The 41,548-nt window shown below is 42.1% G+C and carries 35 protein-coding genes (1 of these 35 only partly in view); 3 read left to right on the top strand and 32 right to left on the bottom strand.

The genetic code is table 11. From position 1 onward, the window contains the following. Positions 1 to 309 precede the first annotated feature (309 nt). Entirely contained in the window at positions 310 to 816 is a 507-nt protein-coding gene (locus DL92_RS0106715) for a hypothetical protein (protein ID WP_026656919.1), read from the top strand. Between the two features lie 38 nt (positions 817 to 854). Next, complete coding sequence (locus tag DL92_RS0106710) at positions 855 to 1,577, top strand: hypothetical protein (RefSeq protein WP_155833794.1); 723 nt, start codon at positions 855 to 857, stop codon at positions 1,575 to 1,577. A 106-nt stretch (positions 1,578 to 1,683) separates the two neighbouring features. Here the strand turns inward: DL92_RS0106710 and DL92_RS20995 are convergent, their stop codons facing one another. Continuing rightward, on the bottom strand, positions 1,684 to 1,824 hold the full coding sequence (locus tag DL92_RS20995) for a hypothetical protein (protein ID WP_155841058.1): 141 nt from the start codon (positions 1,822 to 1,824) through the stop codon (positions 1,684 to 1,686). Between the two features lie 14 nt (positions 1,825 to 1,838). Next, positions 1,839 to 3,149, bottom strand: a complete 1,311-nt coding sequence (locus DL92_RS20150) for a sensor histidine kinase (RefSeq protein WP_051199130.1) — start codon at positions 3,147 to 3,149, stop codon at positions 1,839 to 1,841. A 156-nt stretch (positions 3,150 to 3,305) separates the two neighbouring features. Here DL92_RS20150 and DL92_RS0106695 point away from each other — a divergent pair, with 156 nt between their 5' ends. Continuing rightward, positions 3,306 to 3,827, top strand: a complete 522-nt coding sequence (locus DL92_RS0106695) for a peptidylprolyl isomerase (RefSeq protein WP_026656916.1) — start codon at positions 3,306 to 3,308, stop codon at positions 3,825 to 3,827. Between the two features lie 94 nt (positions 3,828 to 3,921). Here the strand turns inward: DL92_RS0106695 and DL92_RS0106690 are convergent, their stop codons facing one another. The 30 genes from DL92_RS0106690 to DL92_RS20140 all read right to left on the bottom strand — a co-directional run. Continuing rightward, positions 3,922 to 4,956 carry a hypothetical protein gene (locus DL92_RS0106690; RefSeq protein ID WP_026656915.1) on the bottom strand — a complete coding sequence of 345 codons (1,035 nt, stop codon included), beginning with the start codon at positions 4,954 to 4,956 and terminating at the stop codon, positions 3,922 to 3,924. A gap of 204 nt (positions 4,957 to 5,160) precedes the next feature. Then, entirely contained in the window at positions 5,161 to 5,943 is a 783-nt protein-coding gene (locus tag DL92_RS0106685; protein ID WP_026667257.1) for a tetratricopeptide repeat protein, read from the bottom strand. Between the two features lie 2 nt (positions 5,944 to 5,945). Next, positions 5,946 to 6,902 carry a vWA domain-containing protein gene (locus tag DL92_RS0106680; protein WP_196803771.1) on the bottom strand — a complete coding sequence of 319 codons (957 nt, stop codon included), beginning with the start codon at positions 6,900 to 6,902 and terminating at the stop codon, positions 5,946 to 5,948. Next, the gene (locus DL92_RS0106675; RefSeq protein ID WP_026667256.1) at positions 6,899 to 8,008 is read right to left on the bottom strand and encodes a vWA domain-containing protein; all 1,110 of its coding nucleotides are present in this window, start codon (positions 8,006 to 8,008) and stop codon (positions 6,899 to 6,901) included. Before DL92_RS0106675 ends, DL92_RS0106680 begins: the two co-directional genes overlap by 4 nt. Continuing rightward, on the bottom strand, positions 7,999 to 8,499 hold the full coding sequence (locus DL92_RS0106670; RefSeq protein ID WP_026667255.1) for a hypothetical protein: 501 nt from the start codon (positions 8,497 to 8,499) through the stop codon (positions 7,999 to 8,001). Before DL92_RS0106670 ends, DL92_RS0106675 begins: the two co-directional genes overlap by 10 nt. Beyond that, a complete protein-coding gene (locus tag DL92_RS0106665; protein ID WP_026667254.1) occupies positions 8,465 to 9,364 on the bottom strand; it encodes a DUF58 domain-containing protein in 900 nt (299 codons plus the stop codon). The genes DL92_RS0106670 and DL92_RS0106665 overlap by 35 nt, the downstream gene beginning before the upstream one ends. 12 nt (positions 9,365 to 9,376) lie before the next feature. Next, positions 9,377 to 10,420: an AAA family ATPase gene (locus DL92_RS0106660; RefSeq protein ID WP_081811951.1), complete on the bottom strand. Its 1,044-nt coding sequence runs from the start codon at positions 10,418 to 10,420 to the stop codon at positions 9,377 to 9,379. Between the two features lie 18 nt (positions 10,421 to 10,438). Beyond that, positions 10,439 to 11,302: a methylenetetrahydrofolate reductase [NAD(P)H] gene (gene metF / locus DL92_RS0106655; RefSeq protein WP_026667253.1), complete on the bottom strand. Its 864-nt coding sequence runs from the start codon at positions 11,300 to 11,302 to the stop codon at positions 10,439 to 10,441. A 17-nt stretch (positions 11,303 to 11,319) separates the two neighbouring features. Beyond that, positions 11,320 to 12,753 carry an adenylosuccinate lyase gene (gene purB, locus DL92_RS0106650; RefSeq protein WP_026656905.1) on the bottom strand — a complete coding sequence of 478 codons (1,434 nt, stop codon included), beginning with the start codon at positions 12,751 to 12,753 and terminating at the stop codon, positions 11,320 to 11,322. A gap of 55 nt (positions 12,754 to 12,808) precedes the next feature. After that, positions 12,809 to 14,254, bottom strand: a complete 1,446-nt coding sequence (gene purF / locus DL92_RS0106645; protein ID WP_026656904.1) for an amidophosphoribosyltransferase — start codon at positions 14,252 to 14,254, stop codon at positions 12,809 to 12,811. A 579-nt stretch (positions 14,255 to 14,833) separates the two neighbouring features. Continuing rightward, positions 14,834 to 17,194 (bottom strand): DUF2339 domain-containing protein, encoded by a 2,361-nt coding sequence (locus DL92_RS18480; RefSeq protein WP_034468590.1) that lies wholly within the window; start codon positions 17,192 to 17,194, stop codon positions 14,834 to 14,836. Positions 17,195 to 17,484: 290 nt separating this feature from the next. Beyond that, complete coding sequence (locus DL92_RS0106635; RefSeq protein ID WP_026667252.1) at positions 17,485 to 18,138, bottom strand: ABC-2 transporter permease; 654 nt, start codon at positions 18,136 to 18,138, stop codon at positions 17,485 to 17,487. A gap of 2 nt (positions 18,139 to 18,140) precedes the next feature. Further along, complete coding sequence (locus DL92_RS0106630) at positions 18,141 to 18,974, bottom strand: ABC transporter ATP-binding protein (RefSeq protein WP_026667251.1); 834 nt, start codon at positions 18,972 to 18,974, stop codon at positions 18,141 to 18,143. A gap of 12 nt (positions 18,975 to 18,986) precedes the next feature. After that, positions 18,987 to 19,358, bottom strand: a complete 372-nt coding sequence (locus DL92_RS0106625) for a GntR family transcriptional regulator (RefSeq protein WP_026667250.1) — start codon at positions 19,356 to 19,358, stop codon at positions 18,987 to 18,989. A 538-nt stretch (positions 19,359 to 19,896) separates the two neighbouring features. Continuing rightward, the gene (locus DL92_RS20145; RefSeq protein ID WP_051625246.1) at positions 19,897 to 20,460 is read right to left on the bottom strand and encodes a SprT-like domain-containing protein; all 564 of its coding nucleotides are present in this window, start codon (positions 20,458 to 20,460) and stop codon (positions 19,897 to 19,899) included. 476 nt (positions 20,461 to 20,936) lie between these two features. Further along, entirely contained in the window at positions 20,937 to 22,124 is a 1,188-nt protein-coding gene (locus DL92_RS0106610) for a hypothetical protein (RefSeq protein WP_026656902.1), read from the bottom strand. A 3-nt stretch (positions 22,125 to 22,127) separates the two neighbouring features. Further along, positions 22,128 to 22,982 carry a hypothetical protein gene (locus tag DL92_RS0106605; protein WP_026667249.1) on the bottom strand — a complete coding sequence of 285 codons (855 nt, stop codon included), beginning with the start codon at positions 22,980 to 22,982 and terminating at the stop codon, positions 22,128 to 22,130. 18 nt (positions 22,983 to 23,000) lie between these two features. Next, a complete protein-coding gene (locus DL92_RS0106600; protein WP_026656899.1) occupies positions 23,001 to 24,299 on the bottom strand; it encodes a DUF5716 family protein in 1,299 nt (432 codons plus the stop codon). 14 nt (positions 24,300 to 24,313) lie between these two features. Further along, positions 24,314 to 27,940, bottom strand: coding sequence for a DUF5717 family protein (locus DL92_RS0106595; protein WP_155841056.1), 3,627 nt, complete (start codon positions 27,938 to 27,940; stop codon positions 24,314 to 24,316). 80 nt (positions 27,941 to 28,020) lie between these two features. Further along, positions 28,021 to 29,238 carry an ABC transporter permease gene (locus tag DL92_RS0106590; RefSeq protein ID WP_026656896.1) on the bottom strand — a complete coding sequence of 406 codons (1,218 nt, stop codon included), beginning with the start codon at positions 29,236 to 29,238 and terminating at the stop codon, positions 28,021 to 28,023. A gap of 4 nt (positions 29,239 to 29,242) precedes the next feature. Next, positions 29,243 to 30,451 (bottom strand): ABC transporter permease, encoded by a 1,209-nt coding sequence (locus DL92_RS0106585; RefSeq protein WP_026667247.1) that lies wholly within the window; start codon positions 30,449 to 30,451, stop codon positions 29,243 to 29,245. Beyond that, the gene (locus DL92_RS0106580) at positions 30,444 to 32,015 is read right to left on the bottom strand and encodes an efflux RND transporter periplasmic adaptor subunit (protein ID WP_026667246.1); all 1,572 of its coding nucleotides are present in this window, start codon (positions 32,013 to 32,015) and stop codon (positions 30,444 to 30,446) included. Before DL92_RS0106580 ends, DL92_RS0106585 begins: the two co-directional genes overlap by 8 nt. A 12-nt stretch (positions 32,016 to 32,027) precedes the next feature. Next, positions 32,028 to 32,729 (bottom strand): ABC transporter ATP-binding protein, encoded by a 702-nt coding sequence (locus DL92_RS0106575; RefSeq protein ID WP_026656892.1) that lies wholly within the window; start codon positions 32,727 to 32,729, stop codon positions 32,028 to 32,030. 225 nt (positions 32,730 to 32,954) lie between these two features. Further along, positions 32,955 to 33,803, bottom strand: a complete 849-nt coding sequence (locus tag DL92_RS0106570) for a carbohydrate ABC transporter permease (protein ID WP_026667245.1) — start codon at positions 33,801 to 33,803, stop codon at positions 32,955 to 32,957. A gap of 20 nt (positions 33,804 to 33,823) precedes the next feature. Then, a complete protein-coding gene (locus tag DL92_RS0106565; protein ID WP_026667244.1) occupies positions 33,824 to 34,747 on the bottom strand; it encodes a carbohydrate ABC transporter permease in 924 nt (307 codons plus the stop codon). A 3-nt stretch (positions 34,748 to 34,750) separates the two neighbouring features. Continuing rightward, complete coding sequence (locus DL92_RS0106560) at positions 34,751 to 36,157, bottom strand: ABC transporter substrate-binding protein (RefSeq protein WP_026667243.1); 1,407 nt, start codon at positions 36,155 to 36,157, stop codon at positions 34,751 to 34,753. 191 nt (positions 36,158 to 36,348) lie between these two features. Further along, positions 36,349 to 37,530 (bottom strand): esterase/lipase family protein, encoded by a 1,182-nt coding sequence (locus DL92_RS0106555; protein WP_026667242.1) that lies wholly within the window; start codon positions 37,528 to 37,530, stop codon positions 36,349 to 36,351. Positions 37,531 to 37,608: 78 nt separating this feature from the next. Next, positions 37,609 to 39,738: a molecular chaperone HtpG gene (htpG, locus tag DL92_RS0106550; RefSeq protein WP_026667241.1), complete on the bottom strand. Its 2,130-nt coding sequence runs from the start codon at positions 39,736 to 39,738 to the stop codon at positions 37,609 to 37,611. A 550-nt stretch (positions 39,739 to 40,288) separates the two neighbouring features. After that, positions 40,289 to 41,050, bottom strand: coding sequence for a response regulator (locus DL92_RS0106545; protein WP_026667240.1), 762 nt, complete (start codon positions 41,048 to 41,050; stop codon positions 40,289 to 40,291). Continuing rightward, positions 41,034 to 41,548: the 3' portion of a cache domain-containing sensor histidine kinase gene (locus tag DL92_RS20140; protein ID WP_185750484.1), read on the bottom strand. 1,267 nt of this gene lie beyond the right edge of the window; only the last 515 of its 1,782 coding nucleotides appear in the window; its start codon lies off the right edge, out of view — the gene reads right to left on this strand; it ends in the stop codon at positions 41,034 to 41,036. The genes DL92_RS0106545 and DL92_RS20140 overlap by 17 nt, the downstream gene beginning before the upstream one ends.

The following is a 41,548-nucleotide window of genomic DNA, read 5'->3' as shown; positions in this document are numbered from 1 at the left end:
TGATAATGCAATCGTGTTTGTCTTTAGCGACATCAATTCCTACATAAATCATATAGGACCTCCCGAAAAATAGTATTGATACTGTTTTTGATCCACAGGGCTCCTTGCAATCGTAACCTACTTCTTGATAAACCGTCATGCGGTAACTAACTGATTAACAAATAAACAAAGAGACTGTGGTTGGAGCCTTCCAAAAACCGTCTATGCGGTAGGAGAATGAAACCAATCCACAGTATCTTAAATAGCATAGTCGAACCTATAGAAAAGGTAAAGAAAGACTATGACAATACTAATAGTAGGAGAAAGAATATGAAAAGATTTCATACAATCATGGCTGCATCTATTATGGCAGCTTCAATTATGGCATGCGGACAGGAGGCTGAACAGCCGGAGCAGCCTGAGACAGAAACGGTAGAGGAAGTGGAAAGTGCCGAAAATACCGATCCGGTAGATGATACGGATACAGCTGCCGATACGGCGGAAGAGTCAACAAAGGATGAGGCAAAAGATTCAGCTCTTGCCGCACCCACAGTAAAAGATGGTGTAAAGAAGCAGGGACCTGAAGGACAGGATGTATACTTTGAGTGGAATTCCGTTGACGGAGCCGATGGATATGAAATCTCTGTAAAGTCAAAGTACTGTGAAGAACAGGAATATACTGAGGATGCTTCAACCTATGAGACCACAGATAACTTCTATACTGTGGGAGCACAGGATGATTTCGATTTCCTTATTAAGGTAAGAGCTTATAAGGGCGAAGGAGCAAACAGAACTTTCAGTGAGTGGAGCAACGAAGCTAAAGGCGCTACTTACTGATAAAAAACGGATTGCAAATAAATCTTTGAATAGTTAAAATGGCAATAAAGCAGTTATCAATGATGATAGCTGCTTTTCTTATTGAAAATCTGAAACGGATAAAAATTTTACAGAAAGAAGGGATTATTACGAAGAAGTACATCAAATGGTTTGGCTTAAGTTTATTAGTTTTCTTGGTAAGTATTTTCCTGCATGAATGCGGTCATGGAATTGCTAACAGTATAGCAGGAATACCTTGTAGTACAGGTTTCAATAAGGTGGGCGATATATACAAATATCCGTCGGATAGTGATTTCAGAGCATACTATTCCACTACACAGGCAGTCTTGTTAGATTTCGGTGTTCCGTGTACGTTGCTTTTATGTGTTCTTGGTACATTGCTTTTTAAAAAGAATAAGAACAAGCTCATTCAATACATAGGAGCAGCACTTGCGACAGTAAACAGCCTATTACGATTTGTCCCTTGCACATGTGTATTACTCACACCTGTCTTTACAGGCAAAACTCATGTAGAAGATGAATATGAAACAGGACAGTTTCTTTGCCAAATGACCGGTAATAACTTTTTATTATATATTCCGGCGTTGGTATCTGAGGCAATCACACTACTCTGCATGATCGTCATACTTAGGGATGCGAAGAAAAAGAATGTCCAGCATGTTGCATTATACACATTTGTTTCATTCTCGGTTTTTTGCATTGGAATGGTAATAGCATTTATCATGGATGAACATTTTAGAATCAACTGGAACGCTATGTAAGTATATATATTGACTTAATCAATATGCTATTATAAGATGTTATTGCGGAAACGCATTAAAAAGCAATTATATATTCAACGGCAAAAAATCCGATTAACTCATTGAGTTAATCGGTTTTTTTTCTAACTTCAGAAATTGCTTCACTAATATCGCTTTCCGTCATTCCGACTTTTTCAGCCCATTCCTGAGTTTTCTCCATAAGATTATTATATTCATCCATATCTGGTTTATTTATAGTTTTAAACAATATACTTCCTCCTTTCACACCGGAATAATAATTTCCACCGTAGTTCCTCTTCCCGGATACGACTTAACATGCATCTCTGCGTTTTCCATTATGCGAAGCCGTTCTTCCACATTCTTTAAGCCATGCATTTCTGCTTCATAATCGGGATTATCTGTGATCTCATCTGTATCAAAACCTATTCCGTTGTCTTTTACCTCAATCTTGATATATCCGTTTCCGCGATGAGTGCTTATCTTTATGATGCCCTTGGTTCCCGGCGCAAGTTTTCTTATGCCGTGCCTTACTGCATTTTCAACGACAGGCTGCAGGGTAAGTGCAGGAAGCTCAAAGTCTTTTTCCCGTATGTCATACTCTACTTCAAAAGCATCCTCAAGCACAACCTTTTCAATCTCAAGAAAAGTCATTGTATGATCGAGCTCGTCCGAAAACAAGATCATCTCATCTTTTTCAGAAAAACCCTTATTACCTTTAATATATTCAGACAGCCATGAGACAAGATCTTTTGCCCTCTTGGGATCACGTTCGCACAGCTCCTTTGTATAATCAAGCGTTGTATAAATAAACTGCGGCCTGATCTGAGACAGCGCTATCTTATTTCTCAAATTGGACAGTTCGCTTTCTTTTGTACTTATCATCACCCGCTGATTCAATAAATTCTTGGAATTATCTTCTATTGCCTGAGCAAGCATAAGTAGCGCGCTCATAAGGCAGGCGAGATTATAAAGAGAATAGCCGTAAACAAACACCTGCAGCCCCGCCGCAAGAATCGGAACAAAGATAAAGCAGAACACCGCAATAAACCTGCGTTTTGTCACTTTCTTGCGCATATACGTAAGATACAAGATGCAGATTATGGCTTCAGACATATTGACCAGAGTCCACAAAGGAAATCCGGGACCTCTCTCATATAGATTCGTATCGGGATTAATTCTATAGATATATCCGCTCCCCTGCGAAAACATAAGCATAATCTCAGCACATATCGCGATAGCGGCTACTGCGTAGAAAATCGTGAAATCACTTTTTTCTTCATAAACAGAAAAGATCACATAGATTGAAACAAAAACAGGGATCACGGGATTTATCAAGAACGTCACAAAATTAGATGCAGTGACCATTCCATACGCAAATTCCCCCGGAACGCCTCTGTAGCACCAGGCCAGACCGTCAAACACCAGAACCAGTCCTACAGTCAGTTCCAGTATTGCAAGCGCCCTATACTCTTTCTTTATGATCGTGCGGCCCAAAAACAAATATACAGATGCCAGTATACAGAACAATGCGCCCCACAATTCCGCATCGGTGATCAAATATTTAAGTTCCACTCACTCATCTCCTTTTGACGGATTATAATATAATTATAGACATAAATTCACTAAATTTCATCTGCATTCTCTATGTATTTTCACTTTGCTTTTCTTTATGTTATACTTGCAGAAGTGTTTGATTCTAACACAATAACATTTATCAGGAGGAAAAAAATGGCACAGAATCCTATTGTTACAATCACAATGGAAAACGGTGATGTCATAAAGGCTGAACTCTATCCGGAGATTGCCCCCAACACAGTAAATAACTTTATTTCACTTATCAAAAAGAATTTCTACGACGGACTTATTTTCCACCGCGTAATAAAAGGCTTCATGCTTCAGGGCGGAGACCCGGAAGGAAGTGGAATGGGCGGCCCCGGATACGGAATCAAGGGTGAGTTTTCATCAAACGGATTTAAAAATGACTTAAAGCATACAGAGGGTGTTTTATCAATGGCAAGATCTATGATGCCCAACTCAGCAGGCTCACAGTTCTTTATCATGCACAAGACATCTCCTCACCTTGACGGAGACTACGCTGCATTCGGTAAGGTTACGGAAGGCCTCGAGGTTGTAAACAAGATTGCCGAGACTGAGACAGACTGGAACGACCGTCCCACAACACCTCAGGTTATGAAGACAGTTACAGTAGAGACTTTCGGAGTAGATTATCCCGAACCAGAAAAAGCATGACATCTTAAATGAAAAAGCCTTGACTATGTGAAGAATCTTCCATAATCAAGGCTTTTATTATTCCATTTTTTTAAATATCTGTATTTCTGATATCTTACCACTCAGGTGATATGGACACCGCGTGGTTATATCCGTCAGAACCGGTTGCAAGGGTAACAACTATTCTCTTATCTTCCATAAGGAACAGACAGTTGTTATATACCGTGTTTGCGTCAAGTCTTATCTCCATTGTTCCGTCTTTTGTCTGAAGGAAAAGAGTGCTCTCATTGGTCTTACTCTTGATCTTACCGTTTACGGTAGCTTTTGATCTTTCATCAACAGAAACTGTAGGTGATGACGTATCGCTCTCATTTACAATCTTTGAAGCATGGTTCCAGGAATCATTACCTCTGTAGAAATATACCGTATACTTCTGTCCGGGGAAAACAACTCTTCCTTCCGAAGCATCTGTATTACTGTCGATCACAAACTCCATCCTGCCTTCGGAAGTCTTGAGTACAAGCTTACTTGAAGTAGTCTGCCCCGATATTGTTCCTCTGACTCCTGTTCCATACTTTTCAACATTTGCAGTGGATAAAGCGCTTGTCTGCTTATCTTTTACAGACAAAGCATGCATATATGCATCAGATCCTCTTGCGCAGTTTACCTCGATTTCTCTACCGACCAAAATGCACTTAACTCCGCTTAAATCGGTTTCGTTATCAAGCTTGATCTCCATTGTTCCGTCACCGGTCTTAAGTAATATCTTCTCTCTTGTTGTTCCCTTTGCTATCTTACCCTTTACAGTAGTGGACTTGGCAGAATCTACTTCAGCTTTTCCGGGCTTTACCTCGCTTTTGATTGAAGTTGCGTGCCAGTACCCGTCGCTTCCCGTAGAACAAGTAACCGTAACCTTTGTTCCGGGGAAGAAAAACTTTGCCTCACTGTTATCTGTCGAATCATCGATCTTAATCTCTACTGTTCCGCCGGAGGTAGAAAGATACATCTTCTCAGCCGTCGTTCTGTCGTCAATCTTACCTGTAAAAGTCATCTCAGATGCCTTTGAATCCACAGGAAAAACAAGCGCTCCGGCCACTATGACAACAATCGTCAACGCAACACCCAAGATAGCCGATATGCTTTTTTTCATATTTTCTTATCCCCTTTCGCAATACTTTTTCACACAAAATATACCAAATTACAGATACATTATACATCATCTTGTACACATATGTGTGTTTCTTTTATTAAAAAAAGTGTTTTTCAACTAAAATATGCAAGATTTTCTAATTAATTAAACTAAGGAAACGCTTTAATCCGCGTTTCCCTACAAAAAGTCCATATAAAATCAGAATCACCACTGTTTTACGGGCTGCGGTGCTCCTTCTCCGCCCTGACCGCCTGTTGCACCTTCCTGTCCTTCTTTCTCTTGAGCTTTCTTCTCACCGTCGGCGCTTTGCTGGGCTTCCTGTCGCTCTTTCATAGCACCTTCTTTACTCTTTTGGAGCTCATCCTGCTGCCGCTTCTCTTTTGAACTGCTCTTGTTATCGTCGTTTGAAGAATCTTCATTTTCCTGTTCGGAAGACTCTTCGTTATCCTGCTGATCGTCGTCTGAATTTTCAGGATCCTTGAGCTTCTCAAGCATTTTATCAATGTCCTCTTTGAGTTGCTGGGCATCGGCATCCCTAAAGTTATCGCCTTCTTCAACCGCCCATCCGTTCTCAAGAAGAACATCCCTTGCCTTATAAAGAACGTAAATAGCCGTATCAATCTTATCCTGGCTTGAAAGGTCCGAAAAATCTATCGTATAGCAAAGCGAAAGAGCAAGATTTATCCTTATAGAACACTCTTTTTCCTCGGGAGGATACATTTTGAGCGCTTCAGTAAAGTAGCTTGCAGCCTCCGAGTAGCATTCCTGCTTGTAATACGCATCTCCGAGATTGTAGAAAGGAGTGTAACTCTCAGGGAAGTTCAGAAGCAAAAGTTTTTCCTCAAGCTTAGTATCATAGTTCCCTGCGTTAAATCTTTTTACAAAAACCTTGTTAACCAAAACCCTTGTAACTATCGAAGCACCTGCGATGCAGATAATAAGTGAAAATACCAACAAAAAGATATATCTAAGAGGTGTTTTTTTCATACTCATAACCTCCCTTTTATGCTAAATATGCACAGTTCCGCAATAAGTGCCAAAACGAGCGGTATGGCAAACCAGAAGTAAAGATCGACATACTTCTCCATTCCGTCCTCTTTCTCGGTTATGGTCTTTGAGGTCTCTTTTATCACATTTATCGTATTGTTGAGCCCTTTGCTTCCGCTGTTCATATTGTGATATTCAACCCCGAGATTGCCCGCAATGCTCTTAAGATTTTCCTCGTTGAGGTAAGATACGGCTTCTTTCCCCTCGGCATCGTCGTAGATGTACGTATTGTCAATCTTCATCTTTCCACCGTTTACAGAGCCGTATCCGAGAACCGCACCAGAATCCACATATTGCTTCAAAGCCTCATAAGACGTAAGCTCATTGCCGTTTGTGATCTCACCGTCGCTCATGAACAGAACTATGCTTTTCCTGTTTTCCTTTCTTGAAGAAGAAAGAAGCAGAGACTCAAGATCCTTGTAGGGTAAAGACATATCGCTTCCGCCCGCGTATTCATATCCGGGAGGCGCAAGCGTATCCAAAAGAGTCTTGACATGCTCCATATCCTGTGTGCACGGTGAAATAACGTGAGACTGATCGTCAAACGTCACAAGTGCAAAGTTACTACCCGCAAGTTCATCTATGATCTGCTTTGCATCCTTCTTTACACCGTCTATCCTGTTGCCGGCGTAATAATCTTCCGCCCACATACTTATCGTTGTATCCACAACAAAGATAACATCGAGATTCCTTGTGGAAAACTCGTATTCCTCATCCGCAGTCATGGGTCTCAACCCGATAATAAGCACCAGGATGTATATAATTCCGAGCCTAAGCACGGTAAATATTTTGTCTTTTCTTTCGACACTCGTTCTGACAACTCCCCAGACCGTAATTGCGATCAATACCGCAAAGATTATGAGGAGGAACGCTATCGGTAAAATAGGTCTTATAATCATTTTTGCAACACCCATCCTGCTCCGCAGAACACGACAATTCCCAAAAGAAGCATTATAAACGCAGCTTCCGGTATATCAACATTTTCTCTTGATGAAACGACTTTTACCATCATCGCTTCCTGCTTCTGGATATCCTGAACAATCTCTGAAACAGGATGCTCGTCCGTTCTTACATAAAACTTTCCGCCGGTATTCTCAACGGCGCTCTGAAATTCCGAAGAGCATGTCCTGTAGCTGTATTCCTCAGGCAGATAGAACTTATCCTCCGAAGGGAAAATTCCAAATACTGTAGTCTTATTATTCTTACACGCCTCTGATGCGTCCTTAAGATTCATTATCTCAGGATAGTACGAATTAAGCTCGTTATCTGTACACATGATGATAACGCGGGTTCTGTCCGATTCTCCTAAATAAGGAAAAGAATAAAGTGCAGAGCCAAGTCCTTCTCCTATGAGCGACGATCCCTTTGTGTCTGAGCGGTACAAAGTTCCCGCCTCGTAATAAGAAAGCTTCTCATCCAGCTCATAGAACCTCTCTTTTTCCTCTTCTGTCATATCCGTAAGATACTGGTACTTGTTGTAAAAATTGTCGTACATATCCTTCTGAAGCTTGAAATACTCATCAAGCTCATCGAGCTTTTGCACAACATAATCATAATCATCCGTAAGAGGAACATATGTAACAGATGAAGTATTAAAAATGCTCACTCCTATCCTGTCGCCTTCAAGTCCCTTTACCACGCCTTTTATATATTCTGTAATCTCTGAGTTGAGGTCATAGAGCGAATATGATACGTCAAGGCAGATTATGATATCTCTTTTCTTCACACCGTTGACAACTTCTTTTGACTTAAACGGTCTTGAAATAAGAATAAAAGACGAAAGCAAACATATTATAAGTCCCGCTATCAGAACTGTCCTGATTATGCGGTACTGTTTAAACAACTCAATATATAACTCGCTGGATCTGATTCTCTGGGTATTGGCGGCTCGTAGCCCACCGTTAAATTCATTCGTTATCTTCTTGCTGTATTTATAAAGCCAAAAACATATTCCGGCGATTACCAAGACTCCCAAAACGATGACCCATTTATGCATTATGTCCATGTTCTGATCACTCCCATTGCCGTTTCACAGGATTCCGAAAGTTCCTTGGATATCGGTCTTCCGTCCTCCGCAAATTCCGGAACGTAATATTCTTCCATAAGCTTATCCAAATGCTTGATACCAAGTTTTTTTACATCACGGATAGTCGCCGTTTCAACATTGATTCCCGTAACATCGTGTATAAACCCTCTGATCAAAAGACTGAGCCTCTGAAATCCTTCTCTCTGGCTCACCTTGCCGTTTTTGTAATCATTCTTAAGCATCTGGATCTGCGCGATATACTTTTGTTTCATTATGTACTGATAACCGCTACTGATGCTGAAACGATTTTCTTTTTTAGCAGAAGGATCGCTCTGGTTTCTCTCTATTCCAAGTATTCTTAAAAGCACCCAAACAAACACAAAAAGAAAGGCCGCAAAAATAACGATTCCGACCAGCAAAACCCAAATACTATATTCAAATGGTGGTCTTAATGTAACCGTAGTTTCCATGTCTGTGCCTTTCAAATAAAACTATTGTCTTATCGATTATCTCATCCGAACCCGAAAGCGAGATAACCGATGTTCTGCTCTGCTTACTGCTGCTTGCTATGCTGTTTGCCGCAGCCTCCCTGTACTCAAGCTCCTGCTTTCTGAGTTTTTCATTATGAGAAAGAAACCATTTCTCATAGTGCCCAAGTTCATTGTCAAACACGTTATCCCCTGTCAGCATGGCGTCTTCAATGCACATAGCCATAAGGTCGTTGTTGCAGGCAACCGCCTTGAGCGTACTCTCACTGACTGATGTGAGCCCCTCAATATCGGTAATAAGAATAACGATCATCCTCTTGTGTACGCAGTTAAGGACGTTTTTTATGCACTGTTCAAAAGAAATATCGCTGTCCTTATCAATATACTTCTCATACTCGTAAATGAGTCTCTCGATATGCTCGGTTCCCGCCTTGAACATACTGATCTCCGACGTATCTCCTTTTGGAAATGCCACCGAAAAATCAGCTCCGTTCTTATCTGTAAGATATGCGACCGTTCCGAAAGTAAGAAGCGCAACTTCTTTCTTGGACTCACCTCGCGGAGTATCGCCCGTCATTTTCTTGCCGCAGTCGCACACAAACATTACATTGTGCCTTCTGTCGGTCATATACCTTCTTACCAGCGTCTTTCCCATTCTTGAGGAAGACTTCCAGTCGATATCGTGAACCTCATCGCCGAGTGCATACTCTTTAAGATCTTCAAACTCCATACTTCTTCCCTTATGAATGGAGTGAAAATCACCGTCCAGAATATTTGAAGTTTTTTTGTTTGTATAAAGAGCTACCGCTCTCCTTATCTTAGATAAGTATTCGTAATCAATATTCATAGCCGCACTCTATCACGGAGTCTTAACAGAATTTACGATTCCGTCAATTACCGTCTCAACAGAAATATTGTCTGCAACAGCCGAATAGTTAAGACCGATCCTGTGTCTTAATACCTGATGTCTTACTACCTTTACATCCTCAGGTGTTACGTAAGTTCTTCCCATCATAAGAGCCGCAGCCTTAGCCATCTTAAGGAACGCAATAGATGCACGCGGGCTTACACCGATTCTCACGTATTTGCCAAGTTCAAATCCGGGTATCTGGTTTGCTCTTCTGCTGGCAACAACAATACTTGAAATGTACCACTTCACTGCTTCGTCAACATATACCTGATCAGCAATGTCCTGAACTTTATTTATATCCTGAATTGTAAGTACCGGATCTGTTTTCTCCGATATTACTCCGGATTCTATTCTCTTCAAAATCTCTACTTCCTCAGCGGCTGTAGGATATGTAATAACCTCTTTTATCAAAAATCTGTCCGTCTGCGCCTCAGAAAGAGGATATGTTCCCTCCTGCTCAATAGGGTTCTGAGTTGCAATGACAATAAAAATGTCCTCCGGCATGTTGTAAGTCTTTCCGCCGATAGTAACATGTTTCTCCTGCATGGCTTCGAGCATTGCAGACTGAGTCTTTGCACTTGAACGGTTGACCTCATCAAGGAGGACAAAATTGGCAAATACAGGTCCAAGCATAGTCTCGAACTTGCAAGTTGCCTGATTATAGATTTGTGTTCCGATGATATCTGCCGGAAGAAGATCTGGAGTACACTGAATTCTCGCAAACTTTCCGTCTACGGCATCAGAAATAGCCTTAGCCGCAGTAGTCTTCGCAAGACCGGGAACGGACTCTATAAGAATATGTCCGTCCGCCAGAATAGATGCGATAAGAGAAAATTTAAGCTGTTTCTGTCCGACTACTTTCTCATCAAAGTAATCGGACATTTTTCTGATAACTTCCTGTGAATAAGCAAAGTCAATTTCATTTATATTATTCTTTGAAGGAGTCTTTCTTGAAAGCTCCTCAGTAGTGTTGTTATGTACATTTTCGTCCATCACTATACTCCCCTTTTATTATTTTATGATTGTCGCAAGATTACGCATTATACCTGCCGCAATATCAGGCTTGTTCATTGAATAAACATGTATGTGGCTAACCCCGTTAGAAATGAGATCTATTATCTGATCGCAAGCATAGATTATACCTGCCTCTTTCATCTTCTCAGGGTCATCAGCGAACCTATCAACCATTATCTTCATCTTCTGCGGAATGGTTGAACCTGAAAGAGCTACACTTCTTGCCACCTGTCTTGCATTGGTTATCGGCATGATGCCCGGAAGAACCGGAACTTCAATGCCTTTTTCCCTGATCCTGTAAAGGAACTGGTACAACGTAGAGTTGTCAAAAAACATCTGGGTTGTAAGGAAATCACATCCCGCATCCACTTTTTCTTTCAGATGGATGATATCCTCAGATTGTCTTGCACACTCTACATGTCCTTCGGGATAGCACGCTCCGCCGATACATATATTTTCATCAAGCGACTTAATATCACTTATAAGCTGTGTCGCATGATCGTAATCATAGCAAACTCGTCCTTCTTTCGGAATGTCCCCCCTAAGTGCCATGATATTCTCGATTCCTTTTTCCTTGTAAACGGAAATCATGGCCTTAACATCCTCTTTTGTAGACGATACACATGTAAGATGTGACAGCACGGTAACTCCGTACTTGTCCTGAAGATCGGCCGAAATATTGGCCGTATTCTTACTTGTTCCGCCGCCTGCTCCGTAAGTAACGCTCATAAAGTCAGGCTTAAGTGCAGCAATCTCTGCCGAAGCCTTCTCGACATCAGCGTACTTATCATCTGTCTTTGGCGGAAAAACTTCAAAAGACAAAGTCACATCTTTACTGTTTAATATGTCTTTTATTTTCATATTGTCTCCGATCGGTATCAAACATTGATCTCAGCTGTAAGTCCGAGGTCTTCCTTGTTTGCTTCCAATATAGGTTTAACAACTTCAGCAAGGAACTTATCTACCTGATGCGCACTGCATCCAACGTACTTTGTAGGATCCATTGATGCTTTGAGTTCCTCGATTGTAAGAGGGAATGCGGGATCTTCAGCAATAAGTTCAAGAAGATTATTGTCTTTTCCCTCAACCTTGACAGTCTTACCTGCTTCCATAGAGAGCTCACGGATCTTCTCATGAAGTTCCTGTCTGTCTCCGCCTGCCTTAACAGCATCCATCATGATGTTCTCTGTAGCCATGAAAGGAAGCTCAGACATAAGGCGCTTCTCAATAACCTTAGGGTAAACAACAAGACCGTCAACTACATTTATACATAAATCAAGTATACCATCTGTTGCAAGGAATCCCTCAGGAATTGAAATTCTTTTATTTGCAGAATCGTCGAGAGTTCTCTCAAACCACTGTGAAACCTCAGTGATAGCGGGATTGAGAGTATCGATGATCACGTACCTTGCAAGTGAGCAGATTCTTTCGCTTCTCATAGGATTTCTCTTGTATGCCATTGCAGATGAACCGATCTGGCTCTTCTCAAAAGGCTCTTCAACTTCCTTAAGGTGCTGAAGAAGTCTGATATCCTGTGCCATCTTTGTTGCAGAAGAAGCGATTCCTGCAAGTACGTTAAGTACCTTCATGTCAATCTTACGGCTGTATGTCTGACCTGAAACTGCCATGCAGCCCTTGAATCCAAGCTTTTCTGCAAGCATGGGATCAAGCTTATCAACCTTTGAAAGGTCTCCGTCAAAGAGTTCAAGGAAAGAAGCCTGTGTTCCTGTTGTTCCCTTTGAACCTAAAAGTTTCATATTATCAAGAACATAATCGAGGTCCTCAAGATCGATCGTGAAATCCTGAAGCCAGAGTGTTGCTCTTTTTCCTACTGTTGTAGGCTGTGCAGGCTGGAAATGAGTAAAGCCGAGTGTAGGCTGTGCCTTATATTCCTCCGCAAACTTTGATAGCTCTGCGATAACGTTAACGAGCTTCTTTCTTACAAGCTTAAGTCCCTCAGTCATTACGATGATATCTGTGTTATCACCAACGTAGCAGCTTGTTGCGCCAAGGTGGATAATTCCCTTAGCCTTGGGGCACTGCTGGCCGTATGCGTAAACATGGCTCATTACATCGTGACGAACTTCTTTTTCTCTTGCCTTTGCAACATCATAGTTTATGTCATCCTTGTGAGCCTTAAGCTCATCGATCTGCTCCTGAGTGATGTTAAGTCCAAGGTCTTTCTCAATCTCAGCAAGAGCGATCCAAAGCTTTCTCCATGTCTTGAACTTCATATCCTGTGAAAAGATATATTGCATTTCTTTACTTGCATAACGCTCCGATAAGGGGCTTGTATAACGATCTGTACTCATTTCATTCCTCCTGAAACTATATCTGTATTACTGACACTATAATATGTCGAGTTTTTTACTTTTCAAATTCTCCTCTGATATCCTCAGTAGGTGGTGTAACGGGATAATTACCTGTAAAGCATCCCTTACAGATGCCGAGGTTTCCGCCAACCATCTCTTCAAGTCTCTCTATTCCGAGATAAGCGAGTGAATCGGCACCGATTATCTTACAGATATCGTCGACATTTCTATTATAAGCTATAAGCTGATCTCTTGCAGGAACATCGGTTCCAAAATAGCATGGCCACAGGAACGGAGGTGAACTTACTCTCATATGAACTTCTTTTGCACCCGCATCGCGAAGCATTCTTACAATTCGGTCTGAGGTTGTTCCTCTTACGATCGAGTCGTCGATCATAATGATTCTTTTGCCCTCAACCGCGCTTCCAAGTGCATTTAACTTAACCTGAACGCTTGATTCTCTGTTCTTTTGCTTGGGCTTAATGAATGTTCTTCCTATATAAGAGTTTTTTACAAAAGCCTGACCATATGGTATTCCCGACTGCATGGCATATCCAAGTGCCGCAACATTTCCGGACTCGGGAACGCCTACTACAAGATCCGCATCTATGGGTGAATCCATAGCAAGGAATCTTCCCGCAGCTATTCTGGCATCATATACGCTGATGTTGTCGATAGTACTGTCAGGACGTGCAAAATAAATATATTCAAAAATACATCTCGCATGTTTTTCCTTAGGGATACACATGCTCTTGTCGGACTGAATTCCAAACTCGGGAGAAATCGTAACTATCTCACCGGGCTCTACATCACGGATAAATGTCGCACCTACCGTATCAAGCGCACATGTCTCGGAAGCAAGGATATAACAGTTCTCTCTTCTTCCTATAACAAGTGGCTTAAATCCGTAAGGATCTCTTGCTCCGATAAGTTTTCTGGGTGACATAATAACAAGGCTGTATGCTCCCTTTATCTTGAGCATAGCCTTTCCGACTGCCTCTTCTACAGACTTTGTCGCAAGTCTCTCTCTGGCAATATGATATGCAATTACTTCCGAATCGATTGTTGTCTGAAAAATCGCACCTGTGTATTCGAGCTCATGACGAAGCTCCGGTGCATTGACAAGGTTACCGTTATGTGCAAGTGCCAAGGTGCCTTTTACGTAGTTTAGAACAAGCGGCTGCGCATTCTCACGTGTGCTGCTGCCTGCTGTTGAGTATCTGACATGACCTACTCCGATGTCTCCCTTTAAAGTGTCCAATATCTCCGGGGTAAAAGCTTCATTTACAAGTCCCATATCCTTATGGCTTGTCACTTTTCCCTTCGGTCCGTTCGTGTCGCTAACGGCAATACCGCAGCTTTCCTGTCCTCTGTGCTGAAGTGAAACGAGTCCGTAGTAGATAGATCCGGCTACATCACCACCGTCAAAATCATACATACCAAAAACTCCGCATTCTTCACCAAGACGCTTGTAATTCTCAGTCCTACCTTCGTAATTCATTTGTTCTCCTTGTTTTTAAAGAAAAAAATAACCTCAAACACCGAACATTTTAACATTATATCAAGCCCGATTCAATCAGAACTTATTGGCTGTATATTGGTGCGATAGCAACAGAAGAATATTGGCTGGTTATCGGCTCGATGGCAACAGAAGAATATTGGCTGGTTATCGGCTCGATGGCATCAGGGAATATTTGCTAAATTTGTGCTATGATTTGTGTCTTCAACATCGTGGCGATATACAAATATATATCGGATTACTTCCTCAATCTCTGCACAGTGCGTAAATTGTAAAATGCACCGTACATTTCACTCGCTTCTCATCTGTACGGTGCCTAAATTGAAATACGCACCGTACACTTCACTCGCTTCTCATCTGTACGGTGCCTAAATTGAAATACGCACCGTACACTTTACTCGCTTCTCATCTGTACGGTGCCTAAATTGAAATACGCACCGTACACTTTACTCGCTTCTCATCTGTACGGTGCACTATAATACTCGGCCTCCTTGCCAACGTTTTTCCCCATATTCACATGACTTTTTTCAGATTTCCCACTAAAAAGTCATCTTCACTTTACTACTGGCCTTGCTTTTCGAAATGGTTGTAGAGTGCGCTGATTGCAAAGCACAGTATTCCACTGATGAGGAAACTTATTGCACGTCCTATAGTGTTTTCGTAAGTAATATCAATCATGATAAACTTAACAACGCATATCATAGACAGAACAAGCCCATATATTCGGAGTTCTTTTGCCCCAAAAATCTTGTTGAATCCAATAAATATGCACAGTATCGCAAAGGCCAGAGTTGCAACGCTGATGATATAACCTGCCGCATCATAGGTGATAAGCGAAACTATGAGGATGATGCCAAATTTAATTCCGGCGTACAGTTTTTCAGCACTTTTTCCTGCGAAATGCCTGCGAACGTTGACACAGGCAAGCGCTGTAGTAAAGGCAATATTTATTCCCTGCAAAGCGGCTCCTTCGACCATGTAGATATTGTAAAGTCCCAAAAGTAATCCCGCTGCATTTACACCATCAAGAACCATCAATGCCGTAATATTACTTACGCCCTTATCGTCTCTGTCAAACTTAAGCATCCGCATGAGCATGTTGAAGATTCCCACGGGGATAACCGCACACATAATCCTGAAACCGTCATTACCAAAAGCAGATTTATCTGCAACAGTCCAAAATAAAAGCGCAATACATGCCTGAACATAGAAATACCAAATAAACTTATATTCAAACGACTTTTTGACGACAAAGCCTTCCATTACCAAAACTATGATCGCATATACAAGTTCCACAGCGCAGAATATGATGCTCCACTCGCCAAAATTCTCAAGTAAGGTCATCAGCGCCGCCAATATGATCGCCTGATTTCTAAAAAGAGCATACTCCTTCTTCACACCGTAAACAGCAAGCGGGAGAAGTGCGACAAAAAGAGCTCCGCTGTCAAAAAACTCCTGATATAAAATATATGTACCGATCTCCGCGATTGCAAACCAGGCAGTTATCCAAAAGCTCTTAAAGAACGATACCGTTTCGTTCTCTTTTTTGTTTCGCTGCAAAAAGGCTTCTGCTTCCGCAATCGCAGCAACACCAAAGAACGCCATTAGTGCAATCCATTTCGGCATTTCCAGACAGTCTGCAAGTAAAAGAAATGATATATAAAAGACAATCGCACTTGCACTTGCAAAAAATGTCTTATTAGCACTGTTAATAAGCTTCTTTCCGAATAGAAAAGCCGCAAAATATGCTGCACTGATAACTACAATAAGGCCTGCAGAAACGGTTAAAGAAACGCATTTTTCAACATTATGCCCAATCCGTGTTGCAAAATATAAAATTATCGCCAGATTTATACAACTTTGAATCGTTCGCTGCAAATTATCTTTTCTAAAGTTATACTGGAAGGCGCCTCCCATGATCAAAAGATAAACAAGGACAGGCAAGACCAAAGCTCCATCCTTTAAATTCCATGCAAGAAGCGCGGAAATGATATATCCCGCATTTCCGATAACCTGAAAAAGCTTGCTTTCTTTTTTGCCCATGTACAAAATAATTCCGGCCCAGCCAAGCAAAAGGACATACATGGCCACATCGCCGATAGCTTTAAAGTAGATCCTGGTCACAAGTATCGACAGATAGCTACATCCGATTCCGCACGCAAGAAGCGCTGTAAAAAAGGTATTCCCGGGCCTCTTTTGATGCTCATAAAATGCAAATCCCGTAAGCGCAATGCTCACTGTGAACATCAGACCAATTTTGATCACGTCATTGAGATATGGAATAATGAGGCTTGCGAACAGGATAAGCGCTATGAAGATGAGTACACTTGCAAACACCCCCATCAAATGCTTACCTATCCACGACTCCGCAGAGTTTTTATTTGCATTATTAATATTGCGAAATGCGGACTGAGGATTCTGTTGATACGCAGGGTTTAATTGCTGCAGATTCTGCTGATATGCGGCGTTAAATTGTTGCCTGTTCTGCTGATATGCTGGATTGAATTGCTGTCGGTTCTGTTGGTTTGCAGTGCTGAATTGCTGCAGGTTCTGCATAGGCTGATTTATAGCCTGTCCCATGCTCTGCTGTCCATTCATAGATTGAGCCGGTGCCACGCCTTGCTGCATAGGGCGATATTGCGACTGCATTCCCTGTGGTTGCTGCATGTTTGGCTGTGGCTGTTGCATGTTTGGCTGCATCTGCGGCTGTGATTGCATAGGCGACTGCATTTGCGCCTGTGGTTGTTGCATATTTGCTTGCTGCATGTTCGACTGTATCTGTGCCTGCATTTGTTGCAACTTTTTCTGCTCTTCTTTTATATCTACAACAGCATGTGTGGCTCTCGACAAGCCAAGTTGAATCTGACCGACCTGGTACTTTATCGATTCAAGTTCCCTCTCCAATTCTTCTATCTGTCCCATACACTTAACTCCTCCGTTTTGCCAAAAAGTATCATTAAAAAGCGTTTCGCTCGCGAAATGGCGACGCGCGAGCGGTATTTCTAAGCAATAAACCGCCTGAAACATTTTTCTTAGTTCCAGGCGGTTAAATAATTCTGACATTTCTATTTTTTTATTCTTAATTATATATGAAGCGGACTCAGATGTACAGCACCTCATGCTATCCCGCTACCGATGCGGTTGCCGCTATCTGCAAGCAAGTAACCTCATGACTGTCTCAGCTTATTTCATCAAAATAGTCATGTTAACGTTCAAAACTCTCTCTTTTCCATGATCTTGTCACTTATAATAATAGATACAACAAGCCCGATGAGTATGACCACGCATGCTGCAATGCCCAAAATTTCAAAGCCAAAAAGATTACCAACTTCCAATATTGCAAGTCCAAAAAGATTACTTAAAATCTCCGTTTTCATTATCACAACGGCGATAATCGTCAAAGTCCCGAAACCCAAAGCCAGTACCAATCGACCTTTTTCAGCACCGAATTTAAGCATCACGGGAATCATTACACTGCAAATAAGAATACATATCGGCATAATAATGATACTATCTAAGAGAATATCCGCTATATTGATCATATTATACTCTTTTATGGAAGAAATTACTTTTACCAGATACGGAACAACCCAGCTCGCCAAAAGAAGAATCCCACAAAGAGCATACTTTGCTCTCGCGTAGTTTTTCCTTGCGTTTGGCATTGTCATCAAAAATACCATCCCATTGTCATGACTGTCGTATGACATCGTCGAAAAAGCCAGTATCATGGCCAGTATTGAAAAATAGTCGATGAAAAAAACAATATTCTTTGTGTAGATCATCGCCACTATCATCAAAAAATATACCATAAAAAAACTTTTTCTCTGCTTAAGTAATATAAAATCCTTTATCAAAAAACTCTTCATAGTCAATTTCCTCCTAAAGTAAGCATGATAATATCATCAATTCTGCTGTTTTCCACTGCTATATTAGGATAATTATCAATATAATACTGCTTTTCATTTGTAAGACAGGTCACACTGAGGCTGTCTTTTCTGCTGACGGTTACATACTGTTTATCAAGTTCTTCAAACTCTTTTTCCGACATCTTGAGAACTCCGTACTGACCAAGGAGTACATCCGTATCCTCATGCAAAATAATTTTTCCATTGTCAATCATGTATATGTCATCGCAAAGCCCCTCAAGATCTGTTGAGATGTGCGAACTGATAAGAATAGACCTCGTAGCGTCCTCCTCGAGATATTGCCTTAGCATATCCATCACTTCATTTCTTGCAAGAACATCAAGTCCCGTAGTAGGCTCATCAAGCACCAGAAGCTTTGCTTTGTGACTTATTGTCAAAAGAACTTTCAGCTTTGCTTTCATACCGCTCGAAAAGTCCTTCAAAAGCTTATCAAAAGGAAGTTCCATCTTTTGGCATAATTCCTTGAATTTATCTTCTTCAAATTCATCGTACATCGCATGCATAATGCATGAAATATCATTGATGTTATAAAGCATGCTCATTCCGGAATCAGAAAAAGCCGCGCCTATGTTCTCCATATTTTTACCTGGAACATCACCCATAACCTTGATGCTACCTGCATCGGGATGTATAAGACCAAGTATAGCCTTTATAGCGGTGCTCTTTCCTGCTCCGTTCTTTCCGATAAGCCCTGTTACCGTTCCTTCCTTGATATCCATTGAAATATCAAGTTCAAAATCCTTATATTTCTTCTTAAGCCCATCTATCTTAATCATCATTTTCTCCTTTTATTCGCCCAGAATTATCTCCAAAATCTCACGAATATCATCATCCTTAAGGCCAAGTGCTCTGGCACGTTCAACCGAAACGGCAAACTCTTCTTCTATCGACTTCTTTCTGGCTTCAACAGCAAGCGCCATATCCGTTCCCGTAACAAAGCTGCCCTTCCCATGCACAGTAACAACAAAGCCTTCCTCCTCAAGTCGGTCATAGGCCTTCTTCACCGTAAGGGCGCTTATCTTAAGCTCATTTGCAAGTTTTCTTACTGACGGAAGCGCATCGCCCTCATTAAGTTCTCCACTTATTATCTGCTGCTTGATATTGTCCATGAGTTGCTCGTATACCGGCACCATAGATGAACCGTTTATCACTATCTGCATGTCTATTTCCTTTCCCGGAGCTTCCCGCCTGCGCAGTGCGGAAACCAAAACTTTCTGCAGTAAGTTTTTTCTCCGTTCATAAACAGTGTATAACAGCATATAACTGTTGTCAACTGTTATATGCTGTTTATCTTTCATGTTAGCAACAATGTAATAGCTAAGCAATCTTTATATAGCAAAAGACAGCCACACCAAATTTAGTGCAACTGCCTTTATATGGCCCACTGCATATGCGAGCATCGAAAAATTTGAAAACTTCCTAAATTGATGCTTTCAACACATAGCCTAGAGTATGTGAAGCATCAAATTTCCGAAAATGTATCAATTATGATGCTTTGAACGCTCATTACTTTCGATTAAAGCATCAAAAAACAGGTATACTCATAATTTTGATGCTTTTTCTATACGTAGAGTATATTTTTAATTTTTAAATTTGTGTTTCTAATACTTCTCACCGGCCTTCAATAACTATAAAATAGCTAACTATTAAACAGCTCTTTTCACAAGTTAAGTATCAAATTCTTCCGGCATCATCATACTAATTGCGGGATTTATCCACATTTATATATGAGGCGACCTCAGATGAACATGAATTCACAGTCTTCCTAGACCAAGCCACCGCTCCGCACTTTGCACAGCCGTAGTGCCGATAGTTTCTTGTAAACTTGCTGTCACGCTTGCGGTAGATTGTGGCGCCACAGCCGCCACAGGTAAATACGTACTTTACAGCCATTTCGGAGACCTTGTAATTCTCGATACCTTTTTCGTAGCCTTCGGTCACTCGTTTGATGTTGTAACCGTAAGCACGATTCATCAGCCCGGCGTACTGCTTCCATCTCCCTGTATGTCGCATACAACCTTTGCAGGTATGAAGAAGCTCATGAATGATTGTTTCCTTGCAGGCTTTTTCTGAAATCCTGTCATCAACAAGAAGTCTCTCCGCAATTTCTATCTCATAACTTCCATCCCGCTTTAACCTGCACAATCCCCACCGAGTCTTAGCTCTTTTATTCACAGACCATGAGGCGATCTTGCCAAGCTCTATTCCCAGACAAGTAATCTCACTAATACACTGCTCTCTTAAAAAAATAAAATTCTTCATACCAATCCATAAAACTCCAAATAACCTATATAAAAAAAACAGCTATATGACTTTTTCGTGCATTTTACTCCAAATAAGTCATGGCATTTCCTTTCACAACGAGGTTTCTTACTGCATTTGTATGACTTTTTATTGCACTTTCTTTAAAAAAGGTCATACCATCTTCCTTCTAAGCGATGGTTTTCACTGCTTTCTCATGACTTTTTTTGCACTTTCTTTAAAAAAGGTCATGCCATCTCCCTTCTAAGCGATGGTCAACGAGGATTTTCGCCGCATTCGCATGACTTTTTCAGCATATAATCATCAAAAAAGTCATATCCCCGCAAAAATAGACCTCCGTCACATACAAAAGGCGCCCACCAAAAAAGACCCCCGTCACATACAAAAAGCTACACCAAAGTCCCCTTCAAAAGCCTTTCAAAAAGCCCCCGCCAAAAGCCACGCCAGAAGCCCGTTCAGGCCCCAGCTCCCAGGCTTCACTCCCTTTCCTCATACTTTGATACCATATCAAGTATTTCCTGAGCGTACTCGGGGTACTGGCGCGCCATGTCTTCGACTTCGTTCTTGGCGTTGCCGGCGACGATGTCCCTGTTGTACTCCATGCGCTTTCTTAGTGACTGGCGGCGCACGTTCAGGCTGTGCCTTATCTCGACCTCTTCATTATGGCTAAGAAGCGCCTCGGCCTGATGAATCCAGATTTCGGGGTCACGCACCCTGAAGTGCCTCAGCATGTAGATAAGGTCCTTCTGATTGGAATCAAGAAGCCTTCTCGCATCATCAATCTTCTCGCGTTCCTTGCGCTCCCTAAGGTACTTGTTGTAGAGCTCCGTAAGTTCCGTTGAACTCATAACCCTGTATTTCATGCGCAGATAATCAAGAAGATTTGTGTTGTTCACGTATCTGACTTTAACCTGATTCTGCAGCATTATAAGCCTTGATATAGACTTCTTCACATTCTTTAGCTCAACCTGTGCATTGGTACTCTGCACATAGAGCACGGTTATCGCTATCGCCGCAAGAAGAATAAGCATCATATAGCCGTAGATAACATTAAGCTTTAACGCAAATTGGAGTATCAAAAGAAAAACTATCATGACCACGAGAACAACTCCCACAGTCACAGTCAGTTTCTTAGAATTTTCAATTGTTTCATTCAGATCGTCTTCTCTGAAAACATATGCTTCATGCTCGGAATCAAGACGCTTAAGATCGTTCTTTATCTTCTTCTGGAAAGTCTCGGCTTCGAGAAGTTTCTCGGATGCTTCCTTTGCATTGTCTTTGAGTCTGTCCATACGTTCAAACTCTTCATCAGTCATCCTGCTCTTTCTCTTGTCAAACTTCTCCTGAAATTCTCTTGCTTCAACAATCTTTCTGGCGCAGTCGTCAATCTCTTTTCTCTGCTCGGGCGGAAGCGCATTGATTTCCTCCATATCACGCAGATGACTCGTGACATCGTTGTACTCAAATTCAAGAGCATCGAGCTCTCTCGCCGCTTCCTCCATCTGCTGAAGGCAGCTTCCTATATATTCTCTTCTCTGAACCGGATCGTTCATATCGAGATCTTTTCTCGTATAAACTATATCACTCCAGTTCTCAAGCTCAGCCTGCTGTTTTTTCCACTCATCGGCTGCGGACTTATGAAAAATCTTGTCCCAAAACCCCATATCCTATCTCCTCGAGCCTACGGTCTTCTCCTTAACCGTCTCTCTGTACTTCGACTTTATGCTCTCAGTGAGCTCGCCTATCTTCTCATAATACTCGTGCATCTTCCCCTCTGCCTTATATACGCCGAGCGTTCCGATCACGTGGTTGTCATCACTTGCGGCATAAAGATCCGAATATTCATCCATCTTCTTCTCAAGTTCCAAAGAAGTTTCGTAAGCCTGCTTATCCTCAGCAACAAACTTCACGTACTCTTCATCCGACATTTTCATGCGAAGCGCCGCAAGGTACTGCATATAAGACTCTTCATTCTTACCGTCTTCATACGCCTTCATAAACAGCTCCGCTGCTCTGTCAAAAAGAAAAAGTCTCGCATACATCACACCTTCGTTGTGCTCGATCCTCGCTCTGATGCTAAGATCGATATCCGGCGTATTCTCAAGCAAAAACTCATATTCCTTAAACGCCATGCTGTATTTCTCGCTCCGCATAAGGAAATCCGCTCTCGCAAGCTTCTTGCTGTAAATATCCATCCCCGCGTTTTCGCGAAGTATGCTCTCCGTCCGCTCAATCTCCTTGCGCGTGTTATATCCGACATAATCAAGGATTGTTCCCGCAAGAGCCGCAACAGAACACTTTTTTGAAGCCATTCCTTTGAGCTCATCAGCAAGTTTCACCAGCGAGCACTCTTTTTCAATCCATTCAAAAAGATCGTCTCCAAAGCTCTCTTCATCGAGCAAAAAGGCGTTCTGAACGATGCAATAGCACAGTTCTTCTATACAGAAGACATTTCTGCCTATCTTTTCCATATGAAACGGCGTTTGCGCGTATGTTCCTATGCACAATATCGGTTTATTCATATCTGCTGCCCACTTTCATTAAAGTTCTATGATCTGTTCCCATGATTTACCGGATGAAGGGAAAAGCTCTCCAAATCCCATATCAAGCACTCTCACGTTCACTTCGCTGACAGAATTCATATTCATAAGAATCTTCAGCCTCGTGGTTCCGGGCGGTCTCTTCTCAAGCCCGTCAAGATACAGCTGCACCATCTTGGGCTTCTTGCCCGTAAGCGGCGTCACCTGGATATTTAGAATTCCGCTCTGATCCATGATAATATCCATTCCCGTCTCAGCTTCGTACCAGTTTATTCCCGCATCAAGAAGTGCGCAATACACTTCTGTTCCGCACTTTAAAAGATTTATTCCAAGATTCGACTTAAGCTTATCTTCGCCAAGAAACACGAACTTTAAGGGCTTTGTGGGTTTGATTCTCTCTCTTGCCGCTATGCTCGCTCCCTTGCTGAACATGTTGTTTCCCTGAAAGACCCTTCTGGTCCTGCACAAAAACTCCAAAGATCTCTTTTGCCACTTCTCCCTGAATCCGTCACCCAAAAGAAATACCGTAGAAATGATCTTCTCACTGCAAACCTTCTGCATAACAGTCAGGAACTCATCGTCAAGCCTCTCGCACATCTTGTGATAAGCCGCGCCCTCCTTAGGGAAGCCCTCTGCAGAAAACTTAAGGTCGTCATACGTACTCTCATCAATCGTCGCTACAACAGGTGTCGTATTATGATTGAGATTCATCTCATACACACGCAAAGTCTCCATATCAAAATCACAGGCAACAACCGTATGATTCATGAGCTCTTCGGGCTGATACAACATATAATTGTAGAAACTTTCCTCGTGGCTCTGGTAAAAAATATTCTCAGTCTTAAACTCAAGTGCCGACGTCACCGCATTGAGAACCTGAATCATCCTGTTATCAAGCGATCTCGTGGTAAACATTATTGCCTCGACATTATCAAGAGAAAGTTCCATTGATAAAAGCGATAAACTTCTTTTTATGAACAGGGTCAAAAGAGCTATCGGATCGTATTCTCCGTCTCCGACAGCCACAGGCTTTCCTTCTCTTGCGGCACTAACAAGGCCGTAAACAGGAATGCCGTCCTGTTCCTCTATGTGACGAACAGCCTCTTTTCCATAGAACCACTGGTTGACGTCATTTTTTTTGCAAAGAACGGTAGGAATGTTATAAAGTTCGGATCCTGCAAGCACCGATAAGGTTTCCGGCATATCCGCATCGGATGCAAGAAAGCTTATCTGTGAGACCTTCTCTCCCAGATCATATCCAAGTACAAAACGTCTTTCCTCAGAATTTCCAAAAAGCATTTTATATCTTCCTCTTACTCTTTACTGTAACTGTTTTCCTGTATCGGTCTAAAAATACCGTTGCAGACAAAGTTCTTGTTCTGATATTCCGCAAGGAGCTTGTCCACTGTATCATAATCCTGCAGTGTCTCTCCTATCATGATATCGTTAATGAGACTGTATCTGCTGTTACTGTCACGCTGATTCTTTGTAATATCACTCTTTTGAATGGTTCCGCTCTCTGTAAGAGCATCCTCATCAGCTTCTTTATCCTCGGTGATATAGTACTGAAGCTGTTCCCCGAAAAAGAGAACAAAGGCGCAGACATATATACCCTCGTACATCTCCTGAAGTTCGATGCTGTGGTACTCATTGTCCTCTTCGCCCGCAAGCCTGTAATGAATATAACAGTGCGTTCCGGGTTCCGTCCTGTACTCAAGCATCGTCTTGTCCGCAAAGTGCGAAAGCTCGGGAACTATCTCCGAATACTCAAGATAGAACGGGAAATATATATTGTTTGCCATAAGACTCTTTATGAAAGTCTTGGCTACATCTTTGTTTACCGATTCTTCGGAGCTCTTTTCCGTAGCATAATATCTAAGATACGCCAGTTTGCACACATCCTGGATTGGAAGCTCCTGAAGTGCCAAAGCCTCTATCCTCTCGAATACATACCTGTCGGTAACGCTTCCGTGTACAAAATAGTCATATGCTCCGAGTGACAAAAACGCCATCTCGATGTCCGCGTTTGCTCCGCTTCGTACATAAGACTTGAAAATATCAATCTTTTCACCGATGTACGATCCGCTGAAAAGCATCTGAACAAGCATCCTCTCGGAAAGAGAATAAGTATCTATTCCGAAAGCCTCCGAAGCCTTCCAGATATCCCTCATCTCTTTAACCGTTCCGGTAAAGTTCTTCTCAAGATACTTAAGAAGCTGCTCGTCATACTTACCGTTTACAAAAGCGTAGTGCGCAATCTCGATTTCTTTTGCCGAGACTCCGAGATCATCCATATCGATAAGCCTGTTGCACATCCTAAGGATTACTTTGGCGTCTATCCCGTACGTTCCGTAAGTACCCATCCACTCAAGCGCGTTATTGCACAAACCTCCGAGGACCATAAGCTCTATGATCTCGTTTCGCTCATGCCCCGTCATGTCTATGGGATTAATCCCCACAAGATACTCCGTAAGCTGTCTCGTAAAATCATTGTCATAATAGAATCTCACAAGACTGCTCTGTATCTCGTTTCTGTATTCCTTCTTTACAAATTCGGATTCCGCAAGGTCTCTGTACCTTCCGACATTCTCCATATCTATGGTATACGCGTTTTTACCGAGGTCGCACAGGAACAGATCAAGATTCTCCCTGCCCTTCTGGATATAAGGAATCGCATAGCCCGAAAGCTTGCCCGGAATCATCATCTTGATGTTTGAATAAGGCACGCTCACCGCATATCTGTTTTCGTCATGATCGACCAAAAGGACCGTATAATCGCTTCCGTAAAGAGGCACAAACGCACGTCCGCCGCTCATCGGATAGCGCATCTCTTTGGCACACTTATCGTAAATGACACAAACTCCGCACATCTGCTGATTGTCGGTCTTGATCTCAGATGTATAAAGAACCGAAAGCACCTTAGACGCATTCGATGCATCAACCATCTGCTTGGTCAAAAGATTCTTATACAGATAGCCAAGGTCTTTGCCCACACGTCCTTTATCAAGCTGAGCCATCAGATATTTCTCGATCTGAGGCACATATGTATCGTAAAGTTCAGGATATTCCTGTCTTCTTTCATGAATATATCTGTAAAGGATCGCATTTTTGTCATACTCAAGAGTGCTCTGATATGAGAAATACATGAGAACCATCTTGCTGATCTCGCAAGGAAGCTGTCCATCCTCTTTTACATAAATGGACATCATGTAGTACTCGTAGAGCCTTGTAATCCTAAGTTCTCTCTCAACGCCCTTTTCATACCACTCAAATGCAAACCTTCCGGTTTCACCGCCCTTTATCAAAAGAGATACGATAGCTTCAAGCACATCGTCGCTCTCCTTAATCTTGTAACAGGCCTTAAGTATTCTAAAGAGTCTCTTGTCGAAGTTCCTTACTCTTGCCGACAAATACACGATCTGATCTATAAGATTGAGGCTTAAGATTTCTTTTTTTGCCCCATATTCAAGAACGCTCAGTTCCTGACTGTCAAGTCTTGCAAGGATGGAAGGCGCCTCATTCAAGATATTCATTCCTTCGAGGTACAGTATCGGACTCATGCAACCGTGTGAAAGCTGCTCTCCGATCATCATCCACTTTCTCTGACCGCTCATCACATGCTCTTCGCTCACATACTGAAGAAGCCACGCTATACGCCAGTTGTCGGGATTTCTCCTAAATATTCCCTCAAGCCTCTCGGAGACGTCATTTATTATCCTGTCCTCTTTGCTGCAAAGAGAAGTCAGATACAGATGATAGCTGTACAGCACATCACCCGGTGCATTCTCAACATCCATGGCAACCTGATCGAGTATCCACTTTCCTTCATTGACTCTGCCCGCAGTAATGTAGTACTGAGCCGTATAAAGTCTGAACTCAATATCTTTATCATCAAGAGCGTTCATCTTGGAAATAATCTTGCCCGTTTCCGAAACCCACACTCTTGAAGTTATTTTTTTGCATCTGAAGCTCTCGTATGTCTTAACGAGCTGAACTACCAGTTTCTTCTTCTCCTGATAAGCGGCGGAAGGATGCTTTCCGGTAAGATTTACCGACACCGTCACAGGAAGCTCCGCCTTGAAAAAGGCATTGTAAAAAACAATCTTTCCGAAATTATTGCCGTTGTGAAGCTTCTCGGTTCTAAGGCGAAGCTTAAGATGGCAGCTGCTTCCGGTAAAATCATCCTCAGTGATCTCGTATTTATCAAGCATGATGAAGTCGCCTTCAATCTGTGCTTTTAGTTTGCTGTATCCCCAGCCGTTTCTTGTTATTAAAATGCCGTTGTCATGCGGAAGCCCCGTATAATCAATGACAAGTTCTTTTTGATCAAGCAAAAAATTCATCGGGCGTTTCTTACTGATCGCAATAAGAAATTCCTCGACGTTCTGCTCATTGCCGGGCACGTAGGAAAGTCCTCTGTAAAGACTCTCGTACTGCTCATCATTTCCCTTGAATATGGAAATAAAGTCACTTGAATAAAAGAGGTCAATCGCCTCTTCCCAGTCAGTCTTTGCAAGGTTTGCAAAATGAAACAGATTCTTGATGTCACCGAGACTTGACGCTATCTGCTCATGTCTCACAGTGACTACGAAAGGAAGAACATACTCTCCCTGATTTGATACTATTCTAAAATTCCCCTGGAGCACATCACCCTGCGATAGTCCAACGGAATTAAATCTATAAGATACTTCATAAGGAGAACCGGAAAAATTCTCTGTGAGCACCTCCATCCTTATCTCGGTGGAGCTAACTTTGCCGGTCACTAATCTTTCTTCAGGTCCAAATATGGTAAAAGAACCTTCGGAAGTCTCACCGGGACTAACCAAAAGTTCAATACGCGGAGTTGAAAAATCTAATTTCTTCTCCGCATACTCATATTTTCCCTGTAAAATTCTCTCAACTATCTCTCTCACGCCGCACCCCATAATACTTTCATCCATTTTAGTATACCACGATAATGCGACGCATTCATTAAAAGATTATCCTGTTTTTATAGTGTTCAATGAAACACCTCTATCAATTACTCACTCCTGAGTGCATCGATAGGGTTCAGCTTTGCCGCGCGTCTTGCGGGATAGATACCAAAGAACAGGCCTATTCCGGTTGAGATGGCAACGACACCTGCTATAAGAAAAGGATTGACTACAAAGCCGAATCCGGCCACCATGCAGGCAAGTTTGGCAAATAAAAGACCTAAGATTATGCCGATAATTCCACCGATGGATGTAAGGATTGATGCCTCGGCAAGGAACTGCGTGAGGATTGAAGATGTCCTTGCACCAAGGGATTTCCTTATTCCGATCTCTCTCGTTCTCTCGGTAACAGATACCGTCATGATATTCATAACACCGATACCTCCGACCAGAAGAGAGATACTCGCTATAAGACTTACTACTGATGTTATTACATCAAGGATAGTCTCCGATACGGTGTCCATTCCTTCCGTCGATTTAACTTTAATCGCACTTTCGCCTCTAAGCCCCATGACATTCTCTACAACACTCTTTATCTTGGCTTGGGCTTCATCTTTATTGTCTTTGTGCACATATGCAGATGCCGAAGTAAACATGTTATTTACGTCCTTGTCGCACATATCAGGGACAACAGTATATGGTATATCAGGCATAAATATCGGATCGTTTCCATACTGACCTGCATACGCCTTATCCATCGAAGTATCCTCTCTGATACCGACTACGGTGAATTCCTTCGTCTTTTCACCGACAGTGGCTTCAAACGTTTCTCCGACAGCCTCTTCATACCCAAACAATGCAACTGCAGCCCCTTGGCTTATAACGCACACATAATTACATTCATCAACATCATCGCGGGTAAAATAGCGCCCGTGCACAATCTTATTTCCGGTGGTAAAACGCTTCACATCACTTACTCCGGTAAAATACAGACTGTAAGAATCTTTTTTCCCGTCAGACGTTCCAAACATATTTACACTCGGTCCAAATCCGTATATATTACCCATACTGCGCTCTACGGCAGCCATATTTTCAGGCGTAAAGCACTTATCGGTCTTGCTCTCATCAATAGATACATCTATCGTCAAAACATCCATGTCTTCAAACTGCCCGTTGGCGGTAGCCTTAAGACCGTCTCCGATAACGAGGATCGTAAGTACCGACGCTATACCTATTATGATTCCAAGCATCGTAAGAAGCGATCTTCCCTTATTATTTCGTATGCTTGCAATCGCACTTTTTAAATATTCTCCTGCTTTTCCCATATTTTCACACTCTCAATGCATCAATCGGTTTCATTTTTGCAGCCTTTCTTGCAGGATAAAGACCGAAGACAAGGCCTACCATTATTGAAAATAATGCTGCTCCCACTATCGCTGTAGGTGGAATTAAAAGCGGCATATTGATCATCTTGCACATCACTCTTGCAAGAACTATTCCAAGTATAATTCCAAGTACTCCGCCCGAAAGCGTAAGGATTGCCGCCTCAGACAAAAACTGCATGGTTATCGCTCCCGTTCTTGCACCGATGGATTTTCTTATTCCTATTTCCCTTGTTCTCTCCGTTACAGACACGAGCATGATATTCATAATGCCAATTCCACCAACGAGAAGCGATATAAATGCAACAAGGATAAGGAATGTACTTGCTTTGCTCATAATCGTATCAATTGAATCCGACATGTCCGCCATGCTGTAAGAAGAAATTGCATTTGCTCCTCTAAGCCCATGCGCATTTGTAAGTATGACCTGTGCCTCATCGCATCTTTGCTGTAAGACATCCTGATCTGTGAAAAGATACAGCTGAGACCATTTACCTATATCGTACCCGTAATCTGAAGCAAACGATGTATACGGAACCTCAATCGTAGCTGAATAGTCCATATCCTGTGTAAAGAAATCATACATCTCATTTGTATTATCTCTGATGCCAACAACGGTATAATTAGCTGATTTTCCGTCTATTAATAGTTCTATCTCTTTTCCCAGACATTCATCGGTTCCAAAGAGCTTTTTTGCATCATTTTGCAGCATAACGCATACTCTCTGAGCTGATTCCACCTGCTGCTGAGTGAAATAACTTCCCTTGATAATTTTATTTGGATATTGATATTCAATCACTTCCGTTCCGCTCTCTACAGAAGCAAGGAACGTTCCTCTGGGTCCCTTAACCTTTCCTCCAACGTAATAATCCGGCGATGCACCTTTTATATCAGGTAACTCTTCCTTTAGCAGAGAAATATCATCCCGGGTAAAAAAGTCGGTAGTCTTCGACGTATCGATGCTGATCACACCGTAATTACCGTATATTCCGTTAATCTGGTCTTTAACGTACTGCTTCATTCCGTTACCGAGAGCAACCACCGCAATAACAGCCGCTATACCTATGACAATACCAAGCATTGTCATAAGCGTCCTGTAGCCGTTATGCTTCATCTGCTTTATAGCACTTTTTATATACTCACCTAATTTACTCATTCTTCGCTTCCATAACCGCTACCGGCATTCCGTCAGTAAGCGTATCAAGATTAGTAGTTATCACTTTGTCATTTTCTGAAAGGCCTTCTACGATCTGAGCATCTGTACTTGTTGAGATACCGATCTTAACTGCTTTTCTTACAGCTGTGCCGTTCTCAAGTACGAATACATAGTCACCTTCTGCATCTGTAAGTACATATTCATAAGGAAGAACAATAGTATTATCAGCCTTCTCAGCATGAATCTTGTTGTTAGCCTCTACTCCGAGGATTATCTCTTTATCAGGGTTTGTAACCTTGATCTTAGTATCTACAACAGCTACACCGTTGGCATTCTTTGTTGCAGATCCGGAAATCTGAGCGATCTCACCTGTATAAGACTTACCGTTGATAGTTATATCAACCTTCTGACCAACTGCGATCTTGGGAAGGTCTGTCTTTGATACCTGCACGCTTACCTGAACATCATCAAGGTTTGCAAGTGTTACCATCTTTGTTCCTGCTGCCACTGTAGCGCCTTCTACTACTTCTACTTCGGTAACTACACCGTTAAAGTCAGCCTTTACGCCTTCCTTTGCAGCCTGGATCTTTGAGATTGTATCTCCGTTTGTAAGCTGAGCTGTATCAAGCGAAGCTTTGCTCGCCTGGATCTGTCCGCCATTAAGCTGCGCAGCCTTTGCTGATGCAAGGTGAGACTGCTCTTCTTTAAGAGATGTTATCTGATCGTTCCATCCCTTTATCTCAGCGTCATGAGCGATAGCATAATTTACATCCGCGATTGCTTCGTTCAAAGCAAGTGCCACCTGCTCATCATTTTCTCTTCTCTCATTGTAATCGAGATCGTCTTCTGTTCCGTCCAACACGCCGTCCTGGTCAAGATCAAGTTTTGTCTTGTTAAGATCTGAAAGTGTCTTCTCCATACGATTTGTCTTCTCTGTGATCTTATCGTTAAGAGCATTGATCTCAGCTGTGATAGCATCAACTCTGTCGTTGATCTGCTGTGCGTTCATTCCCTCAGCATACTTTCTGTCAGCTGCTCCGGTCTCTGAGAAGGATGAATTGTATGTGCCCTTAGCCTGCTTGATTGCAAGCTGTGCCTGTTTCTCTGCAAGAGTAAGTTCCTTCTCGTTGTATGTATAGAGAACGTCACCGTTTGCAACCTTGTCTCCAATCTTAACATTGAGCTTATCGATAGGAGCTGCAACATCTGAGAAATAACTCTTTGTCTCTGCACTTTCAACAGTTCCGGATACAGAAAGAATGTTTTCAATGCTTCCCTTTGCAACATCAACGGTTTCAACCATTGTTACGGCATTCTTTGATGCTGTCACTCCTCTTACGACAAGGAAGATAACAAGAAGTGCCACTATGCCGAGTACTATCCATTTTTTCTTAATCTTTTTCTTGGGCTTCTTTGTTACTTCCAATTCTTCTTCATCATACTCATCGTAAATTTCAACGCTGCTTCCTGTTGTCTCTTTAATCTCGTTATTGCTCTCTGCAGCGGAAACCTTTTTTTCCTCTTTTGTTTCCACTTCTTTGTTTAACGCTTTATTGTCTGCCATTTTTCCAGCTCCTTAATCTTCTTTATAATCAGGATTTATAATATCACTCTGAATCTTTCCGTCAGAGATTGTTATGATTCGCTTTGCCTGAGCGGCAATACCGGGATCGTGGGTAATTATGATTACCGTTCTTCCCTCAGAATATAGTCTCTTTATTATTTTCATGATTTCCTTGCTCGAAGCCGAATCCAGGTTACCTGTAGGCTCATCGGCAAGAAGTATCGGCGGAGCCTGCGCTATCGCTCTTGCAATCGCAACTCTCTGCTGCTGTCCACCCGACATCTCATTAGGTCTGTGTGTCTTTCTCTTTTCAAGTCCGACGCTGTTAAGAGCGGCATCCGCAAGACGTTCTCTTTCTCTTTTTCCCACTCCTCTGTAGATAAGCGGCAGCTCAACATTCTCCATAGCCGTAAGCGACTGGATAAGGTTAAACCCCTGGAAGATGAATCCTATCTCCCTGTTTCTGATGTCCGACTGCTCATCATCCGTCATATGTGATACATCATGTCCGTGAAGGAAGTATTTGCCGCTTGTGGGAGTATCGAGACAACCAAGCATATTCATAAGCGTTGATTTACCCGATCCCGACTGTCCGATTATTGCAACAAGCTCGCCTTCACCGATGGTCAGATTTATGTGATTCAGCGCTCTGACCTCATTTTCTCCGGGATTGTATATCTTGCACACATCCTTGATCTCAACAAGTTTTTTCATAAAAGATCTATCCTTTTTTATTGTTATATAATTACTACGTCCGTCATACTTTGTCTGTCGTAGTACAAAATACTACGTCTGCTAAAGTATGTCAAGTGCCTTTACGAAAAAAAGAATTTTCGCAACTTATTTTATATTATAGGAAAATGTCTTTTTATGATATAGAAAAATGCTTATCTTACTAAATTGTAAGATAAGCATCCCAACATCTATTTGCGTTACAACTCATCCTTTAACCGCACCTGACGTCATTCCCGAGATAAAGTACCTGTTAAACATTATATATATTGTTATCATGGGTATCAACGATATTGCAGTTCCCGCAAGCATGAAATTCCATGAAGACGCCGCGTCACCGGATGATTTTAAGTGCATAATTCCGACAACAAGCGGCATGCGCCGCGGATCTGTCATCGTAAACACCATAGGAAGCATGTAATCATTCCATGCACTTCGAAACGATAGTATTCCAACCGTCGCTATAAGCGGCTTACAAAGCGGAAAGATGATCCTGTAATATATCCCTGCAAACGAACAGCCGTCTAGCTTCGCGGCTTCATCAATCTCTTTTGGTACAGAATTTATGAATCCCCTTGCAATAAACAGGTTCGTGACATTCATCCCAAAGACACGTATGATGACAACTCCCCACAGCGACTTATTCAGATGAAATACCTTCATGATCATCAAAAGCGGATAAAGTGTCAGTGTTCCAAGCGATACAAACATCGACGAGATCATGAAATAAAAGACAATCTCTTTTCCCTTAAAAGCCGCCCTCGAAAAAACATAGCCGCATATCGTGCTTGAAAAAACAGTTCCCACAACGCAGAAAAACGCAAGAAATATGCTGTTTCCGGTGTAGGTCTTAAAATCAGCCAGTTGCCATGCCTTTACATAGTTATCTAATACAAACTCCTTGGGAATAAGGAGATTCCCCGTTGTCAGTATGTCCATGTTGCTCTTAAACGATGACATGAACGTGTAGAACACGGGAAAAAAACTTATTACAAAAAATAAACACAAAACGAGATATACAGGGAGCACTCCCCAATATTTCTTAATATGCGCCATGCTGCTCTCTCCTTTTTTGTCTACACTATCTCTTTAAGCTTTTTGGTAGCTCTCAGATAAACAACGGTAACCATACCGAGAAAAACAGCGGTAACAAGTGACATTGCAGACGCATAGCCGACTTCGATATTTCTGCCCGATTTGCCGAAAAAAGACTTGTATATGTAGGTCATCACAACTTCCGTAGTCCCGCCCGGCTGGCCGTTTGTGCAAGCTATTACAAGGTCGCATATCTTAAGGCTTCCGACAATCGCAACCAGAAGTATCGACTGGAATATCGGCGCGATCACAGGAAATATCACGAAAAAAAATCCCTTAATCCCTTTAGCTCCGTCGATACTTGCGCAGTCATACAGCTCCTGTGGAATACTCTGAAGCGCCATAATAAAAAATATCATGTTTATCCCGTAGTTCTGCCAGACAGAGGCAAGCCCCAGGATAAACATCGCTTTCCACTTGGTATTAAACCAGTTTATCGGCTTTGCGATCAGCCCTGCATGCATAAGAATGGCATTTATCATTCCGTTATGCGACGCAAACAGAAGTGAAAATATAAGTCCTATTATTACCGCAGATATTATCGACGGCAGAAAAAGTGTCACTCTGAAAAAATTCATTCCGCGTATCTTGCGGTTTAGAAGCACCGCAAGCCCAAGCGCCAGCGGAATCTCAACCGCAAGTTTACCCGCAGCAAGCAAAAAAGCATTAAGAAGAGACTGCCAGAAATCCGGATCTCTTTTTATTATCCTGACAAAGTTCGCAATTCCCGTGAACTTACATTCACCAAAACCGCCAAAATCCGTAAATGCATATCTCAAAATGTAAATGATGGGAACATAGCCGAATAATATAAACCCGATAAAGAACGGAGCTATCATCAGCATTGCCTGAACATTGTCACTTTTCATGCGCTTATTAGCAGCTTTATCCCCTTGTGTCATCATATTTTAATCTCTTTCAACTTTATAGTTCGGAGGTGCAACATACTCATTTATGGTCTCATCGTCAAGCTGAGCCAGCCCACTGTTTAGTCTCATATCCAGCTCTTGCAGCACTGTCGCCGTATCTTCCGAATATCCTCCGGAAAAGAGCTTTGTAAGCGTCTCCCTCGCCGAAAGTCCCTCATAGGATATAACACCCTTAGGATCTGCCATTCGGATGATAAACTGATTTCCCCGGAACGTAACAAATTCTTTCCAGCCTTTTACCTCAGAATCCGCTGCCATATCAAGCACTTCTTTTCTGTAAGGAAGGTACATTCCCTTCTCATACATTTCAACAAGATTTTCATCCGCATAGAACCACTCAAGAACACGGGCAATCTTTGAAGTATCTTTTGCGTCGAGCGATTTCTTTGCAACAGCCAAAAGATCTACCGGCGTTACCATCTCTTTATACCCATATCCCGAACTGTCAATTGCCGGCGGATCGCAGACAACCCAATTACATTCTGCGGGGAACTGCTCTGTATATACCGCAACGTCAAAGCTCGCCGCCATAGCGATGCCGACCTTGCCTGCAGCGAACTGCGCTCTTGCGGTATCCGCATCCATATTTTCATATCCGGGGAAAACACTTCCGTCCTCGATCATTCCGAGTATATTCTCGATAATGGGAAGGCCGTCGGAATACCTGTATGTTCCGCTTACGGCATCATATCCAAAGTGTCCCAAAGAAGCGGAAGAAACACTGTAAATATAATGATCGAGCGTCCATCCGCTCTGAAGTGCGAGAAAATATCCATATGCATCGCCGTTTGAAACATCCGTGATCAGCTTTGCATCTTTTCTTACATCATCCCATGTTTTGGGATACACGTTTATTCCGGCTTTATCAAAAAGATCTTTATTTATGATCATCTTATATGACTGAAGACTGTAAGGAAGCGTATATACTTTGCCTCCAAATATCTGATCGCCTATAAGAAGATCGTCCTCATCATACTTGGAAAGAAGCGTATTGCTACCGTCAAGTTCAGATATCGGAACGGCATATCCCGCAGCAACATATTTAGCGAAGGTATTGGATGAAGGTCTGAACAGATCCGGTCCGTCATTTGCCATAAGCGCCACATTGATAACATCGGAATAATCCGAGCCGTACACCGTATAATCAATCCTGATGCCTTCCTGCTTACCTATCGTATTGTTGAATTCCTCGATCTGAGCATCTCTCACAGACTGTTCATGAGCATTGTCACTCCACACAGTGACTACCTGAACATCCTCTGCTGCGGTGTTTTCCCCTTCGGGACTTTTTGTAAGCATGGTATCAGCCACATTTCCGTTACATCCGGCAATAAGACCTGCTGTCATCGCCAATGTAAGTATTAACCCCATCGCATTTCTTTTCATAAGCCTGTCCTCCGTATGAATATAAAAAAGATGTGAAAAAAACCATTGAACAATGATAAAAAGAACGAAAAACAAAATCTTATTAGTATTATATTCCGTTTTTTCTTTTATGAACAGTCGAAATGTTGCTTTAGACAAGGAAAAGCCGAGCTTTTACGCCCGGCTTTTCGCTATATGAATATAGGATTGTTTCAAAATCCTTTTAATCTCAGATCCTCTACGAGGTTTACATAGAATTCCCTGACATCGAAATCCTTAATGTTTTCGCGGTTAAGGTCAATCATATCGCCATGAGATATTCCTCTTTTTCCTTTAGGTTCAAGCATCTTGAAATCACTGCCCCAGGGAAAAGAACTCTCTCCCACAAGTCCGTCGTTTTTTCCGTCAAAATACTTAACCAGAAGATATGACATATTAAGCGGAAATCTGCCTGCCGTCGGTCTTGTTTGAATCGATCCCACAGACTGATAGTAAACTTCTTCTCTGTCGGGAAGTTCCTCATTTCGCTTCTCGCAAGCCTTATGAGTAAGGTCCGTAACAGCGCCGATAAAATCGGGATTCACATCGCCGAATGTGGCAGCACCTGCATTGTAGGCTCTTGCAACGGTAAGCTTTTGTGCTTCGGGGATCTTCTCAAGAAGGTAATCCGCAAATTCGCATCCTCTGTGAGGAGTATTGATAGTTGTAAGAGATGCCACATCCTCATACGCTCCGCACTTCGTGATAGCATATCTCATATCAAGTCCGCCCTTTGAATGAGCTATGACATTGACCTTCTCACATCCTGTCTGCGCTTTTATCTCCTTGATCCTCTTTGCAAGTTCTTCGCCGCTCTTTTCGACAGTAGACGCACTGTTGTGCTCTCCGTAGAAAATGGTCGCACCGTTATCAATAAGCTCCTGCGGTACTCTTCCCCAGTAATTAAGGTGTTCAAAGTCTCTGAAGAAAACCCCGTGAACCAACAGGATGGGATACTTTGTCTTGCATATCTTATCAGCTTTTCTTTCAGCATCTATCTTCATCTTCGCAGATTCAAATCTAACTTCATCATCTGCAGTCTTAATGATCTTACCCAGCATTATCAGATTGAGTATCGGTATCATTCCAAAAAAGATACCAAGTGCTCTCCATTTAACTCCAAGCTGTCTGCAATTTATGTAAACCAGAATTATTCCGGTCCAGAAAAGGATCGATTCTACAGTAATTATCAGAAGTATTTTTACGACAAAAATCGATGGATTGTCCCTGAATCCGCTGAACCCAAACGGACTTTGAAAAAGATCTCTCAAATAATAGCAGGCAAAAGCCAGCGTACTTATCAAGAAAATCTTCAAAATAATGTTACCTATCCTACAGTTGCGAATTCTTTTCATATGCAATCCCCATTATAATTCATGCACTGTCTATGACTTAGCATAAACAGTGCATCAAACCTTAAACCATCAACATTATTATTTAGCAAGAATCAACATAATCTCATTGCTTCTCTCAACAAACTTAGTCATTGACTCAGCGTCAAGAGGCGCATTCTGGATCCTTGCAAGATCATAGAGCTGTTCACAGATCATCTCTGTATTCTTCTCATCCTTATTGTCCATCACATACTGAACAAGAGGATGATTTGCATTAAGAATAAGTGTCTGACCTTCCGATGCGCCGAAATCTCCCATGGACATTCCGTTCATTGCATACATCTTCATCATATCGGCAAGACGTCTTGATTCCTCTGAAACAGTAAGCATTGAAGACATTTTCTTATCCTTAAGCTTTTCAAGCTTAACAACAAGCTTATCATTCTTAAGAGCTTTCTTGAGCTTTTCAGAAATCTCTTTTTCCTTCTCTTCAAGCTCTTTTGCAGCTTTCTTGGATGTCTTACTCTTAAATGTATCTGTAAGATCGGCATCGATTCTCTTAAAGCTGATTCCCTCATTCTTGCTCTCAAGCTGTTGCATGAAAGGAGTATCGATGTTGTGCTTCATTACGAAAGCTTCCATCTTCTGAGCCTTGAACATCTTGATGTACTGGCTCTGCTGCTGCTCATCTGTTACGTAGTAGATGATACGAGGCTCTTTTTCCTCTTTCTCATCCTTCTTGTCTTCGGACTTATCTGCGTCGCTTCTAGCCGTCTGATGCATCGAATCGTCTTCGCCGTTCCGGCTCGACTCTTCGGCATCATTGGCATAGGCGTCATCATCGACTCCCTTCGGATCGTCGGATGCCGCTCTATCTTCAGCCTCTTTGTTGATCTGAAGAGCTTCGGGAAGTGTGAGGTACTTACCGTCAAGATTCTTAAAGAGGATGTAGTCGTTCATCTTCTCGCAGAACTTGTCGTCCTTAAGACAACCGTATTTGATGAAAGGACTGATGTCATCCCAGTATTTGTCATAGTTTTCTTTATCTGTCTTGCAAAGTCCGGCAAGCTTCTCAGCTACCTTCTTGCTGATGTACTCAGAAATCTTTTTAACAAATCCGTCGTTCTGAAGCGCACTTCTTGAAACGTTAAGCGGAAGGTCGGGACAGTCGATCACACCCTTTAAGAGCATGAGATACTCAGGAATAACTTCCTTGATGTTGTCCGCGATAAATACCTGGTTATTGTAAAGCTTGATTGTTCCCTCGATTGACTCAAACTCCATGTTGATCTTGGGGAAATAAAGGATACCCTTTAAGTTAAACGGATAGTCCATGTTAAGGTGGATCCAGAAAAGAGGCTCCTTATAATCGCGGAACACCTTTCTGTAGAACTCAAGATACTCCTCATTTGTACAATCCTTGGGAGTCTTAGCCCAAAGAGGATGTGTATCGTTAAGAAGCTGAGGTCTTCTCTTAATCTTGTACTCGAGCTCAGGCTCTTTGTCCTCGCCCTCTTTCTTATCGGGATGTACTTCTTCTATCACAACATCCGAATCAAGCTTCTCGCTTGCCTTGATTGTCTCTGTTCCCTCTTCATTCTCTCTTGAAAGATAAATGTCATAAGGCATGAATGAGCAGTATTTTTCTATAACTTCTCTTGCCTTGTACTCATTGCAGAACTCAAGGCAGTCATCCGACAGATGTAAGGTAATTGTAGTTCCTACCTCTTTCTTTTCTCCGTCAGACATCTCAAAATCAGAGCCGCCGTCGCATGTCCAGTGAACAGACGCTGCATCTGACTTATATGAAAGTGTATCGATATCAACAGAATCAGACACCATAAATGTTGAGTAGAAACCAAGTCCGAAATGTCCTATGATCTGATCGGCATTTGCCTTATCTTTATACTTGTTAAGGAAATCGGTCGCTCCCGAAAAAGCCACCTGATTGATATACTCTTCAACTTCCTCGGCTGTCATACCGATTCCGTTATCCGTAATCTTAATAGTCTTCTCTTTATCATTGAGCACCACATCAACACGGGGCTTAAAACCTTCAGGAAGTTCATACTCGCCCATCATATCCATCTTGCGGATCTTCGTAACCGCATCGCAGGCATTTGAAATTACTTCCCTGTAAAAAATGTCATGATCCGAATAAAGCCATTTCTTTATTATCGGAAACATATTCTCGCTATTGATTGAAAGATTACCTTTTTTTGAAGCCATAACTCTCACTCCTTTGCATCATTTCAGTATATGCACAGTCTCAGTCTCCCTCCACCGTACAAATAAAAGTTTAATTCCCCCACTCGCAAAAGTCAATAAAAAATTAGCACTCACCAAACATGAGTGCTAACAAGCCTGCATCGATTCAATCCTCGCCATTTACAGCTATAAAAATAAGCAAAGCCACTCTCGCAAACTTTTTAAGCTTGCAGAGATGGCTTTGTTTATTTTTATACGCCCGCACATGCGGGCTATTACATTTCCGATAAAGACATCGGGATGCGAGTTTAGTCGAAACATGCGCCATAAAAGAAAAACGATCGGAACCCCATAAAAATGTGAGTCGGAGTGATTGCGAAAAAACATAAGCCTATGGCTCCGGCTATCGGGCGGACCGAATGTCAAACAATGAGCCTAAAAGCGGAATTTCAGAGCAGATTTGGGAGCCGCATGAAATCCTAAGCTCTCTCGCAATGCTCGGCCATGCATCTGTGCGGCGGTGCCTGTGTGGCAGTCTGTAAATGGCGATGCTGTGAACGATGCACTTAGTTTATTCGTATTTGGAGGAGACGTACTCGGAGTAGCTCATTCCGGCGTATTTTTTGAAGCAGCGGCTGAAGTAGTTGGGATCGGGAATGCCGACTTCGGCGGCGGCCTGATACATCTTAACGTTGGCTCTGGCTATCTGCATGGCTTTTTTCATGCGAAGGTCTGTGAGGTATTCGATGAAGTTGCTGCCGGTCTCCTGCTTGAATTTTCGTGAGAGATAACTTGCACTAAAACCAAAGTGTTGTGCTATGTATGCGAGATTTAGCTTTGAATCGGCAAAGTTGTCCTCAACGTATTTTTTTATCAGTTCGGTCGTATTGTTCTCTTCTGCAGACAATACAACAGGTTCGCTCTTTGGTTCTTCCCATGTATCGTTTGATGCATCAAGCATCTTTTTTGCCCTCTCAAGGACCTTTGTGATCTCTGTTCTGACCATAGGCTTAAGCATATAGTCAAATACCGGAAGGCTTACGCATCTCCTTGCATACTCAAACTGGTTTATCGCTGTCATTATTATTATTACAAGATTCGGATATCGCCCCGTCGCAGTCTGGGTAAATTCTATTCCGTCCATGAAAGGCATTGAAATATCAACAAATGCTATATCCGGCTTAAGGTCGTCAATAACATTTATTGCTTCTATGCCGCTTGCCGCTTCTCCGACAACTTCCATGCCCAGCTCTCCCCAATTTATCGCTGCACGCATAAGCTTCCGAGCCGACTCCTCATCATCTATTATCATAACCCTATATTTTCTGTCCATCACTTACGCCCCTTATTGCCATTTCTTCCGAGATAATAAACTCTATCTCAGTGTATTCCCCTACTTCGCTATCAATCCTGACAACATCGTTACTTCCGCAATAAATCCTGATTCTTTCAATGGTTCCCCACAGCCCGAAACTCTCGCCCTCAATCTCTCCTTTAAAATTTCTGTCTGAGTGCAAGATCTTGTCAATCTGATCCTGTGTCATTCCAACACCTGTGTCACGAACTTTCAAATGAAGAAAACCATCTTCAAGCTTAGAACTTATTTTAATACTTCCCTTCTCACCTTTCATCCTGATGCCATGATATATACTGTTTTCCACAAGCGGCTGAAGTATCAGCTTTGGCAGAATAAACTTATTGGTCTTTTCATCTATATCATACTCATCTTCAAAAATATCTCCGTAGCGCAACTTCTGAAGCGCCAGGTAATCCTTAACTATCTGCACTTCCCTTGAAAGAGGTATAACCCTGTCTCCCTTGCTCAGGAAAT

The sequence above is a fragment of the Butyrivibrio sp. AE2005 genome, assembly GCF_000686965.1.
Lineage (GTDB): Bacteria > Bacillota > Clostridia > Lachnospirales > Lachnospiraceae > Butyrivibrio > Butyrivibrio hungatei_A.
Note: the sequence above shows the minus strand (reverse complement) of the source record. Positions and strands in the feature narration are given on the sequence as shown.

What these genes read in the sequence shown, in the direction of transcription:
- DL92_RS0106715 (WP_026656919.1), top strand. Translation starts at nt 310, where the DNA reads ATGAAAAGATTTCATACAATCATGGCTGCATCTATTATGGCAGCTTCA.
- DL92_RS0106710 (WP_155833794.1), top strand. Translation starts at nt 855, where the DNA reads ATGGCAATAAAGCAGTTATCAATGATGATAGCTGCTTTTCTTATTGAA.
- DL92_RS0106695 (WP_026656916.1), top strand. Translation starts at nt 3,306, where the DNA reads ATGGCACAGAATCCTATTGTTACAATCACAATGGAAAACGGTGATGTC.
- DL92_RS0106690 (WP_026656915.1), bottom strand. Translation starts at nt 4,956, where the DNA reads ATGAAAAAAAGCATATCGGCTATCTTGGGTGTTGCGTTGACGATTGTT.
- DL92_RS0106685 (WP_026667257.1), bottom strand. Translation starts at nt 5,943, where the DNA reads ATGAAAAAAACACCTCTTAGATATATCTTTTTGTTGGTATTTTCACTT.
- DL92_RS0106680 (WP_196803771.1), bottom strand. Translation starts at nt 6,902, where the DNA reads ATGATTATAAGACCTATTTTACCGATAGCGTTCCTCCTCATAATCTTT.
- DL92_RS0106675 (WP_026667256.1), bottom strand. Translation starts at nt 8,008, where the DNA reads ATGGACATAATGCATAAATGGGTCATCGTTTTGGGAGTCTTGGTAATC.
- DL92_RS0106670 (WP_026667255.1), bottom strand. Translation starts at nt 8,499, where the DNA reads ATGGAAACTACGGTTACATTAAGACCACCATTTGAATATAGTATTTGG.
- DL92_RS0106665 (WP_026667254.1), bottom strand. Translation starts at nt 9,364, where the DNA reads ATGAATATTGATTACGAATACTTATCTAAGATAAGGAGAGCGGTAGCT.
- DL92_RS0106660 (WP_081811951.1), bottom strand. Translation starts at nt 10,420, where the DNA reads ATGGACGAAAATGTACATAACAACACTACTGAGGAGCTTTCAAGAAAG.
- metF (WP_026667253.1), bottom strand. Translation starts at nt 11,302, where the DNA reads ATGAAAATAAAAGACATATTAAACAGTAAAGATGTGACTTTGTCTTTT.
- purB (WP_026656905.1), bottom strand. Translation starts at nt 12,753, where the DNA reads ATGAGTACAGATCGTTATACAAGCCCCTTATCGGAGCGTTATGCAAGT.
- purF (WP_026656904.1), bottom strand. Translation starts at nt 14,254, where the DNA reads ATGAATTACGAAGGTAGGACTGAGAATTACAAGCGTCTTGGTGAAGAA.
- DL92_RS18480 (WP_034468590.1), bottom strand. Translation starts at nt 17,194, where the DNA reads ATGGGACAGATAGAAGAATTGGAGAGGGAACTTGAATCGATAAAGTAC.
- DL92_RS0106635 (WP_026667252.1), bottom strand. Translation starts at nt 18,138, where the DNA reads ATGAAGAGTTTTTTGATAAAGGATTTTATATTACTTAAGCAGAGAAAA.
- DL92_RS0106630 (WP_026667251.1), bottom strand. Translation starts at nt 18,974, where the DNA reads ATGATTAAGATAGATGGGCTTAAGAAGAAATATAAGGATTTTGAACTT.
- DL92_RS0106625 (WP_026667250.1), bottom strand. Translation starts at nt 19,358, where the DNA reads ATGCAGATAGTGATAAACGGTTCATCTATGGTGCCGGTATACGAGCAA.
- DL92_RS20145 (WP_051625246.1), bottom strand. Translation starts at nt 20,460, where the DNA reads ATGAAGAATTTTATTTTTTTAAGAGAGCAGTGTATTAGTGAGATTACT.
- DL92_RS0106610 (WP_026656902.1), bottom strand. Translation starts at nt 22,124, where the DNA reads ATGGGGTTTTGGGACAAGATTTTTCATAAGTCCGCAGCCGATGAGTGG.
- DL92_RS0106605 (WP_026667249.1), bottom strand. Translation starts at nt 22,982, where the DNA reads ATGAATAAACCGATATTGTGCATAGGAACATACGCGCAAACGCCGTTT.
- DL92_RS0106600 (WP_026656899.1), bottom strand. Translation starts at nt 24,299, where the DNA reads ATGCTTTTTGGAAATTCTGAGGAAAGACGTTTTGTACTTGGATATGAT.
- DL92_RS0106595 (WP_155841056.1), bottom strand. Translation starts at nt 27,940, where the DNA reads ATGGATGAAAGTATTATGGGGTGCGGCGTGAGAGAGATAGTTGAGAGA.
- DL92_RS0106590 (WP_026656896.1), bottom strand. Translation starts at nt 29,238, where the DNA reads ATGGGAAAAGCAGGAGAATATTTAAAAAGTGCGATTGCAAGCATACGA.
- DL92_RS0106585 (WP_026667247.1), bottom strand. Translation starts at nt 30,451, where the DNA reads ATGAGTAAATTAGGTGAGTATATAAAAAGTGCTATAAAGCAGATGAAG.
- DL92_RS0106580 (WP_026667246.1), bottom strand. Translation starts at nt 32,015, where the DNA reads ATGGCAGACAATAAAGCGTTAAACAAAGAAGTGGAAACAAAAGAGGAA.
- DL92_RS0106575 (WP_026656892.1), bottom strand. Translation starts at nt 32,729, where the DNA reads ATGAAAAAACTTGTTGAGATCAAGGATGTGTGCAAGATATACAATCCC.
- DL92_RS0106570 (WP_026667245.1), bottom strand. Translation starts at nt 33,803, where the DNA reads ATGGCGCATATTAAGAAATATTGGGGAGTGCTCCCTGTATATCTCGTT.
- DL92_RS0106565 (WP_026667244.1), bottom strand. Translation starts at nt 34,747, where the DNA reads ATGATGACACAAGGGGATAAAGCTGCTAATAAGCGCATGAAAAGTGAC.
- DL92_RS0106560 (WP_026667243.1), bottom strand. Translation starts at nt 36,157, where the DNA reads ATGAAAAGAAATGCGATGGGGTTAATACTTACATTGGCGATGACAGCA.
- DL92_RS0106555 (WP_026667242.1), bottom strand. Translation starts at nt 37,530, where the DNA reads ATGAAAAGAATTCGCAACTGTAGGATAGGTAACATTATTTTGAAGATT.
- htpG (WP_026667241.1), bottom strand. Translation starts at nt 39,738, where the DNA reads ATGGCTTCAAAAAAAGGTAATCTTTCAATCAATAGCGAGAATATGTTT.
- DL92_RS0106545 (WP_026667240.1), bottom strand. Translation starts at nt 41,050, where the DNA reads ATGGACAGAAAATATAGGGTTATGATAATAGATGATGAGGAGTCGGCT.